This window comes from Rhizobium sp. K102, from assembly GCF_022385315.1.
GTDB lineage: Bacteria > Pseudomonadota > Alphaproteobacteria > Rhizobiales > Rhizobiaceae > Rhizobium > Rhizobium croatiense.
This window is the reverse complement of sequence record NZ_CP092437.1, coordinates 459,625-516,111: the sequence shown is the minus strand read 5'-3', so window position 1 is coordinate 516,111 and position 56,487 is coordinate 459,625. Positions and strand designations below refer to the sequence as shown.

General features: G+C 60.7%; 53 protein-coding genes and 2 pseudogenes (2 of these 55 cut by a window edge). 26 read left to right on the top strand and 29 right to left on the bottom strand.

The genetic code is table 11. The annotated features are described in order from the left end of the window. Together MHI61_RS29945 and MHI61_RS29940 are read right to left on the bottom strand one after the other, a co-directional pair. Nucleotides 1-20: the 5' portion of a DUF3861 domain-containing protein gene (locus MHI61_RS29945; RefSeq protein WP_239793072.1), read on the bottom strand. It extends 256 nt beyond the left edge of the window; only the first 20 of its 276 coding nucleotides appear in the window; it begins with the start codon at nucleotides 18-20; its stop codon lies beyond the left edge, outside the window. Between the two features lie 10 nt (nucleotides 21-30). Further along, nucleotides 31-1,137, bottom strand: a complete 1,107-nt coding sequence (locus tag MHI61_RS29940; protein WP_239793071.1) for an alcohol dehydrogenase catalytic domain-containing protein — start codon at nucleotides 1,135-1,137, stop codon at nucleotides 31-33. A 143-nt stretch (nucleotides 1,138-1,280) separates the two neighbouring features. On the opposite strand from MHI61_RS29940, the gene MHI61_RS29935 reads away from it, so the two are divergent. From MHI61_RS29935 to MHI61_RS29915, 5 genes and pseudogenes are all read left to right on the top strand, one after another. Continuing rightward, nucleotides 1,281-1,631, top strand: a complete 351-nt coding sequence (locus tag MHI61_RS29935) for a DoxX family protein (protein ID WP_010033309.1) — start codon at nucleotides 1,281-1,283, stop codon at nucleotides 1,629-1,631. A 56-nt stretch (nucleotides 1,632-1,687) separates the two neighbouring features. Beyond that, nucleotides 1,688-2,305 carry a TetR/AcrR family transcriptional regulator gene (locus MHI61_RS29930; protein WP_239793070.1) on the top strand — a complete coding sequence of 206 codons (618 nt, stop codon included), beginning with the start codon at nucleotides 1,688-1,690 and terminating at the stop codon, nucleotides 2,303-2,305. Nucleotides 2,306-2,677: 372 nt separating this feature from the next. Then, the gene (locus MHI61_RS29925) at nucleotides 2,678-3,532 is read left to right on the top strand and encodes a hypothetical protein (RefSeq protein WP_239793069.1); all 855 of its coding nucleotides are present in this window, start codon (nucleotides 2,678-2,680) and stop codon (nucleotides 3,530-3,532) included. A 13-nt stretch (nucleotides 3,533-3,545) separates the two neighbouring features. Continuing rightward, entirely contained in the window at nucleotides 3,546-3,803 is a 258-nt protein-coding gene (locus tag MHI61_RS29920; protein ID WP_239793068.1) for a hypothetical protein, read from the top strand. Further along, nucleotides 3,769-4,137 (top strand): annotated as a pseudogene (locus MHI61_RS29915) (YceI family protein); the annotation flags it as partial. The gene MHI61_RS29920 and the pseudogene MHI61_RS29915, both read left to right, overlap by 35 nt. A 10-nt stretch (nucleotides 4,138-4,147) precedes the next feature. On the opposite strand, the gene MHI61_RS29910 reads toward MHI61_RS29915, so the two are convergent. After that, on the bottom strand, nucleotides 4,148-4,312 hold the full coding sequence (locus MHI61_RS29910; RefSeq protein WP_239793067.1) for a hypothetical protein: 165 nt from the start codon (nucleotides 4,310-4,312) through the stop codon (nucleotides 4,148-4,150). 321 nt (nucleotides 4,313-4,633) lie between these two features. On the opposite strand from MHI61_RS29910, the gene MHI61_RS29905 reads away from it, so the two are divergent. The 4 genes from MHI61_RS29905 (at nucleotide 4,634) to MHI61_RS29890 (ending at nucleotide 9,671) form a co-directional block, all read left to right on the top strand. Beyond that, complete coding sequence (locus tag MHI61_RS29905) at nucleotides 4,634-5,761, top strand: S-(hydroxymethyl)glutathione dehydrogenase/class III alcohol dehydrogenase (protein ID WP_239792215.1); 1,128 nt, start codon at nucleotides 4,634-4,636, stop codon at nucleotides 5,759-5,761. 111 nt (nucleotides 5,762-5,872) lie between these two features. Continuing rightward, a complete protein-coding gene (locus MHI61_RS29900; RefSeq protein WP_239793066.1) occupies nucleotides 5,873-7,447 on the top strand; it encodes a Re/Si-specific NAD(P)(+) transhydrogenase subunit alpha in 1,575 nt (524 codons plus the stop codon). Between the two features lie 22 nt (nucleotides 7,448-7,469). Further along, nucleotides 7,470-8,843 (top strand): Re/Si-specific NAD(P)(+) transhydrogenase subunit beta, encoded by a 1,374-nt coding sequence (gene pntB, locus MHI61_RS29895; protein ID WP_239793065.1) that lies wholly within the window; start codon nucleotides 7,470-7,472, stop codon nucleotides 8,841-8,843. A gap of 639 nt (nucleotides 8,844-9,482) precedes the next feature. Then, on the top strand, nucleotides 9,483-9,671 hold the full coding sequence (locus MHI61_RS29890) for a hypothetical protein (RefSeq protein WP_239793064.1): 189 nt from the start codon (nucleotides 9,483-9,485) through the stop codon (nucleotides 9,669-9,671). A gap of 72 nt (nucleotides 9,672-9,743) precedes the next feature. On the opposite strand, the gene MHI61_RS29885 is transcribed toward MHI61_RS29890, so the two are convergent. From MHI61_RS29885 to MHI61_RS29855, 7 genes are all read right to left on the bottom strand, one after another. Continuing rightward, nucleotides 9,744-9,992 carry a ferredoxin gene (locus tag MHI61_RS29885; RefSeq protein WP_345774873.1) on the bottom strand — a complete coding sequence of 83 codons (249 nt, stop codon included), beginning with the start codon at nucleotides 9,990-9,992 and terminating at the stop codon, nucleotides 9,744-9,746. A 104-nt stretch (nucleotides 9,993-10,096) separates the two neighbouring features. Beyond that, entirely contained in the window at nucleotides 10,097-11,338 is a 1,242-nt protein-coding gene (locus tag MHI61_RS29880) for an FAD-dependent oxidoreductase (protein ID WP_239793062.1), read from the bottom strand. A gap of 1 nt (nucleotide 11,339) precedes the next feature. Further along, nucleotides 11,340-11,894: a cupin domain-containing protein gene (locus MHI61_RS29875; protein ID WP_239793061.1), complete on the bottom strand. Its 555-nt coding sequence runs from the start codon at nucleotides 11,892-11,894 to the stop codon at nucleotides 11,340-11,342. Then, the gene (locus tag MHI61_RS29870; RefSeq protein WP_239793060.1) at nucleotides 11,887-12,555 is read right to left on the bottom strand and encodes a 4-carboxy-4-hydroxy-2-oxoadipate aldolase/oxaloacetate decarboxylase; all 669 of its coding nucleotides are present in this window, start codon (nucleotides 12,553-12,555) and stop codon (nucleotides 11,887-11,889) included. The genes MHI61_RS29875 and MHI61_RS29870 overlap by 8 nt, the downstream gene beginning before the upstream one ends. 45 nt (nucleotides 12,556-12,600) lie before the next feature. After that, nucleotides 12,601-13,515 (bottom strand): ABC transporter substrate-binding protein, encoded by a 915-nt coding sequence (locus tag MHI61_RS29865; RefSeq protein WP_239793059.1) that lies wholly within the window; start codon nucleotides 13,513-13,515, stop codon nucleotides 12,601-12,603. Between the two features lie 28 nt (nucleotides 13,516-13,543). Beyond that, entirely contained in the window at nucleotides 13,544-14,569 is a 1,026-nt protein-coding gene (locus MHI61_RS29860) for an amidohydrolase family protein (RefSeq protein WP_239793058.1), read from the bottom strand. After that, entirely contained in the window at nucleotides 14,569-15,759 is a 1,191-nt protein-coding gene (locus MHI61_RS29855; RefSeq protein WP_239793057.1) for a cytochrome P450, read from the bottom strand. Before MHI61_RS29855 ends, MHI61_RS29860 begins: the two co-directional genes overlap by 1 nt. Before the next feature lie 219 nt (nucleotides 15,760-15,978). On the opposite strand from MHI61_RS29855, the gene MHI61_RS29850 reads away from it, so the two are divergent. The 5 genes from MHI61_RS29850 to MHI61_RS29830 are packed head-to-tail and all read left to right on the top strand — an operon-like array spanning nucleotide 15,979 to nucleotide 20,580. Beyond that, nucleotides 15,979-16,770 carry an ABC transporter ATP-binding protein gene (locus MHI61_RS29850; RefSeq protein ID WP_239793056.1) on the top strand — a complete coding sequence of 264 codons (792 nt, stop codon included), beginning with the start codon at nucleotides 15,979-15,981 and terminating at the stop codon, nucleotides 16,768-16,770. Further along, on the top strand, nucleotides 16,767-17,480 hold the full coding sequence (locus MHI61_RS29845) for an ABC transporter ATP-binding protein (RefSeq protein ID WP_239793055.1): 714 nt from the start codon (nucleotides 16,767-16,769) through the stop codon (nucleotides 17,478-17,480). The genes MHI61_RS29850 and MHI61_RS29845 overlap by 4 nt, the downstream gene beginning before the upstream one ends. Next, nucleotides 17,480-18,361 (top strand): branched-chain amino acid ABC transporter permease, encoded by an 882-nt coding sequence (locus tag MHI61_RS29840; protein WP_239793054.1) that lies wholly within the window; start codon nucleotides 17,480-17,482, stop codon nucleotides 18,359-18,361. The genes MHI61_RS29845 and MHI61_RS29840 overlap by 1 nt, the downstream gene beginning before the upstream one ends. Then, nucleotides 18,358-19,317 (top strand): branched-chain amino acid ABC transporter permease, encoded by a 960-nt coding sequence (locus MHI61_RS29835; RefSeq protein ID WP_239793053.1) that lies wholly within the window; start codon nucleotides 18,358-18,360, stop codon nucleotides 19,315-19,317. The genes MHI61_RS29840 and MHI61_RS29835 overlap by 4 nt, the downstream gene beginning before the upstream one ends. Before the next feature lie 30 nt (nucleotides 19,318-19,347). Further along, nucleotides 19,348-20,580 (top strand): ABC transporter substrate-binding protein, encoded by a 1,233-nt coding sequence (locus MHI61_RS29830; RefSeq protein ID WP_239793052.1) that lies wholly within the window; start codon nucleotides 19,348-19,350, stop codon nucleotides 20,578-20,580. A 402-nt stretch (nucleotides 20,581-20,982) separates the two neighbouring features. On the opposite strand, the gene MHI61_RS29825 is transcribed toward MHI61_RS29830, so the two are convergent. The 6 genes from MHI61_RS29825 to MHI61_RS29800 all read right to left on the bottom strand — a co-directional run bounded on the left by MHI61_RS29825 (nucleotide 20,983) and on the right by MHI61_RS29800 (nucleotide 28,245). Then, entirely contained in the window at nucleotides 20,983-22,506 is a 1,524-nt protein-coding gene (locus tag MHI61_RS29825; RefSeq protein ID WP_239793051.1) for a hypothetical protein, read from the bottom strand. 63 nt (nucleotides 22,507-22,569) lie between these two features. Continuing rightward, a complete protein-coding gene (locus MHI61_RS29820) occupies nucleotides 22,570-24,108 on the bottom strand; it encodes a hypothetical protein (RefSeq protein ID WP_239793050.1) in 1,539 nt (512 codons plus the stop codon). 80 nt (nucleotides 24,109-24,188) lie between these two features. After that, a complete protein-coding gene (locus MHI61_RS29815) occupies nucleotides 24,189-24,938 on the bottom strand; it encodes an SDR family oxidoreductase (protein ID WP_239793049.1) in 750 nt (249 codons plus the stop codon). Continuing rightward, nucleotides 24,935-26,257: an FAD-binding oxidoreductase gene (locus MHI61_RS29810; protein ID WP_239793048.1), complete on the bottom strand. Its 1,323-nt coding sequence runs from the start codon at nucleotides 26,255-26,257 to the stop codon at nucleotides 24,935-24,937. Before MHI61_RS29810 ends, MHI61_RS29815 begins: the two co-directional genes overlap by 4 nt. A 6-nt stretch (nucleotides 26,258-26,263) precedes the next feature. Further along, complete coding sequence (locus MHI61_RS29805) at nucleotides 26,264-26,695, bottom strand: GtrA family protein (RefSeq protein ID WP_239793047.1); 432 nt, start codon at nucleotides 26,693-26,695, stop codon at nucleotides 26,264-26,266. A gap of 8 nt (nucleotides 26,696-26,703) precedes the next feature. Continuing rightward, a complete protein-coding gene (locus MHI61_RS29800) occupies nucleotides 26,704-28,245 on the bottom strand; it encodes a UbiA family prenyltransferase (protein ID WP_239793046.1) in 1,542 nt (513 codons plus the stop codon). Nucleotides 28,246-28,479: 234 nt separating this feature from the next. Here MHI61_RS29800 and MHI61_RS29795 point away from each other — a divergent pair, with 234 nt between their 5' ends. After that, nucleotides 28,480-28,749: a hypothetical protein gene (locus MHI61_RS29795; RefSeq protein WP_239793045.1), complete on the top strand. Its 270-nt coding sequence runs from the start codon at nucleotides 28,480-28,482 to the stop codon at nucleotides 28,747-28,749. A 185-nt stretch (nucleotides 28,750-28,934) separates the two neighbouring features. On the opposite strand, the gene MHI61_RS29790 is transcribed toward MHI61_RS29795, so the two are convergent. From MHI61_RS29790 to MHI61_RS29765, 6 genes and pseudogenes are all read right to left on the bottom strand, one after another. After that, nucleotides 28,935-29,912, bottom strand: a complete 978-nt coding sequence (locus MHI61_RS29790; RefSeq protein WP_239793044.1) for a sugar kinase — start codon at nucleotides 29,910-29,912, stop codon at nucleotides 28,935-28,937. 16 nt (nucleotides 29,913-29,928) lie between these two features. Then, nucleotides 29,929-30,743, bottom strand: a pseudogene (locus MHI61_RS29785) (carbohydrate ABC transporter permease). Further along, the gene (locus MHI61_RS29780) at nucleotides 30,743-31,684 is read right to left on the bottom strand and encodes a sugar ABC transporter permease (protein ID WP_239793412.1); all 942 of its coding nucleotides are present in this window, start codon (nucleotides 31,682-31,684) and stop codon (nucleotides 30,743-30,745) included. The pseudogene MHI61_RS29785 and the gene MHI61_RS29780 overlap by 1 nt, the downstream one beginning before the upstream one ends. Further along, nucleotides 31,681-33,009 (bottom strand): sugar ABC transporter substrate-binding protein, encoded by a 1,329-nt coding sequence (locus MHI61_RS29775; protein WP_239793043.1) that lies wholly within the window; start codon nucleotides 33,007-33,009, stop codon nucleotides 31,681-31,683. The genes MHI61_RS29780 and MHI61_RS29775 overlap by 4 nt, the downstream gene beginning before the upstream one ends. Before the next feature lie 55 nt (nucleotides 33,010-33,064). Next, the gene (locus MHI61_RS29770) at nucleotides 33,065-33,742 is read right to left on the bottom strand and encodes a GntR family transcriptional regulator (RefSeq protein WP_170964821.1); all 678 of its coding nucleotides are present in this window, start codon (nucleotides 33,740-33,742) and stop codon (nucleotides 33,065-33,067) included. 7 nt (nucleotides 33,743-33,749) lie between these two features. Then, a complete protein-coding gene (locus MHI61_RS29765) occupies nucleotides 33,750-34,634 on the bottom strand; it encodes a dihydrodipicolinate synthase family protein (protein WP_239793411.1) in 885 nt (294 codons plus the stop codon). Between the two features lie 346 nt (nucleotides 34,635-34,980). Here MHI61_RS29765 and MHI61_RS29760 point away from each other — a divergent pair, with 346 nt between their 5' ends. Then, nucleotides 34,981-36,873 (top strand): adenylate/guanylate cyclase domain-containing protein, encoded by a 1,893-nt coding sequence (locus MHI61_RS29760; RefSeq protein ID WP_239793042.1) that lies wholly within the window; start codon nucleotides 34,981-34,983, stop codon nucleotides 36,871-36,873. A gap of 301 nt (nucleotides 36,874-37,174) precedes the next feature. Here MHI61_RS29760 and MHI61_RS29755 read toward each other — a convergent pair whose 3' ends face one another. Beyond that, nucleotides 37,175-38,209 (bottom strand): class I SAM-dependent methyltransferase, encoded by a 1,035-nt coding sequence (locus MHI61_RS29755; protein WP_239793041.1) that lies wholly within the window; start codon nucleotides 38,207-38,209, stop codon nucleotides 37,175-37,177. Nucleotides 38,210-38,439: 230 nt separating this feature from the next. Between MHI61_RS29755 and MHI61_RS29750 the strand changes: the two genes are divergently transcribed. The 4 genes from MHI61_RS29750 to MHI61_RS29735 all read left to right on the top strand — a co-directional run bounded on the left by MHI61_RS29750 (nucleotide 38,440) and on the right by MHI61_RS29735 (nucleotide 42,420). Then, nucleotides 38,440-40,386, top strand: coding sequence for an EAL domain-containing protein (locus MHI61_RS29750; RefSeq protein WP_239793040.1), 1,947 nt, complete (start codon nucleotides 38,440-38,442; stop codon nucleotides 40,384-40,386). Nucleotides 40,387-40,489: 103 nt separating this feature from the next. Then, entirely contained in the window at nucleotides 40,490-41,347 is an 858-nt protein-coding gene (locus tag MHI61_RS29745) for an AraC family transcriptional regulator (RefSeq protein ID WP_239793039.1), read from the top strand. Nucleotides 41,348-41,452: 105 nt separating this feature from the next. Continuing rightward, a complete protein-coding gene (locus MHI61_RS29740) occupies nucleotides 41,453-42,118 on the top strand; it encodes an AzlC family ABC transporter permease (RefSeq protein WP_239793410.1) in 666 nt (221 codons plus the stop codon). Further along, nucleotides 42,115-42,420 (top strand): AzlD domain-containing protein, encoded by a 306-nt coding sequence (locus MHI61_RS29735; protein ID WP_239793038.1) that lies wholly within the window; start codon nucleotides 42,115-42,117, stop codon nucleotides 42,418-42,420. Before MHI61_RS29740 ends, MHI61_RS29735 begins: the two co-directional genes overlap by 4 nt. 165 nt (nucleotides 42,421-42,585) lie before the next feature. On the opposite strand, the gene MHI61_RS29730 is transcribed toward MHI61_RS29735, so the two are convergent. From MHI61_RS29730 to MHI61_RS29705, 6 genes are all read right to left on the bottom strand, one after another. Next, the gene (locus MHI61_RS29730) at nucleotides 42,586-43,734 is read right to left on the bottom strand and encodes a VWA domain-containing protein (protein ID WP_239793037.1); all 1,149 of its coding nucleotides are present in this window, start codon (nucleotides 43,732-43,734) and stop codon (nucleotides 42,586-42,588) included. Continuing rightward, nucleotides 43,724-46,054, bottom strand: coding sequence for a DUF5682 family protein (locus MHI61_RS29725; protein ID WP_239793036.1), 2,331 nt, complete (start codon nucleotides 46,052-46,054; stop codon nucleotides 43,724-43,726). Before MHI61_RS29725 ends, MHI61_RS29730 begins: the two co-directional genes overlap by 11 nt. Nucleotides 46,055-46,057: 3 nt before the next feature. Further along, nucleotides 46,058-47,140, bottom strand: coding sequence for an AAA family ATPase (locus tag MHI61_RS29720; protein ID WP_010032790.1), 1,083 nt, complete (start codon nucleotides 47,138-47,140; stop codon nucleotides 46,058-46,060). After that, nucleotides 47,133-48,545 carry a DUF5691 domain-containing protein gene (locus tag MHI61_RS29715; protein WP_239793035.1) on the bottom strand — a complete coding sequence of 471 codons (1,413 nt, stop codon included), beginning with the start codon at nucleotides 48,543-48,545 and terminating at the stop codon, nucleotides 47,133-47,135. Before MHI61_RS29715 ends, MHI61_RS29720 begins: the two co-directional genes overlap by 8 nt. After that, nucleotides 48,542-49,912 (bottom strand): SWIM zinc finger family protein, encoded by a 1,371-nt coding sequence (locus MHI61_RS29710; RefSeq protein ID WP_239793034.1) that lies wholly within the window; start codon nucleotides 49,910-49,912, stop codon nucleotides 48,542-48,544. Before MHI61_RS29710 ends, MHI61_RS29715 begins: the two co-directional genes overlap by 4 nt. Before the next feature lie 120 nt (nucleotides 49,913-50,032). Continuing rightward, nucleotides 50,033-51,058 (bottom strand): LacI family DNA-binding transcriptional regulator, encoded by a 1,026-nt coding sequence (locus MHI61_RS29705; protein WP_239793033.1) that lies wholly within the window; start codon nucleotides 51,056-51,058, stop codon nucleotides 50,033-50,035. A 441-nt stretch (nucleotides 51,059-51,499) separates the two neighbouring features. Here MHI61_RS29705 and MHI61_RS29700 point away from each other — a divergent pair, with 441 nt between their 5' ends. From MHI61_RS29700 to MHI61_RS29675, 6 genes are all read left to right on the top strand, one after another. Beyond that, nucleotides 51,500-52,645 (top strand): fatty acid desaturase family protein, encoded by a 1,146-nt coding sequence (locus tag MHI61_RS29700; RefSeq protein WP_239793032.1) that lies wholly within the window; start codon nucleotides 51,500-51,502, stop codon nucleotides 52,643-52,645. 47 nt (nucleotides 52,646-52,692) lie between these two features. Continuing rightward, on the top strand, nucleotides 52,693-53,004 hold the full coding sequence (locus MHI61_RS29695) for a MocE family 2Fe-2S type ferredoxin (protein ID WP_239793409.1): 312 nt from the start codon (nucleotides 52,693-52,695) through the stop codon (nucleotides 53,002-53,004). Then, on the top strand, nucleotides 53,001-53,837 hold the full coding sequence (locus tag MHI61_RS29690; RefSeq protein WP_239793031.1) for a 3-methyl-2-oxobutanoate hydroxymethyltransferase: 837 nt from the start codon (nucleotides 53,001-53,003) through the stop codon (nucleotides 53,835-53,837). Before MHI61_RS29695 ends, MHI61_RS29690 begins: the two co-directional genes overlap by 4 nt. Nucleotides 53,838-53,931: 94 nt before the next feature. Then, nucleotides 53,932-54,873, top strand: coding sequence for a substrate-binding domain-containing protein (locus tag MHI61_RS29685; RefSeq protein ID WP_077989851.1), 942 nt, complete (start codon nucleotides 53,932-53,934; stop codon nucleotides 54,871-54,873). 69 nt (nucleotides 54,874-54,942) lie between these two features. After that, complete coding sequence (locus MHI61_RS29680) at nucleotides 54,943-55,965, top strand: ABC transporter permease (protein WP_239793030.1); 1,023 nt, start codon at nucleotides 54,943-54,945, stop codon at nucleotides 55,963-55,965. Nucleotide 55,966: 1 nt separating this feature from the next. Continuing rightward, on the top strand, nucleotides 55,967-56,487 hold the 5' portion of the coding sequence (locus tag MHI61_RS29675; RefSeq protein WP_097607353.1) for an ATP-binding cassette domain-containing protein. It continues 241 nt past the right edge of the window; only the first 521 of its 762 coding nucleotides appear in the window; its start codon is at nucleotides 55,967-55,969; its stop codon lies beyond the right edge, outside the window.

The window sequence follows — 56,487 nt, the reverse complement described above, 5'->3', positions numbered from 1 at the left end:
ACCCGGTAAGTGTGAGCCATTGGCGTCTATCTACAATTCGATGGCGTAGTAAGTGAACCCGCCCTCGTCCTTGCCGACGCCGGAGATGGCATCATTGATCTTCTCCAACGGCCACACCATTGGCGACATGACCGACATATCGATGATTCCAGCCTCGACCATGGCAGCGATTTCCATGCCTTCAGCGGCGGTGAACCAGACCGAGCCGATCAATTCCATCTGCTCGTCCATCCACCACTTGACGTCGACAGGCAAAGCTCCGGACGTTCCGCCGATGTTGACGATGCGACCACCCCGTTTGACGCCGCCCATGGCGTCCAGCATGGAATCCAAGGGGGCCTTTGCGCCGAGCGTATCGAGCATGAGGTCGGCGCCGCTTCCGTTGGTCTGCTCTTTGACGAAGCTTCTCGACGATCCATTGACATTCGAAAATGTGACGATCCGGTCGGGAGCGATCGCCTTAAGCCGCTTAAGCAGCGTCTCGCCCCTAGCGACGGCATAGATTTTTGCGACGCCCATGGCCAGCGCGAACAGCGTGGCCCCCAGCCCTAGAGTGCCGGTCGCACCGTTGATGATCAGGCTCTTGCCCATCAGCGGCCCGCATTTCTTGAGGGCGGCGTAGGAGGTGCCAAGATAACCAAGGCGAGAGCCTTGGACGAAACTCATCCTATCGGGGATCTTGATAACCTGCGCCTGCGGGGCGAGCATGAATTCGCCGAAGCCGCCGTAAGGATAGCGCGCGAACATCTCCAGGCTTTTCTGATTGTAGCCGAAGTAGCCGCCGAGGGTCCAATGTTCGCAAGCCTGCGGCTTGCCCGACGAACAATGGTGGCAAGCGCCGCAGAATCGACCGGGGTTCACATACACCCTGTCGCCCGGCTTGACGTTGACGACCTGGGGGCCGACCTCATGGACGATCCCGCTCGGATCGAGGCCATGGATTGCCGGGCGCGGCGGGAGCGGCATCTGCGGATACCAGGTTTCCCAGTTGGCCAGGACGTTCGCCAAATTAGGGACCATTCCGCAGGCTTTCACGCGGACGACGACATCGCTTCCGGTCGCCTTCGGCCGCTCGACTTCATCAATCCTCATCGGCTGACCAACGGCATGCAGGCGCGCAGCACGCATCATTTCCATAAGCTTTACCCTCCCAAACTCAGAGATCGCATCGTATTGACATCCTAATTGGATTGTGAATACCGTTTAGTATCTGAAAAGGCAAGCGGGGATTGCCAATTATCCTCGCGAACGCGGCCAGGGGCCGGCGTCAAGGAGGAGACATGGACTTCGTGTTGATTGACTGGCTCCGCATTCTTTGCGGCGCCTGGCTTGTTCCCCATCTCATCGGCAAGGGACTGCATTATGAGAAGGCCGGTGGAACGTTCGAGGCGGCAGGCTTCAGGCCCGGGAAGCTGTTCGTTGGCCTCACCATGGTTGCAGAAGCCTGCGCGGCCGTGGGGCTGATTTTCTCGATATACCCCCGGGTTGCAGCTCTTGTCGGTGCTCTGGTGCTACTTGGCGCGGGCTACGCAGTTGTGAAAATCAACGGCAAGAATTGGCGCTGGCAGAAGATGGGTCCCGAGTATCCGATTTTCTGGGCACTCGTTTGTCTTCTAACGGCTCTTGTGTGATCGCCTCATTTTGAGGTACGCCTCGGTGTCTGGATACGCACGAAACGGATTTACGAATGGCACGGCTGACACGTGAGCAAAGTCAGGCTCGCACAAAGGAAAAGCTTTTGGCGTCCGCTTACGAAGTCATGGCACGCTACGGCTATGCCGGGGCTTCGATCGAACGCATCGCCGAAGAGGCGGGCTACTCGAAGGGGGCGTTTTATTCGAATTTTGCCAATAAGGAAGATATCTTCCTGCAACTCCTTGCCGGTAACGCGGGTGGCGACGTCGTTCAGCTGACCGAACTCCTCGGAAAGCACGATGACCCAATGGGACTGATCGATGTCTTGGCAGGGTGGGCAAACGATCGCGGCGACGATCGCCGATGGGGTATGCTGGCGATAGAGCTTCTTCGGATGGCCCAACATGACCACACGCTCGGAGACCGGCATATAAAACTATTCAGGGATCAGTGGGAAGGCGTCGGCAAGATCCTTATCGACAAGCTGAACCTTGTTCTGCAGCCGCCGGCCAGCCCATTCTATATCGGCGGTATCGTGCTCGAGCTGACTTATGGCGGTATTTCGAGCTTCCTCAAGGACGGCGCACCCGGGGACATGGTACGGGTCGTACTGAGGGAAATGTACCGCTCATCACGCGCATCGACGCCCGCCAAAGCGGCTACAGCATAACCAAAATCATCCACCATCTGATCATGTGAAGTGCGCGCCGCGGCCGGGCGCGCTCTTGAGCATGAGCAACAGCTCGGCCCATGTCGAAAGGACTTGCCAAGCGCGCGAAAGCAAATCTTTCCGCGCAAATCGGCTTGACATCGTGAAATTCAAAGACTACCTTTCATCCAGAAACTACTTGGTATGTGAAAACCGAATGGTATTTATACCGGAAACGGCGACCGCTGCTGAGGAGCATGCGGGTTATGGGGGGATCATGGACAAAGTCATAATCGTGACGACCTGTCGAAGTGCACGAGCCGCAGGATAAGACACCACCTGGTCGTGCGCGTCAGCGGCACGTCGTGGATTGGCAATTCGGAAAATCACCACATGCTTGGATTTGGCAACTCCCCTCAGGAGACGCTGGTCGCGTCCCTGCTCGTCATGGCGCTTGTTGGCGTTCTTGTTTCGGGCCTGATGCGTTGGCGTGGCTTGGCTCGGCTGACCGACCTCCTGATGCCCGCAGCATTGCTGGCAGCCTATTGGCTCACCTACAACAAAGTTCCGACGTTTCCGCCCGTCGGTGCGGTCAATAAGGTATTTTACGTGACCGTTGTCGGAACGGCGATCGGCTTCGCCGCCGAGATAGCGGCCCCACGCGCGGTGCGCCTTCTCGCGCTTCTGCAGCCGGTCGCGGCCGCATTCTATGTCGGTTCGCCGCGATTGGGGACAGCGTCCTGGGAAGTGGCGCTCGCCGCGGTCGCCGGAATGGCGATCATGGGGATGGTCATGTGGCGCGGAGCAACAGGCGCAGAGGAGGACGTGAAGCGAGGCGGCGTCGTTGCCGTACTTGCTACCGGCTTTGCACCGATTGCCCTTCTCGGCGCCTCATCTTCCTCGTTTCAGCTCTGCCTGACGTTTGCGGCTGGATGCTTCGGAATTCTAATTGTTCACGCAGCAAAGCCGGCCTTCCGTTTTGGCGGCGCCTCGTCCCTCGGCGCCTTGGGCGGCCTCATCGCCATCGCCGATACCGTCGTGCTGATCACGCGCAAAGCCGATCTCATCGCACTTGCGGTACTCGCTCTCTGCGCTGTGCTGCCGGCGCTCTCGGAACGTATCTGCCTGAAGCTCGGCCTTTCCCGGCCGTTTCCACGCCTTTTCGTCCATGTCGCCTTGGCTGCACTGCCGGCTGCAGCGGCGTTTGCCGTCGCGTTCGTCGATTATGGATCGAGCTTTCCAGTTTAACAGGAGGAGGAGAATGAAAATGAAATACCGACTAGCAGCATTGCTACTTTCGATGACGGCGCTCGCCGGCGTGGTGTCGCCCGCCTCTGCCGCGAAATTCGACATCGATCCGGTGCATTCGGGTATTGCGTTCTACATCGACCATCTTGGCTTCTCAAAGGTGATCGGAGTTCGCGCAAGAGTTCTCCGGCACGTTCGATTTCGACGCTTCCAAGCCGGACGCCAGCAGTCTCGATGTCAAGGTCACCGTTGCGTCGATCTGGACGAATAACAAACAGCGTGATGGCGACATCCAGGGCGCCGACTGGTTCAACGCCACGGAATTTCCGGAAATCACATTTGTCGGCAAGGAGTTCAAAAAGACGACCGACAACACCGGACAAGTCGTCGGAGACCTGACGATAGCGGGAGTGACGAAACCCGCGACCTTGGACGTCACGTTCAACAAGGAAGGGCAGAACCCTTGGGATAAGAGTCACGTTGTCGGTTTCAGCGCCACGACCAAAGTCAAACGCAGCGATTTCGGCATGAAGGCCGCGCTCGGCATGATCGGCGATGAGGTCGATCTCGTGATCCAAGTGGAAGGCCGCGAACACAAGGGGTGATACGAGACCGTCAGGTCGCCTCCCGAAACGGCGCCGTCGTGTTATCGCGACGGCGCCGTTTTTGTTCAGGATGCCTCAGGCTGCTCTCGGCCGGCTCCGCCGAGCCGGCGATCGCGTCCGCTACTCCGTCACCGACAGCGGCTGCGGATTTGGCGATCAGCCCCTTGATTTCCATCGCCGATTTCGCTGAGCGCTGTGAAGGTTCGTGAGGATGCATGAGCGATCCGCAACTGTTCGAAGCATATCAGATACTTTTTAGTATGCAGATGCTATTTGGTATGTTAACGAAGATCCAGTGCGGTTAGGGGGTGAAGCGTTGCTGCGCCGACCTGAGGGAGGGCTACGATTTCTACGATTGCGATCTCGGTCACGGGGGACTCTCCGCATCCTTTGCCTGGACGCGGCTAGCCCACTTCATTCCCTGGTTCCTCCGGCATCGGACATCGATCACTGCTCCATCGAAGCAGGCTTGGTTTTCATTGAAAGGAAATTCTAAATGGACGTACGCGCCGCCGTGGCCACGCAGGCCGGAAAACCGCTGGAAGTGATGACCGTGCAGCTCGACGGCCCGAAGGCCGGCGAAGTGCTGGTTGAGGTCAAGGCGACCGGCATCTGCCACACCGACGATTTCACCCTGTCGGGCGCCGATCCGGAAGGCCTGTTCCCGGCCATTCTCGGTCATGAGGGTGCCGGTATCGTCGTCGACGTCGGCCCCGGTGTCACCTCGGTCAAGAAGGGCGACCACGTCATTCCGCTCTATACGCCGGAATGCCGCGAATGTTATTCCTGCCTGTCGCGCAAGACCAATCTCTGCACCGCCATCCGCTCGACCCAGGGCCAGGGGCTGATGCCGGACGGCACCTCGCGCTTCTCGATCGGCAAGGACAAGATCCACCACTATATGGGCTGCTCGACCTTCGCCAATTACACCGTGCTGCCGGAGATCGCCCTTGCCAAGGTCAATCCCGACGCTCCCTTCGACAAGATCTGCTACATCGGCTGCGGCGTGACGACCGGCATCGGCGCGGTGATCAACACCGCCAAGGTCGAGATCGGCGCCACCGCCATCGTCTTCGGTCTCGGCGGCATCGGCCTCAACGTGCTGCAGGGCTTGCGCCTGGCCGGCGCCGACATGATCATCGGCGTCGACATCAATCCTGAGCGCAAGGCCTGGGGCGAGAAGTTCGGCATGACGCATTTCGTCAATCCGAAGGAGGTCGGCGACGACATCGTGCCCTATCTCGTCAACATGACGAAGCGGGGTGGCGACCTGATCGGCGGCGCCGACTATACGTTCGACTGCACCGGCAACACCAAGGTGATGCGCCAGGCGCTGGAAGCATCGCACCGCGGCTGGGGCAAATCGATCATCATCGGCGTTGCCGGCGCCGGCCAGGAGATCTCCACCCGTCCGTTCCAGCTGGTGACCGGCCGCAACTGGATGGGCACCGCCTTCGGCGGCGCACGCGGCCGCACCGACGTGCCGAAGATCGTCGACTGGTACATGCAGGGCAAGATCCAGATCGACCCGATGATCACCCACACCATGCCGCTCGAAGACATCAACAAGGGCTTCGAGATGATGCACAAGGGTGAAAGCATCCGCGGCGTGGTGGTGTACTGACGCAAATTTCCAAACGGAATGCGGCGAAGGTTTTCATTGGTTCGGCTTCGGCCGGACCGAAACCCAGCGTCGCGTCGGATCAGTCACTTTCATATTTTAAGGGAGGGATACGTGCTAATAGGGTCGCCTCGAGAGAGGCTGGAAAGAGAGGCGCGCGTTGCAATGACGCCTGACAGCGCCGCCCAGCTTCAGAAACTCGGATATCAATGTGCCATCGAAACTGGCGCCGGCAAACTTGCGGGCTTCTCCGACGATGCCTACCGTGCTGCCGGGGTAACGGTTGTCGACAGCGCCGAAGCGCTCTTTGCGAGCGCCGACGTAATCGCCAAGGTGCGCCCGCCGGAGTCAAGCGAAGTGGCGAGGCTTTCGAGCGGCAAGACGCTGATCTCGTTCTTCTATCCGGCACAGAACAAGGACCTCCTGGACCAAACGAAAGCGACTGGCGCCAACGTGATCGCCATGGATATGGTGCCGCGCATCTCGCGCGCCCAAAAGATGGACGCGCTCTCCTCCATGGCCAATATTGCCGGTTATCGCGCCGTGATCGAGGCCGGAAATAACTTCGGCCGCTTCTTTACCGGTCAGGTGACCGCCGCCGGCAAGATCCCGCCGGCCAAGGTCCTGGTCATCGGCGCGGGCGTCGCCGGTCTTGCCGCGGTCGGCACCAGCGTTTCGCTCGGCGCCATCACCTATGCTTTCGACGTGCGGCCGGAAGTCGCCGAGCAGATCGAATCCATGGGCGCGGAATTCGTCTTCCTCGACTTCGACGAACAGCAGCAGGACGGTGCTGCGACGGGCGGCTATGCCGCGCCCTCCTCGCCCGAGTTTAGCGCGGCACAACTGAAGAAGTTCCGCGAAATCGCCACTGACATCGACATCGTCATCACGACGGCGCTGATCCCGGGCCGCGACGCGCCGAAGCTCTGGCTTGCCGACATGGTAGCCACGATGAAGCCCGGTTCGGTGGTCGTCGACCTTGCCGCCGAGCGCGGCGGCAATTGCGACCTGACCGTCCCAGAGCAGAAAATCATATCCGACAACGGCGTCACCATCGTCGGCTACACCGACTTCCCAAGCCGCATGGCCGCACAGTCGTCGACGCTCTATTCGACCAACGTCCGCCACATGATGACGGACCTGACCCCAAATAGGGATGGCGTCATCGTCCACAACATGGAAGACGACGTGATCCGCGGTGCAACGATCGCTTTGAAGGGCGAGATCACCTATCCGCCGCCACCGCCAAAGATCCAGGCGATTGCCGCCCAGAAACCCAAGGAAAAGCCCAAGCAGCTGACGCCTGAAGAAAAGAAGGCCGCTGAGGCCGCCGGCTTCAGGTCTGCGACGCGAAACCAGGTCGGGCTTCTGATCGTTGGCGGTCTGCTGATGCTCCTCATCGGCGCTTTTGCACCGCCGGTGTTCATGGGCCATTTCATCGTCTTCGCACTCGCCTGCTTCGTTGGCTTCCAGGTGATCTGGGGCGTCTCGCACTCGCTGCATACGCCGCTCATGGCAATCACGAACGCCATCTCCGGCATCATCATCATTGGAGCGGTCCTGCAGATTACCGCTGGCGGTTGGCTGGTGACGGCGCTTGCCGCCATTTCCGTGGCGATCGCAACGATCAACATCGTCGGCGGGTTCATGGTGACACGCCGCATGCTGAACATGTTCCAGAAGTCCTGACCGGGTCGAGGGAGAATTGACAATGTCTATCGGTATCCAGACCGCGGCCTATATCGCAGCCTCGGTTCTCTTCATCCTCGCGCTTGGCGGTCTTTCGGGCCAGGAAAACGCAAAGCGCGCCGTGTGGTACGGTATCGTCGGCATGGCGATCGCCGTCATTGCGACGATCTTCGGGCCGGGCGTCGGGCTTTCGGCGGTACTCATCGTCATGCTCGTGATCGGCGCGGTCGTCGGGGCGGTCATGGCGCGGCGGGTCGAAATGACCGGCATGCCGCAACTCGTGGCGGCGCTTCACTCCTTCGTCGGCCTCGCCGCCGTCTTGATCGGCCTCAATTCCGATATAACGGCGCATGAATTCACTGCGCATGCCGAGCAGATCATCCACGAGGTGGAAATCTTCCTCGGGGTCTTCATCGGTGCTGTGACCTTCACCGGTTCGATTATCGCCTATGGCAAGCTCTCAGGCCGCATCGGCGGCAAGGCGCTGGTCTTGCCCGGCCGCCATGCCTTCAACATCGCGACGGTCGCCACCTCCTTCGTCCTCATGCTGCTCTACATGAACGGCGCGGGCTCATGGACGCTCTATCTGATGACGCTGATTGCCTTCGTCATCGGCGCCCATCTCGTCATGGCGATCGGCGGGGCCGACATGCCGGTCGTGGTTTCCATGCTTAACTCCTATTCGGGCTGGGCGGCTGCAGCGACCGGCTTCCTGCTTGGAAACGACCTTCTGATCGTTACCGGCGCGTTGGTCGGCTCCTCCGGCGCAATCCTCTCCTACATCATGTGCAAGGCAATGAACCGGCAGTTCCTGTCCGTGATCCTCGGCGGTTTCGGCAATGCCTCTGGCCCGGCGATGGCTGTCGAGGGCGAACAGGTTGCGATCGACGCTGAAGGCGCTGCGGCGGCCCTCAACGATGCCGATTCGGTCATCATCGTTCCCGGTTACGGCATGGCGGTTGCGCAGGCGCAGAGTGCCGTCTCCGAGCTCACCCGCAAGCTACGTGCGACCGGCAAGGACGTACGCTTCGCCATTCATCCCGTCGCTGGACGCCTGCCCGGCCACATGAATGTGCTTCTGGCCGAAGCAAAGGTGCCCTACGACATCGTTCTGGAAATGGACGAAATCAACGAGGATTTTTCGAACACGGACGTCGTCATCGTCATCGGCTCCAACGACATCGTCAATCCCGCAGCACAGGAAGATCCGAATTCGCCGATATCAGGCATGCCGGTTCTGGAAGTTTGGAAGGCCAAGCAGGTCTTTGTGTCCAAGCGCGGCCAAGGCACCGGTTACTCCGGCATCGAGAACCCGCTGTTCTACAAAGAAAACACCCGGATGTACTACGGCGACGCGAAGGACTCGATCAACAAGCTGCTGCCGATAATCAACTGATCTCCGCTCCAGGAGGGAGGAGTCTCGCCTACCTGGCGACTACCCTCCCCCAGGCAGACTGCGGATCCCATCGGCTCGCATGCGAGGGCCATACGTACGGCTCGCTATTCATCATTTCAGGTGCGGTGACCTCCAGCAAGCCGCAACCGATACCAAGACTATCTTGATCGGCGTTCGGACGATTCAAACCTTTGTCCGCGGCAGCTTTTGCTGATCCGTGCTGCGCCGGTTCCTGGGCCCCAGCTGGCCGCGACCAACAGTTGATCACCAAAAGAAGCCGCAGACCTTTGAATTCCTCACTTGGAATTGTTCACCCGTGCATCCGATACCGCGCCGGTTCAAGGCAGGCCTTTTTGTTGTTCTTTGCCGATCGATATGCTTGCCTCATCGCCGAGGTGTTCAACATGAAACTTGCTCACTTAAACTTGGTTGCGCGAAACGCCGAAGCGCTCGCATCCTTCTACGTAAATGTCTTGAGGTGCGAGCACCTTCGGGCACCCAAGGTCTTGTCGGGAGAAATAGTGTCGCGAGGCAATGGGATTGCCAACTCAGAAATATACTCGATCTGGCTCAAGTTCCCCGAACTCGACACTCGAAATACACGAACACAAAGTCACGTTTGATAGAGAGCAGCCGAGAGTGAATGAACCGGGTTTCGGTCACCTGTCGTTCCAGACACCAGATATCGGCAGTATGCTGTCGGAAATCACTCGAGCGGGTGGCGCGCAGATTGGCGAAATCACGGATTTCGGGACGGCGGAAAAGCCATTTCTCATCGCCTACGCACGCGATCCCGAGGGAAATGTCCTTGAGCTTGAGCAGACCTGATCGTCAGGTCTACCCGGGCGTCGTCCAGCCGCCCGGGATGTTCGGTAGATTGACGTGCGACATCCTAACACTCTAGTCTTCGGGCGCAATTCCGATCACGATGCCGCTGAGCGTTTCATCGAACGGTATCTGACAGGAAAGCCGGGAGTTCTCCTGGCGGTAGTCAGATCCCTCGAGCAACTCGGTCTCATCGATTGAGGCAACCGGCAAACTGGCGCTGCCCGGCAACTGCTCGACATACACATGACAGGTGGCGCAGGACAGGCAGCCGCCACACATCGCCAAAAGCTCTTCAAGTCCTGCGTTCCGGATATTCTCCATGAGCGAGGCGCCTACCCGTCCGTCGAAGCTATGGATCTCTCCGTCCCGGGTCCGCACTGATATGGTAGCCATTTTTCTTCCACCTTTCCTACGCCTGCACCGCCTTACGACGTGACGAGGTCGATTTCCTTGAGATGTCTCGATGTGTCCGCCAAAGCGGCGGCATCGATCCTTGCCGCGCTGTCGACAAGCTTTCGCCCCTGCACGTAATCGCGCGGCGAATTGATGCAGTCGAGGGCGAGAACCGCCCCGTTCTTCAGATAGATGACACTGAAGCTTCGGGAGGCCGGATCTCCTCTCGTGACGACACTGTCGAAGCCGTAATTGAGGCCGACCGTCTGCATTTTCAGATCGTACTGATTGGACCAGAACCACGGCGTTGCATCGTATTCCTTGAACTGGTTGCAGATCGCTTTGGCAGCGGTGGTCGCCTGATCGGTCGCGTTCTGCACAGACTCAATGCGGATGCCCGGGCCATTTTCCAAGCGGGCGCAGTCCCCGACGCAATAGATGTTCGGCAGCGACGTGCGGCAAAACCGATCGACATCAACACCGTTGGCGCCCTTGGCTCCCGCCGCGATCAGCGGATCGACCGACGGGATAATGCCAATTCCGACGACCACGATGTCGGCTGCAATCGTCTCCCCGGATGCAAGTGCGACATTCGACACGCGGCCGTTGACGCCCTCCAAGGAAGCGACATTGCTGTTGAGGCGGATGTCGACGCCGCGCGCCCGATGCTCGTTTTCGTAAAAGCGAGATATCGGCTCTCCAGCCACACGGGCCAGCACACGGTCAAGTGCCTCAACCAAGGTCACCTCCTTGCCGATCTCCCGGAACACTGCGGCCGCTTCCAAGCCGACGTACCCGCCGCCGATGATCACGATCCTTTGCGCATCGGGAAGAACATCGAGCAGTGCGTCGCAATCCGCCTTGCTGCGGATGTAGAAAACGCCTGTCAGGTCTTTGCCGGGGCAGGTAAGCTTCCGCGGATCGCCCCCCGCGGCCCAGACCAGCTGGCCGTAGGAGAAAGATTCACCGCGATCGGTCATCACGGTGCGAGCCGTGGGATCGACCACGCTCACATGCCGCCCAAGCAACAATTCCACCTCACGCGCGCCCCAGAAATCCTGGGGCCGCAGATGCATCCTGTCGAATGTCTTCTTGCCCGCCAGATAGTCTTTCGAAAGCGAGGGGCGGTCGTAAGGCACTTCCGGCTCAGCGCCGATCAGCGCGATGCTTCCCTTAAAGCCGGACTGCCTGAGTGCGGCCGCCGTCTGCGATCCGCCATGTCCGCCGCCTACGATCACGCAGTCGAAAGATCGGGTGAGGTTGTCGGGCTTCATCTCACGACTTTCTTTCAGCGCCGATGAGGACGAAGCACATCGTGGCAGGCCTGTCGCCCTTATTGCGCCAGGCATGGCGGGTGCCGCACTGGATCACGACGTCGCCCTGCTTCAGCAAGGTTTCAGCGCCATCGTCGAGTTCGAGCCAGATCTCGCCGTCGAGCACGATGTCATAGTCGACCGTATGGGTGGTGTGCATGCCCGGCGCGTCAGGTTCGAAAGCGTGGATCAGGCCGGGTATGTGGACTACCTGCTCCTCGAAGGCGGAGGCGGGATTGACGGCCGCGAACACCGAATCCGGCGGGAAGACGACGATCATGAGTTTCGTCGCGCCGGGTTCAGGCGTGATCAGGATTTGCGGTGGGGCCTGCTCCGAATGATCCTGCGGAAGGGCGGGTTTGGCGGCTGTGGCGTAAAGAACCGAGGTCAAATGTCCCGGCACAGAATCGTAGGCGTGGGCGTTGGGCGTCGGGCCGTCGCTGACAAACACCGACTTCCCGTCCCTGATACCCGTGACGACGCGGCGAGGAATGCGCAGTTCAGTAGCCCTATTCATAGATCAGGCCTTTCGCTTCGAGCTGCGGACGCATGTTGTTGATGTCGAGGCTGAGCTTGCCGGTCTCGTAGAGGCCTCGCTTCTCATCTTCCATCTGTTGCCGCCTGACGGCCTTCTCGAGCACCTGAGCTGCCTCGCCGCGCTTGACGACGCAGACCCCGTCGTCATCGGCGACGATGACGTCGCCCGGCTCGATGTAGGCGCCGGCACAGACCACGGGCACCTGAACGTTCGCCAACGTTTCCTTGACGGTGCCCTGGGCTGATATGGCCTTCGCCCATACCGGAAACTCCATCGCACGAAGATCGGCTACGTCGCGTACGCCGGCGTCGGTCACCAGGCCGAGAATCCCTCGCGCCTTGCAGGAGGTGGCGAGCAGGTCGCCGAAATAGCCGTCGGTGCATGGTGAGGTCGGTGCAACAACCAGGATGTCCCCCGGCTGGGCCATCTCCAGCGCCACATGAATCATCCAGTTGTCTCCGGGCGGAACCTCGCAGGTTAGCGCCGTGCCACCGATGCGCGCGCCGTCGATTACCGGACGCAGGTGCGGGGCCAGCAGCCCTTTCCGTCCCTGAGCTTCATGAACCGTGGCGACGCCGAGCTTACCCAGCGCCTCGCATATTTCGCGGACCGTCCGCGGGGTCTTTGTCATTACTTTCATCGAAAATCTCCTGGTGTGACCATGGAACGCGCCTCAACAGATCGCTTAGCTGGATGCAGCTTCGAGGAGACCGCGATCGAACACGTCCCCCGCTAGAGGTCTGGCGGCTTCGTCAAGCAGGTTCGCGCGGATCATAAGGTCGATGGTGGTGTCCATCGCAGCTTGTGGAATGGACAGGTCACTGGGCCACATACCCATGTCGCGCATATAGCGAAGCCCATGTGACGCCAGATCGATATCCTCCTTCGTCGTGATCCGCTGGAAAATTGGCAGCGTGACACCGTCCCGACCGGGATCGTTGGTGATCGCATAGGCATCGATGAGCGCCCGCAGGAAACGGACAACGTTGTCGCGGTTGCCGTCCAGCCAGCTCTTGCGGCCGATGACGGCGGCGAAGACGATTTCAGGGATGATGTCGTTGATCTCGCCGATCAGGTTAAAGCCGTCCCGCTCGGCCAGGAAATTCCAGGGGGCCGGCTGCGGCGCGCAGTCGATCTCCCCTGCCTGGAGTGCTTCCCAGCGCTTGGTGTGGATGCCGGCGAGCTGGAATTCATAGTCGCCTGGATAATGCAGCCCATCCTTGGCGAGCAGCATCTGCGTATAGATCGCGGTGCCTTCGGTGAGCGACGACGTGCCGACCTTCTTGCCCTTGAGATCCTTGATCGACTTGATCGAAGGCTGGGCGACGAGCGACATCGGCAGGCGGTTCGAGTTCGAAGCGATCACACGCAGTTCGCCACCCTTGACGAAGTCGGAAACCGCGCCTTCCGGCGGCGTGATGGCGAGATCTGCTTCACCCTCGAGTACGGCGCTGGTCGCCTTGTCGACGGTACCCATCTTTTTGTATTCGATGGACAGCCCATGCTTGGCGAAAATACCGAGTTCTTCGGCCACGAAAATCGGTAGCCAGTTGAACCCTTGCGCCCCGCCTGCGAGGCTCAGATGTTGGCTCGAAGCCATTTCATTTCTCCCTGATAGTTGCGAGGCTTCAAAGGCCGCGCTCGCGTAGTCTCTTGTCCAACAGTGGGTAGACTCGCCGCGCGTTTCCTTCGAAGACCGCATGTCTCTGGTCGTCGTCGAGCGCGAGCTGATCGATGTATCTCTTGGTGTCGTCGAACGGATGCCCGGTCTCGGGATCGATCGCCTTGACTGCGCCGAGCAACTCCGAGCCGAAAAGGATGTTCTTGACGTCGACGACGTTGAATAGCGTATCGATGCCAGCCTGATGGTAGACGCAGGTGTCGAAGAACAGGTTGTTCATGAGATGCGTGTCGAGGCTGGGCTTTTCGAGCATGATCGACAGTCCGCGGTAACGGCCCCAATGGTAAGGGGCAGCTCCGCCGCCGTGCGGGATGATCAGTTTGAGTTCCGGGTGACGCTCGAACAGATCTCCCTGGATGAGCTGCATGAATACCGCGGTGTCGGCGTTGATGTAGTGCGCTCCCGTCATGTGAAGGCAGCGTTCGCAGGAGCTTGACACGTGGATCATCGCGGGAACCTGGAGGGCGACCATGGCCTTCCACATCGGGTCCCACCACGGATCGTAAATCGGCGGCGCGCTCCAGCGTCCGCCAGACGGATCAGGATTGAGGTTGCAGCCGACGAAGCCGTTACCGACGCAACGTTCCAATTCGTCGATGACAGCGGAAAGGTCGCCGTCGACCGTCTGCGGAAGCTGACAGACAGCGGCGAAATTGTCGGGAAACATGTCGACGATGCGGCCGACATTGTCGTTCGACAAACGCGACCACTCCTTGGCGACTGCCACGCCTGGAACGTGATGGCCCATGCCGGAAGCACGCGGGCTTAAGAGCGTCACGTGCGAACCGCGCTCGCGCTGTATCTTCAGCTGGTTCGCTTCGATGATGTCATGGAGTTGCTTGTCCGGAATGCCCGGATAGATGGGCTGCTCGAAGGATTTGCCTTCCGCATAAGCGACCTGCGCCGTCCGGAAGGCATGATGCTCCGGCGGTTCCGTCGTGAAGTGGCCGTGGCAGTCGATGATGAGCGACATTAGGCGTTCCACTTCGCCGGAAGATCGGAAATGCCGCGGAACCGCCAACCCTTGCCCTTCATCTCGCGCGCGGGGTCCAGCCGGAGGTCGGGCAATTGCCGGAATACCTCCGCCAGTGCGATCTCGCCCATCGCCCTCGACAGGAAATGGCCGGAACAGAAGTGCGGGCGGAAGCCGAAGGACAGGTGCTGTTTCTTCTTGCGGAACATGTCGAAGCTGTCGGCGTCTTCGAAGCGGGTCGCGTCGCGGTTGGCGGAGCCCATGACGATCGCCACAGACGCTCCTTGCGGAATGACAGTTCCCGCGAGCTCGAAATCTTCTCTGGCGACGCGCGGCGTGACGCCGATCGGAGCGATCCAGCGGAGACCCTCGTCGAAGGCGCGCATGGCGTTTTCCTGCGGCTGCTCCGCCATGACCTTCGCTTGACCGGCATTTGTAAGAAGACCGGCGCAGGCGTTCGCTGCCGCGTGGCCCGGCTCCTGCAGGCCGCCGAGGATGATGACGCGCATGGTGGGCGAAATTTCCTCCCAGCTGCGGACCTCGCCTTTGGGCATGCCTCCGTACATGACGTGGCTCAGAAGCGAATTGTTGGGCTTGGAAAGGCAGGCTTGGTAAAGATCGCCCATCTGCCTGTCGATGTCGGCAAGCGCATCGTCGAGCCGCTTCCAGATTGCCGCGTCGTTGCCGACATTCTGCAGGCCGAGCGCCATCGCATGGAACCACTCGACGAGGGTCTCGTTGGGGGTTTCCGTCAGGCCGATGACGTCGCCGATGCAGCGCACCGAGATCGGCTCGAAGAGTTCGACCGTGAGGTTCGCTTCTCCATTCTTCTTGATGGAGTCGATATAACGCCGCACGACCGGGCGCGTCAGACCTTCAACGAACGAGCGCACGCGCTCCTGCGTAAGGTTCTGATCGATGCCTTCGCGAAGGCATTGATGGTCCTCGCCGGACATCGTCAGGACGTTCGGCATGCCCATCACGCGGGCTTCCGGCCGGTCAGTCGATCCTGACGGTCCGAACACCTTGTCGTTGCCGCCGACGGTGCGGCAATCGTCGAACCGAGTGATGAAATATTCCTTCGTTCCCTCGAAGAAGGCCACGGGCTGCTCTGCCCGCAGACGCGCGTAAACGGGATACGGATCCCGGTAGAGGTTATCGCCCGTCAGTTCGGTGTGTGATCCCGTCATTGATTTCCTCCCATGCCCCCTTGGGGGAGCTGTCGCCAATCTAGCCGCCACGGTCTCCAGCCGGACGGTACGTGGACGTTTCGGGGAAGTAATCGAGTGCGATTAACACTTGACATACCGAAACGTCTTCGGATACTGATAGGTATCCAAAGCGGGATGAGCTGTCAACAACAGAAATCGACAGATCGAGGAGAAGCCGCTTCAGGAGGGAGGAATAAAGTGAACGACAGCAGCATCGAAGAGGTGCGCCCGGTGCTCCAGGCGCGGGATGTTTCCGTGCAGTTTGGCGGCGTGAAAGCGCTGACAGAGGTGTCGCTTTCCGTAAGGCCGGGTGAAATCTGTGGGCTGATCGGGCCGAACGGCGCCGGAAAATCGACCTTTCTCAACGCGGCAACCCGCCTCGTAAACTACGCAACTGGATCGATCATGCTCGACGGCCAGCCGCTCGAAGGCGTAGAAACGCGCGACATGATTGGAAAGGGCGTCGCACGGACGTTTCAGAATCTGGGCATCTACGCTTCGATGACGGTTCTCGAGAACGTCATGTTGGGTGCCCATCACCGGCTTGGCGGAAATTTCGCTAAGGCGATCTTCGCACCGTCCCACGCAAGAGTGCTGGAGCGGTCTACGCGTGAAAAATCAATGGCGGTGCTCGAGGAGGTCGGCATGGCGAACCTCGCCGCACGCGCGGCCGGCTCGCTGCCCTATCCCCTGCAGAAACGGATGGAAATCGCCCGGGCGCTTGCCGCGGAGCCGAAAATACTCCTGCTCGACGAACCCGCCGGCGGGCTGACCCACGGCGAGGTCCACGAATTCGGCGCGCTCGTCGACGGGATAAGGCGCAGACACAATCTCTCCATCCTCCTTATCGAGCATCACATGGGTTTGGTGATGAGCCTTTGCGACCGGATCGTCGTCTTCCACCTCGGCCGCAACCTTGCCGAGGGAACTCCTGCCGAAATCAAGTCAAACGATGCGGTGATCGCCGCCTACCTCGGGAAATCGGCATGACCCTTCTGGCTATCAAAGATCTGTCCGTTTTCTACGGCAAGACGCAGGCACTGTTTGACTGTTCGTTCTCAGTTGATGAAGGCGAGTTCGTTGCCCTGCTCGGCGCAAACGGCGCCGGCAAGACGACGCTGCTGCGCGCAGTCTCTGGCCTCCTGCCCTTCAAGGGCTCGGTTTCCTATGCCGGCAAAGCGCTCGACAAGATCTCCGCCCAGACGCGCCTTGCCCTCGGTGTTGCACACATACCGCAAGGTCGCGGCACATTCACGGAGTTTACCGTGGAGGAAAACCTGTCGCTCGGCGCCACGATCGTGGCCAGCCGCTCGCAGGTGAGGCAAGACAAGGAACGCTGGTACGAGACGTTTCCCAGATTGCGGGAACGGCGCAACCAACTCGCCGGAAACCTCAGCGGCGGCGAACAGCAGATGCTCGCCGTGGCTCGGGCTCTGATGTCCAGGCCGAAACTGCTGATGTGCGATGAACCATCTCTCGGACTGGCGCCGTCGATCACGCAGGAAATCCTGGCGATCTTCAAGTCCCTGAACAAAGAGGCCGGCATGACTTTGCTCGTGGTCGAACAGAACGTCGACATCACCCTTCAATACGCCGACAGGGCCTTTGTCATCGAAGCTGGCCAGATCGTCGCGAGCGGTGCGGCAAGCGATCTGATCGGCAACGAAGACATCAAGAAATCATATCTGGGAGTCGCCTGATGAGTTTTTTCTTCCAGCTCGTCGTCAGCGGCTTGACCACGGGCGCCATCTACGCGGCGCTGGCGCTGGCGCTGGTCTTGATTTTCAGGGCGACGAATGTCGTCAATTTCGGCCAGGGCGAGATGGCGACATTCTCGTCCTATGGCGCCTGGCAACTGATGCAGTGGGGCGTGCCGCTCTGGCTCGCCGTTCTCGCGAGCCTCGTGGCGGCATTCGCCATCGGGATCGTGACATTCCGCCTGATCATCCGACCGATGATGGACGCTCCCGTGGAAGCGACCGTCGTCATCACGCTAGGCATCCTCGTGCTATTCCAGGCCGCCTGCATGTGGATTTGGGGGGCGGAACAGCTTTCCTTCCCAAGCCTTTTTCCGGGTGGCGGCTTTAGCATCGGCGACGTCCGCGTGCTTGCCTCTGCCGTCGGGACACTGGCAATCCTCCTGGCGATTGCCTTGGCGATGGGTTTTGTCTTCCGCTTCACCAAGCTCGGCCTGTCGATGCGCGCAGCTGCCTTCGATCGTACACGCAGCGTTCTCGTTGGTGTCGATGTCGAACGAATGCTGATGCTCGGCTGGGGCTTCGCCGCCGTCATCGGGGCACTCGCCGCGATCCTGATTGCGCCCCGCCTGTTCCTTAGCCCGACGATGATGACACCGATCCTGTTCTATGCCCTGGCGGCTGCAACGCTCGGTGGCTGGGATAGTCCGCTCGGCGCCATCGTCGGCGGTCTCGCGGTCGGTGTCGCCGAAAGCCTGGGGGCAAGCTACCTCCCGTTCATCGGAGCCGACATGCGTATCGCGGTCCCGATCGCGCTGACGTTGACCATCTTGCTCGTGAAGCCCGTCGGCCTGTTCGGCTCCTACAAGGTGACAAAACTATGAGAGACATTTCCCTCTCAACCGCGATCAAGCTTGGTGTCTTCGCAATTGTCGCGATATCGATCCCGGTCTTCGCCCCGGCCTACGCACTCCAGCAAGTGGCCATAGCGATCGCCTATACAATTGCGATCCTGGGTCTGAACCTTCTGATGGGATATGCCGGGCAGATTTGCCTTGCCCAAGGAACACTGTTCGGCGTTGGCGCCTATGTTACCGCCATCCTGAACGCGACCTACGGCATTTCCCCACTGGCCACGCTACCGGCCGCGGCTGCGGTCGCCGCCGCCATCGGCCTGGTGATCGGCCTTCCGGCGCTCAGGCTCCAAGGTCTGCAGCTGGCCATCGTCACTTTCGGTATCGCGGCGGCATTCCCGCAGTTGCTCCTCAAGATGGGAAGCCTGACCGGTGGCGTATCCGGGCTTCCCGTCGATGCTCCCGAAACGCCTGATTTCTTGGCGGATGTTCCGGAGCTTTGGCTATACCTGATCTCGCTCGCCTGTGCCGGCGTCGGTGCATTGCTCGTCTCCCGAATGCTGTTCGGCGACGCCGGTCGCGCTCTGAGGGCACAGCGCGACAACCCTCAGATTGCCCTGGCGCTTGGCGTGAACCTGACGCGCACCCGGCTCTGGGCGTTCGCGATCAGCTCGGCGCTCGCGGGACTGGGCGGTGGGGTGTTCGCGATCGTCAGCGGCTTCATCAGCCCGGAGTCTTTCCTGGCGATCCTGTCGATCAACATCGTGATCGGCAGCATTGTCGGCGGCGTCACCAGCATCGTCGGCGCATTTGTCGGCGGCCTGTTCATGGTTTTCGTACCGAGTTGGGCATCCGATATCAACCTGAGCTTAGGCAACCTAATTTACGGCCTCGCGCTGATCCTCATCATGATGGTCGCACGCAACGGGGTGACTGGTTTCATCGAAAAATGGCTTTCGGTGATTTTTCGGAGGTCGGCTGGCTGAGAGCCCGCCATTGAGCTGGGAGGAACTGAAATGAGACTGATCTCTATACTGAAGGGCTGCACGATGCAGCTGGCGGCGGCAGCGTTGTTTGTCGCTTCCCACGCTAGCGCCGCGGAACCGTCACCGGGCGTCACCGATGACACGATCAAGGTCGGCGTGACCGGACCTTTGACCGGTCCGGTCGCGGTCGTTGGCGGCGTCGCCGAGGGCATCAGGGCGCGTGTCGAACAGGCCAACGCCGAAGGCGGCGTCAAGATGGGCGACGGCAAGACACGCAAGATAGAACTCGTCATCGAGGACGATGGCCTTGATCCGCAACGCACGTTGGCGAATGTCCGCAAGATGGTGGAAAAGGACAAGGTCTTCGCCTTGGTCGGCACGGCTGCCACCCCGAACAACCTCGCGATCGGACGCTACATCACCCAGAAGAAGGTGCCGAACGTCTTCATGTATTCCGGGGTTATTTCCCTGAACGCTCCGGAGTGGGAAGTTGGGTTCGTGCCGTCCTTCTCGACGGAAGCGGACGCGTTTGCCGAATATCTCGCTATGAACAAGCCCGACGCCAAGGTCGCGTTCCTGTATCTGAACACGGAAACGGGCCAAACATTCATGAAGGCATTCGACCGCGCGATCGAGGGTTCGGCGATTAGAGTGGTCGAACGTCAACCTGTGACATCACAAGACCCCACTGTAGAAACCCAGCTCAATACGCTGAGGGCCTCCGGCGCCAACACGCTCGTCATCATCGCCGCGCCTCGCCAAGGCGGCGAGGCCATCCGCTTCCAGTCCGAAAGCGGCTGGAAGCCGTTGACCCTGGTCACAAATCTTTCGTCTTCGTATCCGGTCCTTCAGTCCGTTGGCCTGGAAAATGCCAAGGGTATCATCACCTCAGACTTCCTGAAGCCGATCATCAGCGACCGGAAGTCCAGTGACGAGGGCATCAACCGATACCTCGATGCCATCAAGTCGGCCAAAGTGAACTTTGTCTTCGCCAACACGATCGGCCAAACCGGTTATTCGATCGGCGACCTGCTCATCCAGTCACTTGAAAAGCTAAAGGAGCCGACCCGCGAGGAACTGATGAAGGTCGTCCACAATATGGACGGCTGGCGGAGCCCGCTGCTTTTCGACGGCATCAAGGTGACAACCAAGGAGGGCTCCGACATCTTTCCGATCGAGGCGCTCCAACTTTACCAGTTCGATGGGCAACAATATAATCCGGTCGGCGGGGTATTGCATTTTGAAGGAGATACGCACGAGTGAGCGTTACGTTCGCTTCGCGCGCACCATGGCGCCGACCCCTGTCTTCGCCAGTCGGTATCCAAATTGGGCCGCAGGGGACGGTGCGCTTCATTAGCTGTTGAGCGAATACAGCCGTTCCGGCCTTTGCTAAGACCGGAACGGCCATTTCTTGAAAGCGGCAGCTAACGTGTAGCCACCGATCTGGTTGGAGGAGATCAGCATCGATCCCATTGCGCCGTGAGGCCGGCGAAGCGGACCGACTAACAAGCCAGGAAAACGTAGCCCAACGCTTTTCGGTGCCGCCCGCTTACTTCGGCGCTCCCCGCCTGACCAGCTGACGGCAGGATCTGTATACGCGTGGGCGCTCGTGCTGCTGCTCGCTGGTCTGGTCATTTCAGAATTCGGAAGACGATCTGCTCCAGCTCAGGAGGGGTTTCTGCGGTAGATGCGCCAATCGGCGGTCTCCCGCACGAGGTCATAGTGTCGGGCTATATAGTGCGCATAGATGTCCCGCATGCCGTCTCCGGTCCAGATTTCTATGGGCCACTTCGGGTCGAGGATCAGGTCCACGTCGGCGAACATCTCTTTCGCGGCTGGATGATACTCAGGCCCAAGAGTGCGTCCCCAATGATACCAGACGCTATCTCCGGCCGGCGGCGTGAGACGGAGGCCGGCAGAAAACGGATTAACGAAATCCAGAACGGCAACACGCTTAGACCCGGCATCCAACTGCGAAAGGGCGGCCGAGGCGTCGGCAAGTGTACGGTTGTAACGTTGGAAATATTCGAATTGGCCGGCACTCCACATCTCAACAAGCCGAACCCCGGAAAAGGCAGGCAGCGGAACAGCTTCGCCTCGTCCGCCGGCCGAATAATAGGCATGAACGGCAAGCGACGCAGCATTGCCGACCGCAGCCGGCATGAGCAGAAATGCTACGAGCAGCGGCAGGGCGATCCGCGCTCTTGCATACCGAGAGCGAAGCTCGTCGCGAAAGAGACTTTCCGACAGCACGGCAGCGCTCGCGCCCAGCGTCAGAATCCCAAAGAATTGGAAGTTCTGCTCGATAAGGAGGATTCCTGATGTCATGCAGAAGGCGACAAAGAGCAGATGCCGATAGGTTGGTGTCAGGATGAGAAGGATGACGGCGACAGCCAGGTAAGCAAGAAGGTCGGCGAAATTATTCCGTACCACGTGACCGATAGCCGTCATCGTCGGGAGGCCGCCGCTGTTCTTCCCGGCAAGACTGATGTCGAGGAGGTAGCTGACCCCTCCGCCCCAGACCATCTCAATCGCCAGGATGCTAGCGGCGACGATCCCAAACGCGAGCGCCACCCAGCCGGCCTGGCGACGGTCAAAAAGCATGAACACCAGAAAAGCAAGGCCCACGACACCATAGGTGATCTTGGTGTAAAGCATCAGCAGCACGAGGAAGCTGGCGCATGCGGCGTCCGCGCCTTTGCCGCTGGTGGCGCCAGGCAAGCGGCACAGATACATAACCAGCAGCAAGCCGAGTGACGCCCAGCCGATCCGGTTGTAAAACATGGCAAAGCTGAGCTCCCCGATCCGCTCGCCCGGGTTTGCAGGTACCGCAAGCACCAGAAGCAGACAGCTTGCCAGCAGCAGCCCGAGCGGCCAATGCATTCGGCTGCCGACGATTTCGGCGGCGACGAGCGAAAATAAGAGGATCAGCAGGGACAGTCCCACTGGCATTGCCGCACCCATGCTACCGGACAGAGCGTAGCCGACAGCCGGGATATAGAATGTCAGCGGCCCGAGAGGTGTGTGGAAATCAACGTTCGGCACCTGTCCCGCCGCGATCCGATGTGCGCCATCCAGAAAGACGAATAGATCGTTGACGTATTTGGTTGTGACCGTTGCGCCCGGCAGTGCGAGGAGTCCGGCAAGAAACAATCCGATGCAGGGGACAATGGCACGCCACCAGTTCAACTGAACAGTCGGTCGCGCTGTACCTTTCTCCCGTATCGACGTCGATGCTTGCGTCACCGTGCCTCACTTTGCGCCTTTGCCTGGGCGCCACTGATAAATCGTCCATTCGGATGTCTTCCGCACCACATCGAAATTCGCCGAAAGGAACGGGCCATACAGCTCCTGCAACGGCAGGCTGTTGATGCCTGTTTTGGGCACCATGACGATCTTCACGTCGGCAAAGAGCACCTCCGGCGGGATGTAGGATCTTTCATTGATGTTGCGGTTCCAGTGAAGCCAGGCGGTGTCGCCGGCGGGCGGGCGAATGCCGAATCCGGCCGAAAACGGGTTTGCGAAATCGAGGACGAAAACCCGTTCGGCTGGAACCGGCAGAGACTGGAGAAGCGCGCCACCGCTGACAATGCCATCGAGGTAGCGCCTTATGAAATCGGGCTCCCCGCCAGGTGGATCGACTTCCCGGACATCGTCAAATCGCGGCAGCCCGAGAGACTTCCCCGCCTTCTCGGTCGCGAGAGCCGTATGCAGGGCGACGGCCGCGCTGTGCTGCACGATCGGAGGCAACAGGAACAAGATGACGATCAGCGGCAGGGCGCCGGCAGCACGAGCCAAGCCTCCTGCTCGTCCGCCTTCATTGTCCGGTTGAAGCCAGGCCGTCTTCTGCGCCAGCACGGTTGCCCCGCAATAGAGCGTGATGATGCCCCAGCTGTGGGCGTTCTGATTGATGAGCGCCACGCCGGCGCCGATGCAAAAGCTACAGAAGACAAGATCTTTCAAGCTGCGGCTTTGCCAGGCGGCGAGCGAAGCAACGGCAGCGAACACGGCGAGATCGGACATATTTTCGCGCAGATTTTTCAGAATGCTGCCGACATCATGACCGCCGCTGACGCGCGCCGCCGCCCGCAGATCCTCAATGTGCTGGGCAGTTCCGCGCCAGAAGAACTCGATGGCGACCATCGCCAGTCCTGTCAGCAGCAGAGCCATCACGCCCCAGCGGCGTTGTTGCCGATCCGATAGAATGATCAGGATCAGACCGGTTCCGGCAAGGCCGTAGGTCACCTTGGTATAGAACGAGACAAGCAGAAGAAAGGCGGCCGCGAGAGCATCGGCAATATTATTGCGCCTGTTTGGCGACTGCGGCGCCAGATACATCACCAACAACAGGCCGAGAGCGACCCAACCGATGCGGTTATAGAACATCGCGAAGGAAGGATACCAGATCGAACTGCCGAGATTGATCGGAGCCGCGAGAATGAGAACAAGGAATATGCCGAGTGCGGCAGCCAACGAAGGTGCGAGGCGCGACGCAAGAATGCGGATCATCGCGGGGATGAAAGCGACGAGGACGATCGCCATCCCAAGTGGTATGGCAGCTCCGAAATTTCCTGACAGAAGATATCCCGCAGCCGGAATGTAAAATACGAGTGGCCCGAGCGCCGTGTGGAAATCGCGGTTCGGCACCTGACCAAAGGCGATGCGATGCGCACCGTCGATAAAGATCAGCACGTCATTGATGAAAGCGGCATTGATGGTCCTGCCCGGCAGTGCCAGCATGGCCGCACAGGCCAAGGCGACGACGATGATTGCGAGTTCCGCCGACAGCAATCGCCGTATCCAGACCGCAGGTCGCCTGTGGGCACTACCTCTCGCTCCGATGGCGTAGGCGGCCTGATTTGTGGGTTCCGTCACAGCCGCAACCTCTTGAAGATGGACTCTGGGATTGACCGGATTACCGTCATCAGCGGACGCCAGACCGCTCTGACGTAGACGACGTCACTGCGGCTCCCGCCCTCGGCGGCCGCGAAAATCTTTTGCGCCACCTCCTGCGGTTCGGCCGTGAGAAGCGGCGGAAGCTTCATCCCATCGGTCATCCGCGTGCGAACAAAGCCGGGCTTCACCGTCAGCACGCGCACGCCGGACCGGAACAGCCTGTTCCTCAGGCCGGACAGGAAGGCGGTCAGGCCGGCTTTGGCGGCGCCATAGACATAGTTCGACGCTCGTCCGCGATCGCCGGCGACAGAGCTTGTCCCCACGATCGTGCCCGATCCGCGCGCCGCGAAACGCTCGGCCAGAAGACCAAGAAGCAAAGCCGGACCCTCGAAGTTGGTCCGCATGACCATGGCGGCATATTCGAGCTCTTGTTCAGCCCGCGACTGCTCACCCAGTTCGCCGACGACGCAGACCACCGTGTCGGGTAAGGGCGATACGGCGCCGAGGAAGGCCTCGAAGCGCGTGGTCTGCAGGATATCGAGCTCATGAACGCTGACCGCTGCTCCAGTCCGAGCGGCGATGTCGTCGGCTTCACGTTGAACGGCCGCGCGCGTCCGTCCTGCCAAATGAATGGCCCAGCCTGCCTCGGCATAGACAATTGCCGTCGCCCGACCAATATCCGAGGTCGCGCCGATCATGAGCAGTGTCTTGCCGGTCCCCTTCATATGCCGAGCCTTTTTGCCAAGCGGGAATTGAAGCGACGATCGGCCCCGGTTGCTCTTCGCAGCTCTTTGAACGCGTCCAGTCTGGGGTAGCCGGATTCGAATGTAAGGCGCGACTGGCGCGCATCCTTGGCGAGATAGAGGCGCCCCCCTGCATTGACAACCAGCTCGTCGATTTCGTCGAGCAGCCTCAACACGTCCTGCGTGGCTGGGAGGTCGAGTGCGAGCGTATAGCCCGGCGCAGCAAAGGAGAGCAGACCAGCACTGCCTCGCAGCCGTTTGAGAACGGCAAGAAATGAACCTTTGCCCGAGTGCGCAAAACGGTCGAGGATGCTCGCGAGAACCTGGAGCGCGTCAGCATCCGGCACCACGCATTGATGCTGGAGAAAGCCTCCTTTGCCGTACAATCTGTTCCATCGAAGGATGCGGTCGAGAGGGAAGAAGTAATTATCCCAATGGACCAACAAGGGCTTGGCCGACTTGCGAATACCGGACCGGAAATAGAGCTCATTGAAGGCGGCAACGCTCGCCCTGTTCAGGAGCCAACCGGGCATATCGAGCGGCAAGGAAAGGGCCGCGCTGGTTGGCGAAGGAAAACGATCGGCCTTCGGCGTCTCACCGACCTGCTCCTGTGTTGCGTGCTCGCCCGCAAAAATCAGCGACCGTCCGAGAGAAGCGCCTTTCGACAGGCAATCGATCCAAGCCACCGAATAGGTCGCGTCCTCCGATTGCCGCAGCGCCCTCAATGCTTCGCCGAGATTCTCGGCTACGGTCGTCTTCTGGGTGATCCAACCGGTCTCGATCGGCCTCAAGCGAAAGCTTGCTTCGGCAATGATGCCTGTCAGGCCCATCCCGCCGATAGTCGCTGAAAAAAGCTCCGTATTCTGCGAGCGGCTACAGGTGAGGATCTCGCCGCTGGCGGTCACCAACTTCAGTTCGTCGACGTGATCGCCGAATCCACCATGGCAATGATGGTTCTTGCCGTGAACGTCTGATGCGACCATTCCGCCGATCGTGACGAACTTCGTGCCCGGAACCACCGGCGGAAAATAGCCGCGGGGCACCAGCGAACGCAGGACGTCGGAAAGCATGACGCCCCCCTCTACGGTGAGGACGCGATCGGTAGCATCGAACCTTTTCATCCGGTTCAATCCACCACACATCAAGGTGGAATGCTCGCCGATCGCAGCGTCACCATAGGAGCGGCCATTGCCGCGAGCGATCAAACCTGGGTGCGATGCTGCAATCCCGCTCAGGGCCTCCGGAAACCGGCAGTTCAACACCTCGCTCTCATGACGCGGATAACGTCCCCAGCCCTCCATCGTCCGTCACGCCTCCCTTGGCTTGAAGACGAACTTTCGGTCGAGAGCGTATTTCGAGACATAGCCGATCGCCAAGCCGATCGCTCCGCCGGTGTATTTGGCAAGTTCCGTCTTCCAGAGTGTCCAGAAGGCAATTTCGAACCCCCAGAATATGAGCGTCGTCAGCACGCTGAACAAGCCGTACAGCGCAACCTTCGACATCTCGTCGCCATGCGAGGAGTAACGGTCGAAGAAGATCCAATTTTTGTCGAGAACATATTTCAGGGCGAAGCCGGCGGCGGTGCCCGCGAGGATCGATGGCATCAGGCCCGGCCACGGCGCTATTTGGAGAACGATCGCCTGGACCAAGAAATTGGCGGCGGTGGAGAGCATCGCGAAGGCGACATAGCGGACCGCGACGCCGGTGGGAGTGCTTCGCTGCTGGAACTGCGAGCCCATCACGAACCTCACATCGCGGCAACGACGAACAGGCTGGCGGCCCCCAGCGTGGCGAGGCTGACCTTGTCCCTGATAGCGAAGACCACCGGATCATCATGCATCTGCCCCCGATGGGCGAGCATGAGGATGCGCGCGATCCAGCAGGCGAGGACCGGCCCCGCGAGCCACAGCATTCCCGGTCGGGCATAGATGTCCTGCGCGTTATCGCTCGCGGCATAGAGGGCAAACAGCGTCAGCGCATTCATCCCCGCCCCCGCTGCCAAGGCACCCACCATGCCGATGTCGGCCTTCCTGTAGTCCCGGCCCTTGGAGTCCGGCAGGCGCGCGGCGCGACGTCCGATCAACTCGGTGTACCGTTTGACCAAAGCGAGCGAGAGGAACCAGCTCATCATGAAGGCAAGGAGCCAAGGCGATGGCCAAACAGAGAGGGCTGCGGCCCCTCCGATCACCCGCGTGGTATAAAGCGATGCAAGGGCCACGACATCCAGGATCATCTTGCGCTTGAAGAAAAACGAATAGGCGGTGGTCAATGCAAAATATCCCGCCAACACAAGAACGAACCCTGGCGTCACCATGACGGCAACCATGAGCGATAGGAGAAGCAGGATTGGGATGACGGCAATGGCGTCCGAAAGCGGGATGTCACCGCAAGCAAGAGGCCTGCGGCATTTCGTGCGATGGCCGCGGTCGTCCTGGAGATCCACCAAATCATTGAGGATATAGACGCCGGAAGCACAGAGTGAGAATGCAAGGAAAGCCAGACCGGCGCTGACCATGCTGTGGACATCGAAGAGCTGATTTATCACAAGCGGGACAAAGACCAGCCCGTTCTTGACATACTGATGCACACGCAACAGCCGCGCCCAAGTGCGCCAGGTCGCCTTTTCACACGGAAGATGTTGGACGTTGGCGCACTGTCGGCTGAGTTTTTGCGCGACCGCGGGCGATGTCCGTATGGCATAGGATTTGGCGGCATGGCGCCAGACAGGAAGATCGGCCACATCGTTGCCAATATAGTCGAACCCGCTTTTTCCGAAAGCGGCGACGAGTTGTTCCGCTTTGACATCGGCAGCGCAGTTCGTTGTTTCGCTGGTTGCAAACCAAGCGTCGAAAAGGCCGAGATGTTCGGCAACTGCGGAAACGAGACGCTCATGGCTCGCTGAAGCGAGATAGATAGGTCGTCCCTCCTCCCTTGCCGCCCGGATCACCTTCAAGACCTCCTCGTCATACGGAAGGAGAGCCGGATCGAAATCCACTGGTTGCGAAAGACGGTGCTTCAGACAGGCTTTTCCGCCGCACAGGGCCTTGACGAGATCCACAGCCGAGTGAGGGCGTCGAGCCAGTTCGGAGAAAGCGGTTTCGATCAGCAGATCTGATCGTAGGAGGGTGCCGTCCAGATCGACCACCAATGGGCAAGGCTGTAGTAACGTTTCGAGGTTTCCGGGACAGACCGCCGACGGCGGCGCATGCATTGGCTCGAGGCGCTCATCCTCCTGGAGTCCCGGCAGAAACTCTCTTTGCAGGAGGAACTCACGTTGCAGTTCGCTCAAAGGAATTCCCCTCTGCTTCAAACCCAGGAGTTCGTCGAACGCCGGCCGAGGCGGTTAGTTCCATTGCCGCAGAAATGCTCCCTCAGGTTGCGCTTATCCTGCCCATCCCAAAATATTTCCCGGAAAACTCGTGGTCTGCGAGGAGGATGATTGCCTCCGTTCATCCGTGATATGAACCGCAATGACGACCCCGAGGCTCTCAGACATTGGCTTGAGGTGGCGGGAGCGGGCCCGATGCCCGATGCGGCCAAGGACTTTCCGTTCGACGTTTGCTGGGGGGTCAGCCGGCTGGGGCTTCGCCGCCGTCATCGGGGCACTCGCCGCGATCCTGATCGCGCCCCGCCTATTCTTAGCCCGACGATGATGACGCCGATCCTGTCCTATGCCCTGGCGGCTGCAACGATGGGCAACGTCGAGCCGCGTCGCCTCACTCCGCAGTCGGTCCTGATCCTGAGAGCGCGACACGCAGACGCGACGCTTCTGCGTTCTCTGCCCACGGGCTGAGATCGGGATTCACGACGCAGTCGGCCGATCGCGGCAGGCCGGCAGCTACTATGAAATTCGGAGCGTAAACTCAGTCTTGGTCAGCATGCGGCAGAAAGGACGCGCGATGTATGGACCCAACCGCGCCGCTGTTTATCGGCAAATTGGCCAATCGCCGCGTCCGGTGACAATGTCATGTTTCGGCGTCAGCTGCGGGACGCGATTTCGCTTGCCTTTCGAGAAGTGCCGACGTCCCAATATTGCAGAGCACCGCGCACCTCCGCTCGTGTAGGGGCGCCGATGCGACCACCGAACACCTGGCATTTGAGCGCTGCTGCCATGGACGACAAGCGCATCGTCTCTTCGATCGGCAGGCCTTCAGCGATCGCCAGCGCGAAAGCGCCATGGAAGATGTCGCCCGCCGCAAGCGTGTCAACCGCTCTGACCGTCGGAGCGGCAAGATGGCGGATGTCGCCGCTTGGTTCATCGAACCACAGCGAGCCGCTCTCGCCGGCTGTGACGCTGATGAAGGCATGTTCGAATTTCCGCTTCAGAAGGCCGACGCTTTCCACCAGATCCGCGGTCCCGGCAAGCCGCTCGGCCGCCGGCTGTGAAAAGATGATGTGGCTGGCCGCCGGCGCAAGCATCTCGATGATGCCCTCGCCCGCAACATCGCCATCGAGTATGGCCGGTATGCCGGCTTCGTCGGCCGCGATCAGCGTCCGCAGCGCCAGCTTCGGCCAGCGGACGTCGACAAGCACGGCATCGAAGGCAGAAATCTCCTGCGCGCTGACCGGCCTGACCGTATTGTGCAGCCGCTCGTCGTAGAAGGGCACGATCAAGCGTTCGCCCTGATCATCGATGAGGATCGTCGAGATGGCCGAGCGGGCGCCGTCGATACGCAGCATGTCGCTCGTATCGATGCCGCTCTTGCCGAGATCGGCTATGATGCGTTTGCCGGCGGCGTCGTTGCCGACCGCGCCCCAGAGGCTGGCGGCGCCGCCGAGCCGGACGATGGCATAGGCCGCACTGGAGGCCATGCCTTCGGCGACCTGCAGCATCTCATAAGGCAGGATCTTGCCCTGGCCGGCGGGCAAAGTTCGGACGCGAAACAGCGTGTCCAGAACCGCCGCGCCCACACACAGGACCCGGCGGGGTGGATTGAAGTCGGAGGAAATCGTCAAGGGCCGCCTCGCCCGCTCACTTGACGGCTCCGGCCGTCAGGCCTGCCACGATCTGCCGTTGCGCGAACACGGTCAAGATCAGCACGGGCAAGGTGACGATCAGCGCCGCCGCTGCAAGCGGCCCCCAACTGACCTGTTCGAAGGAGAGCATGTTGTAGACGGCGACGGGAAGTGTGCGCGTCTCGCGGCTGGCGAGCACGATGCCGAAGACGAAGTTGTTCCACGAGAAGATGACCGACAGGATGAAGGAGACCACGATGCCCGGCCTCGCGATCGGCAGAGCGACCAGGCGGAAAACCTGCCAGGGGTGGCGCCGTCGATGCTTGCGGCCTCTTCCAGCTCCATCGGCGTGGTTTCAAAATAGCCGATCATGATCCATACGACGATCGGCACCGTGACCACGAGGTGGATGATGATCTGCGGCATCAGTGTGCCGAGCAGGTTCAGCCACTGGAACAGCAGGAAGAGCGGAATGAGGAAGGACAGCCCCGGCGTCATGCGCGCGATCATGATGACCATCGCCGACTTCTCCGCCTTCAGGCGAGCGATGCCGTATCCGGCGGGTACGCCGATCAAGAGCGCCAGAAGCGTGGCACTGCCTGTCACCAGCAGCGAATTCCAGAGATAGAGGAAGAAGTTGTTTTCCTCGAAGACCTTCAGATAGTTCGTCCAGGCGAAACGCTCCGGAATGAAGATCGGCGGATAGGCGCCATTGTCGATTTCATATTTCAGCGACAGCGAGATCATCCAGAGGAAAAACAGGATAACCGGCGAGATCATCACCAGAGCGACGAACAGCAGTCCGATGCGGTCGAGCGTCTTGCGCTTCATCAGCGTCCCTCCCCGTTCGACCAGTTCGCCCGCTGCCGGACCATCATAAGGACGAAGGACAGCAGCACGATCAGAATAAAGAAGATGACCGCCATGGCCGAGCCATAACCGATATCGTAATAGGCGAAGGCAGTGTTGTAGAGATAGATGTTGATCGTTTCCGAGGCCGTGCCGGGGCCGCCCTGGGTCATGGCGTAGATGATGTCGAAGCTTTTTACGGCATCGATGCTGCGGATGATCACGGCGATCATCAGGAACGGCGCAATCATCGGCAACGTCAGATAACGGAATTTCTGCCAGACATTCGCTCCATCGATCTCCGCACTTTCATAAGGCTCGCGCGGGACCGCCGCCAGGCCGCCGAGCACGATCAGCATGACGAGCGGCGTCCATTGCCAGGTCTCGACCAGAACCAGCGAGGGGATGACGCTGCTCTGGTTATAAATCCACTCCTGCGGTCCAATGCCGACAAAGGACAGGAGGTAATTGAGAACCCCGAGCTGCGGATGGAACATCATCGTCCACACCAGCGCGATGGCGACAGGCGTCGCCATCATCGGCATCACGAATATGCCGCGCAAAAGACCGCGGAACGGAAATTGGGCATCGAAGATCAGCGCGGCGAGCGTCCCGAGAAACAGGGGCGCCGCCACGGAGAGCGTCGTATAGAGCACCGTGTGCCAGAGCGACTCCCAGAAACGCATGTCGACCGCCAGGCGGGCGTAATTATCCAGCCCCGCAAAGACTTGCGATTGACCGAGCGTCCAGCTGTTCACGCTCATCCACAGGGTAAAGACCCATGGAAAGACGATGACGGCGGCTATGACGATCAGCGCCGGGATGACGAAGGGCCAGTAGTTGGGAGCAAACCGATCCGGTTTGCTCCTTCCTTTGGACGCGGCCTTGGTCGCTGCGGCCGTTTCGATGCTCGCCGCCATTATCCCTCGCTTTTCGCCAGCACGGGTTCGAACTGGGCCGTCGCCGCCTTCAGCTCGGTTGCCGGATCGGCGCCGCCGATCATGTTGGTCAGACCGACGCCATAGATGTCGCGGAACTCGGTGACCGGAATGATCACAGGCAGCGCGAGCTGCGAAATCTTGCCGGAGCCGGCGACCGCATCCAGCCATGCGGCCGGCATCTTGACGCCTTCGCGGACCTTCGCATCCTCGAGAACGGACTGGCGGAAAGGAACGCCGGCGCCGGCCTGCAGCAGGCGCGCGCCCATGTCGTGCGAAATCGCCCATTGGCAGAAGAGGTAGGCTGCTTCCTTTTTCTGGCTTGCCGCGACGACGCCAAGGCCGTCGCCGAAGGTTCCCGCCGCCTGCGCCTTCGGGCCTTTCGGCATGATGCCGTACCCGACCTGGCCGACGACACGCGACTTTTCCGGGTTCTCGATCGGCGGCGCAAAGCCGACGCCGTCCAGCCACATCCCGATCTTGCCTTGCAGGAAGGCTGACTGCGCCTCGGCCCAGTTGAAGCCGGAGACGCCGGGAGGGGCGGTCTTGGTCATCAGCCTCTGGTACAGCGTGGCGGCATCGATCGCTTCCTGCGATGTCGTGCGCAGCTTGCCGTCCGGTCCGAGCGGGCTCGAACCGTAGCCGAGCAGCAACGTCGTCCAGACCGGCGTGTTGGCGTTCTTCAGGCCGCGGGCGACGAAGCCGTAGGTGTTGGTCGAAGGATCGGTCAGCGCTTCGGCGGCACTTGCCAGTTCTTCGAAGCTCGTGGGGTAAGCAAGCCCTTTCTTTTCGAACAGCGCCTTGTTCCAGTAGATGATCCAGTAATCGACCGAGAAAGGCAGCGAACGCAGGACGCCATCCGTATCCTTGGCGAAGGCGAGGCCTGCTTCGGCAATATCGCTTTCAGTGAGCGACGGATCGGTCAGAGCCGGGTCCTTGAGGAAACCGCTGATATCGGCAAGCCAGCCGCCCTTCTCGAACTGCCGCTTCTGAACGTGGTAGCTCATGTGCACGACGTCGAAGCTCGGCTTGCCGGAACTGAGCTCGATGGTCGTCTTCTGGCGCTGCTGCTGTTCGGGCGTTGCTTCGGCATTGACCTTGATGCCGGTGAGTTCCTCGAACTCGGGCAGGTACTTGGTCAGGATCTCGCTGCGCGGGCTCTTGACCAGGTTGACTTCGAGCGTGGTGCCGGCGAAGCGCTTCCAGTCGACGGCAGCGGCGGCCGGCCGCATGCCGAGCATGCTGCTGGCCCCGAGAGCGGCAGTCCCCGCCAGAAAACCGCGCCGCGTCGGATTGAAGAATGATGGCATGTTGATCCTCCTCCTTTTGCCGGCGATCTCCTCATCCCCGGCTGTTCATTCCCGATTATATCCTGAGCGCACGATCCCTTGCATGATTGATATGTGCGACAAGGCTGTTGACGGCGTCCTCCGCCGATCGTCGTTCGATTGCCTCGAGCACTTTCAGATGCTCGCCCATGACGGGTCCGACGTGACCGTCGATGCGAAAGCGATCCTGGCTGATCAGGCGCATCTTGATCGAATTCACGCGGTAAGCGTTCGAAATGATGGTATTTCCAAGAGCATCGATAAAGGCATCGTGCATGCCCCAATCGACGGCCTGGGCGCGCAGCTCCAATTCGTGCGAGGCATCGCCGTTTCGGATGGCCTCGGCAATATCCCGATGCTGCTTCAAGAGCCCGGCGATCGTCTCGTCCGACGCAGACCGGGTGAAGAGCGCCACGGCCTCCTTCTCCAGGAACACACGCAGCTGGAACGCTTCGCGAATGAGGTTCAGATCGATGTGAGCGATCTGCAAGCCCCGCTGCGGCACCGTCTTGATCAGCCCTTCGGCTTCAAGCCTGGGAATGAGCTCGCGGATGGCGCCGAGCGTCAGTCCCGTCAATTCCACGAGACGGCGCTGCGAAACGAACTGGCCGGGACGCACGTCACGCGCAAGCAGGTGGCGCGTGAAACTCGCATAGGCCTTTTCCCGCAGCGTCGGCTGCTCGTCCGTTCCGTCCATCGCCTCCTCCAGCACCATGTCCGACCTATGCGGCTTTCGACCGGAAAAGACCGTCGAAAGCGCGGAAGAGCTGGCTCTGCCCCTCCCCGGATATTGAAACGAGCGGCGGACGGACCGCAAGCCAGATTTCATCCGATGTCTGATGTGCCACCATGGCTTTCACGGCTGGGACGACCGGATATTTGAGCAGTTCGTCCACGAATGCCTCGATGCGGGGATCGTCCTTGCCGTCTTCGGCCATCAGCTTGACGTCGCGGGGTACGAAATTCGCCATGCCTGAGATCGCGCCCTGGCCGCCAAGTCGTACGCCCCTGGCAAGATGCCGTTCATCGCCGATCAGGATGATGAGGTCGCCATGGGCCTTGAGCAGGCTTTCCGTGAACGGCCAGTCGCCGGACGAATCCTTGACGCCTGTGACAATGTGCGGAAAGGCGGTCCGCAAGCGGCCGATCAGCGACACCGTCAGCGGGACCATGGTGATCGAGGGAATATTGTAGACGATGATGTCCCGCGCCCGATCGCCCAGCATGGCGAAGACGGCCGAAAACCACTGGAAGACGCCGTCGTCACCGACATTTTTGAAATAGGACGGCGGAGCCAGAAGGATATTCCTCGCTTCCAGGGAAAGGGCATGGCCCGCCTGTATCGCCGCATCCTCCACCGAGTCGACCAGGACGCCGGCGATGATGTTCTCTGCCGCGATCCCTGCATCGAGAAAGGCCGCGAGCACGCGTTCGCGTTCCCGGCTTCCGATGGATGAGCCCTCGCCCGTCGTCCCGAACAACGTCACGCTGCTGCAGCCAGCAGCAAGGCACCGCCGCCCCTGCGCAATCATCGCATCGAGAGCGATATCGCTATTGCCGTCAAACGGCGTGGCAAGGGCGACAGACAGCCCGAATTTTGATGGCAAAATCATTCCTCCCCCATCTGGCAGATCAGATCTAGCAGACTGACATGTTAGCTGTAAAGACTTGACTGCCGAAGTGAGGACTTTGTCCGCCGCTGGGCGACGGCAGGTATGTCGAGAGAGCATGGAGGCGGATCTCAGAAGCGGGAAGAGCGGTTGATTGGACCTCAGTGTCTGGATGGCGCCCGCCAGCGGCGTAGAGCCCGTCAGCGTTATTGGGAGCAGCCAATTGCACCCAGGCGGCCACCTAGCGGCTCACCTTTAGCGTCCGCTGTTTTCCCGACATGATTGCGCCGGATTCTGAGCGCTACGATCAAGCATTGCGGTCAATAGGATGTGGGGGGTTCCAATGCAACGCAGGCTGTCGGCTATCCTCTTGGCTGACGTCGTCGGCTACACCCGTTTGATGGAAATCGATGACATCACCACGCTAAGCCGCCTCAAGTCACTGCGTCATGACTTGGTCGACCCCTGTATTGCCGCTCACAACGGACGGATTGTCAAGCTGATGGGCGATGGGATGCTGGTGGAGTTCGCCAGCGTCGCCGATGCAGTCAGGTGCGCGACCGAGGTTCAACGCGGGGTGGCTAGAGCCGAATCCCAGGAGGCCGAGGACCGCCGTCTCGTATATCGCATTGGGATCAATCTCGGCTACATCGTTGTCGATGGCGACGACATCTACGGTGACGGGGTGAATGTCGCCGCGCGCCTGCAATCTCTTGCAGATCCCGGTGGGGTGGCGATCGCCGGCATTGTGCGCGAGCACATCGGTAGCGAGTTGGGGATCGACTTCGAGGATTTCGGCCAACATTCCGTGAAGAACCATGAGAGGCCAATACAAGTCCATATGGCGCGCTTCGAACGCCCGTGGCAGGATGCGTCGTCGAAGCGGGCCGCGGCGGCGACCGCCGCCGAGCGTGAAGGCGCGTCTATCGCGGTGCTGCCATTCACGAACATAAGCGGTGATCCGGAGCAGGAATACTTTAGTGATGGCATCACCGAGGACATCATCACCGATCTTGCGAAAGTGTCGGCGCTCAGTGTCATCGCCCGCAATTCAAGCTTTATCTACAAAGGCCGCTCTGTGGACATGAAGCAGGTGGGACGCGAGCTAGGAGTGCGGTATGTGCTGGAAGGCAGCGTGCGCAAGGCCGGAACCAAAGTGCGCATTGCGGCGCAGCTCATCAATGGAACGGATGGCCGGCACGTGTGGGCGGAGCGGTACGACCGCGACCTTGAAGATATTTTCACGCTGCAGGACGAAATCTCCAAACATATTGTCGACGCGCTTAAGGTGCGACTCCTCACGAAGGAGCTTGAGACCATTACCAAGCGGGGAACCGAAAATCCGGAGGCCTATCAGACTTACCTAATGGGACGATCGTTCTTTAACCGTGGACACGAATCGAGGAGCATAAAGGCAGCCCGGCGTCTGTTCGCAGAGGCCATCGACCTCGATCCGCTGTATGCGCGGGCCTATGCCGGACTGGCCGACTGCGACTCCTACCTCCTGCTCGCCAACGATCCGACTGCCACATATGACAACATCATAGACAACGCTGACCGGGCTTTGGAGCTCGATCCAGGTCTCTCCGACGCTCATGCATCGCGTGGCATCGCAATGTTTACCAAAGGCCTGCGCGCTGAGGCCGAGGCCGAATTTGAGCTCGCCCTCGAACGAGATCCGACCTCATTCGAGGCGAACTTCTTCCGTGGGCGCAATTGTCACGCGCAGGGCCAGTTCGAAAGGGCGCGCGGCTTCTACGAACGCACCATCGTCTTGAAGCCAGATGATTATCGGGCCTGGGACCAATTGCGAGCCGTCCATGTATCCCTTGGACACCAGGAGGAAGCAGCGCAGTCGGCACGAGAATGCCTGCGGCTGATAGAACGAGAGATCGCCGCACATCCCGACGAGCCGATCCTTCTTTGCTACGGTGGCTGTTTGCTGGCGGATCTGGGCGAGATGGAGCGTGGAGCGTCGTGGGCGTCGCGTGCCGCCGCAATCGCCAAGGACGATCTCAGGGTCCTCTACAATCTCGCTTGTTGCTATGCAAAGCTCGGCAAGCCCTCGGAGGCCATCGCCTGCCTTGAACGGCAAGCATCTGGATCGCCCGCCTACGTCGCGTCGGTCACGGCTTGGATGAAAAAGGACAGCGATCTGGATCCGCTCCGGGATCACCCGCGCTACCTGGCTGTTGCCGGCCGGATGGAAGCTCAGCTAGCAGCGGCGAAGGAGTGAGATCCGAGCCGTTCCTTGGATCGTGGTGGCGACCAAGCCCGTCGACTTCCGTAAGGGTCATGATGGACTGGCGGCGCTTGTCAAACCGCCCCCGCCGGCAAGGGCAATCGCTTTCCCTTGCGGCCATGACCTGCTTCGGCTGCGAGGTTCGCGACATCTATTGCCGGCTATCTGGCAGTTACTCGGGACTTAAAGAGCAATAGCAAACCTTCGGTGAGGCCGTTCTGCAATGCATCCGTGCTCCTCTTCCGTGCGCCAACGTTATGGCTCATACGCCATTGGATGTCGGCCAACGCGCGGTCTAGTTTCTTTTAATTTCACAGTAGACAACGCTGCGGTTTGAGCCGGACCAAACAGACACTTTCGCATCCGTCCCAGTCACGCTTTCATGGGCGATCGCGCCCATTTCGCGTTCTGAGCGCAACAGCAGCGCCCAATTCATGAATGTCTCCATATAACCATCGACATCCGTTTCCGGGGAGAAGTTGGCGAAGAGGAATGTGCCGCCAGGCTTAAGCATGCCGACGCACTTCCTGGTCAACCTCACGGCCACCGCGTCCGGCAAATAGTCATAGAGACCTGCGGCGTAGACGAAATCGAACGTTCCCAACGCATGCCTTCCACCGAGCACGGATTTGACCGACCCGTTCACCGCCTCGACGGCCGTACCGGCGAAATCGCGGGCTACGGTTCCGACGCTCATCGGGTCCTGATCCAAAGCGACCCAGCGTTTGATCGCGCCGGTGCCGAGCGCGCGCGACAAAGGCCCTTCACGAAGATGCCCCGAAGCGATGGCCAGAACTTCGGTGGAACCAGGCCGAGCCGAAGCGATTTCGTCGACGCGGCGCGCCAGAATGTCTCGACGCTCCCTTACCGCGACGGATGACGAAGCATTTCGAGTATAGGCGTAGATCGAACGTCCCAAGTCGCTCGATGATGCGACTGCGTCCTCGATCTCAGGCCTGCCGTAGATGAAGTCGAGAAGACGTGCGTCGCCGGAATAGCCGCGCGGCTTTTCGAACGACCAGCGGGTCAATGGATCTTGAAGCAAATACTGAGCAACCGGATGAGATTGCGCGATCGGAACGATGACGTCCCACACGTCGGGGTGAAAGCGGCGCCGCAGCTGATGCAGGGCGTCGGTGAGCCGCTCGATTATCGCACCTGGCTCGACGCCGGATTTGAACTGACGGAGCGACACGTCAAGGCTGACGGCAAGTTCGGCTTTGGCAACAATCAGGTCGCCGGGCTTCGGCGCGGCAAACCTCCTTGCTGCCTGACGAATTTCACCGGGCGCAACAAGACTTTCACCATCCAAGACAAGACTTCGTGCCATTTCGAGACTCCCTTGACCTAGCGTTAAGCATAATCAACCTCGAAATAGGATGCGACTGGAATCCACACGGGATAAGGGTAATTCTACTGTTGCGGGTGGGAACCTGCTTCTCTACGAATGTTAAATAACAAGACAAACCCTTTGCAGGTTGCCGAACGAAATTTTGGAGGGCGCCGAAGCATGGCTTGCAGTTTATTTTCGTTGGATCGTAGCCGAGCTGGCATCGTTACATGAGCGCGGCTTGCCCTACTGTGCGGGGTGATGAATCAACCGACAGCTTTTCATTTGCTGAGGTTTGCAAGTCTCTGGAAGCCGAAAATGATTCTGCCAGAAGGCAAAGCTCACGGCATGGTCTTTGGATCGCGGTCGCCGTTTATCTGTCCTTCGCACTTCCCGACCAGTGGCTTATCCCCGACGTTGCGCCTGTGACGATCGCCGCGCGATTCGTCGTCGCAGCGATGGCGCTGCTGACTTTCGAAGCCTTGCGACTGGCAAAAGTGAAAATCGTCTGGCTCGACATCACATGCGCCGCGGCACTGCTTGCGGGCTATTTGGGCTGGCTTTACCCGGCGATTGGCACCCGTGACGTCGCTGCCATGTCCTACTATATGATTTTCGGCGCCATCTTCATGATGGGCGCCAACCTCTTTTTCAGTTTCTCGTTTCGGCTGTCGGTGATCACCTCCAGCTTCGTGCTCTGCGCATTTTTTCTGACGATCGAGGCGTATTTTCCTTCAAGTCAAACCTACAAGCTTGCCTTCGGCATGTTCTACATTTCCTGCTTTGTCTTCACGTCTTCCATCAATTGGCGATTGAATGTCGAGCGCCGAAACGTGCTGCTGAACGCGGCGGAGGCTCGCTATCAGCACTGGGAAGCCTCCGAGCGCGGAAGGTCGCTGCTCGAGCTTTCAAATACCGACTATCTGACAGGCATAAACAACCGACGCGCGCTGGATCTGCGGCTCGACGAATGCTGGGCCGCCTGGAAAGACGAAGGCCGTGACTTCGTCGTGTTCCTCATCGACGTCGACTTCTTCAAACGCTTCAATGATCGCTACGGGCATCAGGAGGGAGACCGATGCCTGACTGTCGTCGCCAATGCGCTGAAGGCGGTTGTAGAGTCGTCCGGTGGCATGATCGGCAGGTACGGCGGCGAGGAGTTTATCGTGGTCATGCCGGCTGAAACTCCCTCGATCGCGATGAGTCTGGCCGAAAAGATCAGATTGGAAGTCGAGTTTCTGGCGATCGCACATGACGAGCGACCAGATGATAGCCCGATCGTAACCGTCAGCATCGGCGTCGCTTTCACCCGCGAGGACGTTGGAGAGAAAGTGGAGCGAATAGTGCGCGAAGCCGATCTTGCTCTTTACAATGCCAAGGCAAGTGGCCGAAATTGCATTCGTCGGTTTGATCCCTCGTTGCCTCGCCCCGACGACAATGCTGGTAAACTCATCCCGCTGCTGACGGCCGCCATTGATCGCAAACTGGTCTCGCTCGTTTACCAACCGATCTTCGACCTGTCGAACGAGAGAGCAAAAGCCGTCGAGGCTTTGATGCGCCTCAGGATGCCTGACGGTACTGCGGTTTCGCCGAGGACATTCATTCCGGTTGCAGAACGAACGGGCGCTATCCTCGAATTGGGTAAGTGGGCGATCGAGACGGCGTGCCGTGACATATTGATGACAGATCGGATGGCCACCGTCAGCGTCAACGTGTCGCCCATACAACTGCGCTCCCCCGGCTTCGCCGCGAGCGTCGCTGACATTCTTGCTCGGTGCGGGGTCTGCGGGTCGCGGCTGGCCTTGGAAGTCACCGAGGGCCTGGACATGGATATGCAGTCGGAAGTGCTGAAATGCATTGCAGATCTGCGGGCTCTCGGCGTCGAAATTTGGCTTGACGATTTCGGCTCCGGCTTCGCGGGCCTCTCTTGGCTGAGGGCGATCGAGTTTCAGACGGTCAAGGTCGATCGGACCTTTCTGCACGACTGCTCCAACCCACGCGGGTTGACGATGCTTCAGGACATGGTCTCTCTCATCCGCAATCGTGGGAATACGATCCTGGTGGAAGGCGTCGAAACGGCAGCACAATTGTCCCTACTCAAGGATCTTCGCATTGACCGCGTCCAAGGCTTTCATATGGGAATGCCGGTTAGCGCCGAACGTCTGAACGCGGCATAAGTCGAGCTCAACGTTTCCAAAACACGATCGGCTGAGAATGTGGCCAGTTTCGCTGATCACTTTTGTTCAAGAAGCGTCGCGGAAAAACTGCTATATCCGCCCGATGCAGAATATTTCCCAGGAACAGGCGACCGAAGCCATGCCGCTTGCAGGGGCGGAGACGACGCGCTTTTGGCGCGATCCGCGCTTCGGCGGCATGGAATGCCTGAGCGCGACCTTCCTGACGCATGAGTTCGCACCGCACGCCCATGATACGTTCAGCATCGGCGCCATCGAGAGCGGCAGCCAGATCGCCACGATCTGCGGTGCACGTGAGGCCTCCGGCCCCGGCGATCTCTATTTGATCAATCCGGGCGAGACGCATGACGGGGCGCCGACCGATGGCGGCTATCGCTATCGCATGATCTATCCCGACCTGTCGCTCTTTCGCGAAATCCTCGAGGATGTCACCGGCCGCACCTTCCGCGGCACGCCGGCCTTCGGCAAGCAGATTCTTCAGGATCCCAAACTGGCCGCGGCGTTTCTTGGTGCCCACCGGACCTTGGAGGCCGGAGTCGGGGCACTGGAGACCAGCCAGAGCATGTTCCTGGTGCTCGACGCAATGTTTCGTCAGCATGGGAGCTCGATCATCGTGCCGACCGACACCTCGGAGCGTTCAGCAGTTCGGCGCGCGCGGGATTATCTGACGGAACACTATGCGACCGATCTGGGGCTGGAAGAACTCGCCGCCGTCGCCGGCCTCAGCCGCGCGCATCTGATCCGCGCCTTCCGCAAGGAATTCCATATCACGCCGCACGCTTTCCTTACCGATGTCCGCGTCAGGAGCGCACGCCGCAGGCTGCGGGCCGGTGACCTGCCGGCAGAGGTCGCGCTGGAATGCGGTTTTGCCGACCAGGCCCATTTCACCAGGCACTTCAAGGCGCGCACGGGATTAACCCCAGGCCAGTATCGGGCGCGATAATCACTTTCGTTCAAGACGTCGCTTCGGCACGGCTCTATGACCTCGGCATCAAGCGGAGGTTCGAACGTGCGCAAAAACGAAATCTGGGCGGAATTTTCAGGCGGAATGCGGGCGATCGCGCCACTCGTTGCCGCCGTCATTCCCATCGGGCTGGTTTTCGGCGCCGTCGCCGCAACGAAGGGACTCTCGCCGCTGGAGACCGGGCTGATGAGCGCGCTCGTCTTTGCCGGCGGTTCGCAATTCGTAGCGATGGATATCTGGACACATCCTGCCTCCTGGACGAGCCTCGGTTTCGCAGCCCTTCTCGTCAACATCCGCCACGTGCTGATGGGAGCATCGATCGTCACAAAGATGCAGGTGTTTTCACCGCGTGCCCGTTATCTCTCGGTGCTTTTTCTGGCCGATGAAATCTGGGCGATGGCGGAATTCCGCGCCGGTGCGGCGAGGCTGAAACCGGCATGGTTTGCCGGGCTGGCAGCGCCCTTCTACCTGGCATGGGTTCTTTCCGGACTGGCGGGCGCCACACTCGGGACGTTCCTCGGCGATCCCGCAACGCTCGGACTGGACTTTGCCTTTCCGGCCGTCTTCATCGTGCTCGTCATGGGCTTCTGGAAGGGGCGCGAGACCGGCGCCGTTCTGCTTGCGAGCGCCGCGGCGGCCGTGCTTACCCATCACTTCATACCCGGCGTCTGGTATGTCGCGGCCGGTGCTCTTGCCGGTGTCGCGGCCGCGACCTTCAGCGGTATGCGCCGCCTGGAGGTGTCGCCATGACGCTCGACCTGCAGACCCTGTTCGCCATTCTGGCCATGGCGGCTGCGACGATCCTGACCCGTGTCAGCGGGCTCTTTCTGCTGCGGTATGTGTCGTTGGACGGCGGCAGGCGCAAAGCGATCGAATCCATTCCGCCCGCGGTGCTCATGGCCGTGGTGGCGCCGACTGCTTTTGCGACAGGTATCGCCGAGAGCGCTGCCTGTTCCGTTACCGCACTCGCTGCCCTGCGCTTGCCGATGCTGGTCTCAGTCGCCGTCGGCGTCGTCTGCGTGGCGCTGCTCAGGGCGATCGGCTTGAGCTGAATGGCTTCAAGCCGCAAGAGTTGACGAGTTCGACGACAAAGCCGGGGCGGACGCAACCGTGCGATCCGACTTTGTCGATGAGCTCGGGACCGGACATACCAGAGTTACCGCAGGTCGCTTGCGTCAAGGCAACACTGCCCGCCCATGCGGGGCCATTCCGCGATCTCAAGCACCTCGCACAAGTCCGATTCCGTTTGCGCTTGCCCATTGTCCGATATCCTGCTTCGTCAGGGCGACGGCCATCAAGTCCGGAAATTGATCCGGCGTGCAGGCGAAGACCGGGCAATCCATAGCGGCGATCGCCCCGGCATGACGGGCGTCGTAGCCGGGCCGGCCGTCGTCGGAGAGCGCTAGCAGAACGATGACGTTGACACCGGATTGCTTGAGCGCTGCCACACGCGCCAGCATCGAGCCGGCATCCCCGCCTTCGTAAAGGTCAGTGATGAGAACGAGATGCGTCTTGTTGGGCCGGTCGATCTTGGTCTCGCAATAGGCAAGCGCCGCATTGATATCCGTGCCGCCGCCGAGTTGCACGCCGAAGAGAACCTTGACCGGATCGGCCAGATCTTCCGTCAGGTCGACGATCGCTGTGTCGAAACAGACGAGTTTCGTCGACAGGACCGGAAGCGACGCCATGACGGCGGCAAAGATCGATGCGTAAACGACCGAAGATGCCATCGAACCCGATTGGTCGACACACAGCATGACATGATCGAGGTCGGCCTGCGTACGGGTTTTGCGCGCGAACCCCACCAGGGTCTCCGGCACGATCGTGTGGAAATCCTCCTGGTAGTGGCGAAGATTGGCGCGGATCGTCCTCGGCCAGTCAATATCGGCGTGACGAGGCCGGCGGGTCCGCTGTGAACGGTTCAGGGCGCCCGTCACCTTCTCCACCGTTTTGGACTGCAATCGCTTCATCAAATCCTCGACGACCTTGTTGACCACCGCACGGGCGGTCTCCATGGTTTTGGCCGGCATCGCGCCGCGCAGCGAGATGAGATCGGCAACGAGATGCACGTCCGCTTCCAGCGTCTCGAGAAACTCCGGCTCCAGCATCAGCGCCTTGAGATTGAGGCGCTCGAACGCGTCCTTCTGGATGACCTGGACGACAGGCGAAGGAAAGAACTCGCGGATGTCGCCGAGCCAGCGCGATACTTTCGGCGAGGACGCACTGAGCCCGCCGCGCCCCTTGCGCCCTTCGGATTCGTAGAGGACCGACAGCGCGCGGCTCAGGCGCTGGTCCCGCTCGCCGAGACCCTCCATGTCGTCGTCGCCAAGTGCCAGCTTCCAGCGTCGGATACGTTCAGAGGTCATGCGCGTCCATTCCCAGGATCGTCTTCAGCAAAGGCAGCGCCCGTTCGAAGGCAGGGTTGTCCTCGATCACATCAGGCGCGGCCGATCGTTCCTTTCTTCCACCGGCGATGCGCTCCATGATCCGCTTGCGGCCGACCGCATCGAAACCGGTCAGCGCACGCCGGAAGAGCGGCAGGCTCTCCACGAAAACCTCCTCGTCCAGCCCGCAGAGCCATTCGTCGATGAGGAAGAGCAGCGTCTGATCCTGGATCAGCACCTCCGCAGACCCCGAAATGAAGGCTTCGATGAAGGCGCCGGCCCGTGTGGGGCTCTCGCCCACGATCTGCCGCGAGAAGGCAGCCGAGACCCGCGGCTCGTCCCAAAGGCTAAGGTCATGCAGACGGCGGAGACTGAAGCCCACGACCGGGGCCGCCGCCTGCTCGTCGTCGACCAGGAGGGCGAGCTGGCGCCGCCATTCCTCGAGCAGCGCGGGATCGCCAAACAGGCCAAGAGCTTCATCATAGGCGCGCATGGCGATGATGCGCTGAGACGCGGCATCATCGTCCAATTGGCGAGAAGCGATCCGGACGCCGGCATTGACTTCGACGCTGAGTGCGGTGATCAGCGCGCGAAGCTCCGGCTCCGGCAGCTTGCGGGCGGTTCCGTAGCGGACAATGCGCACGAGCGGCGCGACCGCGTTCATCAGATCGGTGATGTCGTTGTTCTGCACTGCGGCGGCCTGCAGAAGATCGATACAGGCGCTGGCTGCTTCGGGAAGATCGGCAACCAGCGCGCCGCGCACCAGCTCCGAAAGCCCCGCGATTCCATTCACGTTTCTGCCTCGATCGATCGTCGCCGCCGCTGCGGCCTGTTCGATCGTCAGGCCCCAGACAAGCGCCTCCGCCAGCCCGACGGACATGTCCGGCGACCATGCAAGGCTCCAAATTTCGCGGTAGGTTCCGCGCCCGGCCTCCGCGTCGATCAGCCGGCCCCAATGGACGCCGATCAGGTTGAGGCGGTGCAGGAAGGTCGATTTGAGCAGCCCCGCCTCGCTGCGCAGATCGAGCTTGATCTCGCTTGCCGTTTCTTCCGGCTTCAGCCGGGTCCTGCGGCACCACAGCTCGAAATCCTTGGCGAGCGGCGTTTGCGGCACCGCTTCGTCGATCTCGCCGATCCGGCTGCCGATATAAAGCTTGCGTTCGATCATCGCGAGCGGGATGTCGTCGCCATGGCATAGGCTGGAAAGCGAGGCATCCCGCATTTCGGCCAGTCCGGGCACGCTCAGCCCCCGCATGCTGGCGAGGCCGAGCGCAAGGCGGGCCGCCTCAATGGCAGAGGCTGTCGAAGCGTCAAAACCTTCCTGCCGCAAAAGAGCTGCCGTCCGCGCCTGCCAGACGGCGGCAAAGGCTTCTGGCCCGTCATGACGATCGCTGGAATAGAGGCTCCAGAGATGCCTATACCAACCGGGCGAAATGACGCCTGCGCCATAGCCGGACGCGTAGCTCAACCGTCCGTCGCTCCACGGCGCCCAGGTCGCCTCCACCTTCACCTTCGGCAGATCCTTGACGATCGCGCGGTCCTCGGCGACCGTCGTCTCGGCGCGCAGCCCACCCACATGCCAGGCGCCGATCACGACCGCGACCTCGCCGTCATGCTGCTTCAGCGCATCCCGGATATGCCCGCGCATGAAGGCTTCACGGCGCTTTTCGCGCAGCCATTCGGCATCGCTCATGCCGCCGGCATCCGCCTGATGCTGACGCGCTTCCGTCATTGCCGCTTCTATGGCGGCGAAAATTTCAAGCGGCGACTGGCCGCTGCCTTGCTGTTCGATCAATCCGTTCCAGAAGCTCTCGCCATCACCATATCCGGCGGCCTCTGCAAGCAGATCGAGAGGGTCGAGGCGGATCGTGGGGGCTTCCGAAGCGCCCTCCTCCGGATCTTCGCCGTCGCTATTTTCTGCCAACTCCGCCGCCTTCCTTTCGAGGGCGGCAAGCCGTTCCTCCCGGGCCGCTTTGGTCAGCGCCAGGGACACGGCGGCCGGCCAGTCGATGAAACGGACAGGACGGCCGTGAGCAAGCGCCCATTGCATGGCCACCCATTCCGGAGAGAATTCAGCAAAAGGCGCGAAGACGGCATTGGCGGCCTCATCGGCCGCGTAAAACAGCATCGCCAATGGCGGCTTCATGCCAGGCAGCGCCGCATGCTGGATCAGCGCATCGCCTTCCGTCGACCCTTCGATCAGCACGCAGGCCGGATCGAGCGCGTCGAGCGCGCCCTTCAGAAGCGCCGCCGAACCCGGCCCGTGATGGCGGATGCCGAAGAGATGCGCCTTCCGCTTCATGGTTCAGATTACCTCGCGGATGGCCTCGTAAAGATCGCGCCAGCCGTCGCGGGTGCGCACCACGGTTTCGAGATATTCCGACAAGGCGACGCCATCCTGCACCGGATCCTTGACGACCGCGCCGACGATATTGGTGGCAAGCGCATTGGCATCGATGCGGCCATCGCCGAAATGAGCGGCTTCCGCCCAGGCCGAAACGCCGACGGAGATCGCCTCGGCGGTCGACAGCGTACCGGTCGAGGTCTTCAGTTTCGTCTTGCCGTTCAGGGTCTTGCCGTCCCGAATTTCACGGAACAGGGTAACGACGCGGGCGAGTTCCTTGTCCGCGGGCTGGATCGGCGGCAGACTGAGGTTGGTGCCGATCTCGCCGACGCGCTTCACGACGATCTGGGTCTCCTCTTCGAGCGTGTTCGGCGATGGCAGGACCACGACGTTGAAACGCCGCTTCAGTGCCGAGGAAAGCTCGTTGACGCCCTTGTCGCGATTATTGGCCGTGGCGATGACGTTGAAGCCGCGTTCGGCATCGATCGCGATATCGAGCTCCGGCACAGGCAGGATCTTTTCCGAAAGAACCGTGATCAGCGTGTCCTGCACGTCGGAGCCCATGCGGGTCAGTTCCTCGAGCCGGAGCAGCGTTCCCTCCTCCATCGCCCGCACCAAAGGCGTCTTGACCAGCGCCTCCGGCGACGGCCCCTTGGCGAGCAGTAAGGCATAGTTCCAGCCATAGCGGATTTGATTTTCGTCCGTGCCGGCTGTGCACTGGATCAGGCGTTGCGACGAACCGGAAATCGCCGCGGCCAGATGTTCGGAAACCCAGGATTTCGCCGTCCCCGGCAGGCCAAGCAGCAGCAGCGCCCGGTCCGTCGCGAGCGTGGCGACGGCCGTTTCGATCAGTCGCCGGTTTCCGACGTATTTGGCTGATACCGGCGTTCCATCGGATGCCTTTCCGCCAAGGAGATAGGTAACGACCGCCTGCGGAGAGAGCTTCCAGTTGGCGGGTCGGGGACGGTCGTCGCCCTTCGCAAGGGCGGCCAGTTCGCCAGCGTAGATCTGCTCTGCAGGACGGCGAAGTTGGGCTTCAGGCATTTGCGGTCTCCAGGCTGTCCGTGAGGTCGAGGAAAAGAATGGCATTGCTGCTTTTGGCGGGATCGAACCCGGTAAGCTCGGCGCGCAGCGTCGAACGCATCGATGACGGGCACATGACGGCCATGCTGTCGGCGATATCGGCTTCGAAGCGCCCACTGTCCCCGCGCAACGCCTGCCACGGCTTGGAGCGCAGGATATCGCCGAAGACGTTTTCCGTCGTCTGCCCTCCCAGCCATTGCGCCATCCCCCGCATCGCCCAAGGCGACGTGTCGGCCGCCCACCTGTCCGGCCGAAAGATGTATTCGATCCAGAGCTGCCGCATATCAGCGGGATAATCCGCCAGTATTTCGCTATCGAGCTGGTGAAAGGCCTCCCAACCGTTGAGGAGATGGCGTTCGGTGATCAGCTTGACGATATCCAGCCGCTTATCCTGAGTCGCCATGAAAAGCAGTGCCGCCAAGAGGTCGCTTTGCTTCTCGGCGGCAGCCACCACGCCATCTACCGTCATCGACAAGGCGTCGGCCAGAACCTCCAGACCGACTGGGCCGAAGGTCTCGTTGAGCCAGCTCATCTTTGTAAAATCTCGGACGGTGGCGGGCACGTCGAGCGACAGGGCCGCCTTCTTGAAAATCAGCCCGGTCTTTGAAACCTTGATGCGTTCCAGGGCGGCGCGCAAAGCCGGATTGTCCCCTTCGAACCCCGGCAAACGGACGAGCAGCCTCTGAGCGAGCTCGCGAACGCGTGGCGCGCGATCCTTCTCCAAGCTCCTCAGAAACGGCGCATCTGCTTCCGACAGATTTTTCCGGAACGCGGCGAGAAGGCGCACGCGGCTATCGGCATTCTCCGACGTCCAGGCTGCCTCGACCATCGCCCGCGCAGCATCTGGATCGGAAGCTCTGCGGCCGTTGATGTAGCCAGCTTTCACGGCTGGCGTCGCAAGCATCCAGGTGTCGTCACTCAGGCTGTCGGGCGCGAAGTAATTCTGCTTCTGCGCGACCGGTGTTTCACGCTCGGAAAAGGCGAGCGCTTCCGCTCCGAGATTTTCGGCGTGGGCCTTCACGAACGGTTCGAGCCTGGGCAGGTCGAACGGATGCAGCCGGAGCCTCTTTTCGGCAAGCTTTTGGACGATTGCCGCGGACAGTTGACCCGACGCCTGGTTCTTGCCGGAAAGCAGCCGAAGCAAGAGCTTCCTTGCTGCGTCCGGCAGGATTGCGGCATGATCAGTGATAGCCTCCTCGGTTTGGAACTGTCCCGGGGGCGGCGGACGGTCGAACCGCAATGCCTGGCCAGCAAGCGCCAGCGCCTGCAGCGGATCGGTGGCGCCGATACGATCGAGCGGCAAACCGCTCCCGGTACCGGACAGAAGCTTCGGCAGGATCTCGTTCTTCAGGCTGGTCAAGCTCATGCGGTCCACCGTCCAAGTGCCGTTTCAGACCAGCAGAGCGTCAGCTCGGTCCCATCCCAAAGCCCGGCGCCATCGATCGCTTCGAGTTGCAGGAGCGGCCAGCTTGCCGCAGATTGCGATTTCGCAAGCGGAAGACTGATCCCATGCCCGCTGAGGTGGATGGTTTCGCCCGAGCGCCTGAGCCGCGCCCCACGAAACATGACCGGATAGTCGCCGAGCCAGGGTTTTTCGGTCAAGGCCTCCTCGTAAAGGCCATAGGCGTCGGCCAGATCGTGCCGCGGAAGCGCCAGCGGAGCGTCGGACATGACGCTGCCGGTTGCCTGGCTGGCGATCAGCGCGCGCAATGGCACGCTCGACGGATAAAAGATCAATTCAGCTTCGAAAGTATCGCCAACGCTGTAGCCGCTTGAGGAGGCGCCCGTCGAAACCGGAACGTATTCGATGAGCACCGCATGCCTGTCGCTACCGTGAAGCCAGGTCTCGATCCGGCGGAGCTTATCCGGCTGCACCTCGCTGCGGGTCGCCCAAACTCGCCAGGCGCCGGAAACGCGCAGCGCCCGTTCATCCTCGAGCAGCGCTTCACGCGTGACGTTCCAGCCCATCATCTGCCTGAGATCCTGGCGCAACGGCTCGGACAGGCTATCCTGCCGGCGATAGGCCTCGGCCAGGAGATGCAGGGTACCGAGTTCCTCTATGGCGGCAATCGGGCGGGCCGCCTCCGCGCGGGCGAAAAGCCGCGCCGGAATGGTATCGACCCGGAGTGCCAGGCCGGAGGCCTTGGCGTCAAACAGGCGCTGAGCCATTACCCGGCAGGTAGCCATCGCCTTGGCCGGAAAGGCGGCGAAACCAGCATCCATCTGGTCGGCAATCCAGGTATTGAGTTCGTCAAGGCCGTTGGCGATGGACGTCTCGCGCTCAAGCCGGTTGCGTTCACGAGCCGCCGCCGCGCGGGCCTCCGCCTTCGGATCGACCACCGCCTCGATTTCCTCGATCGCCGCGATCGACGCTCTGGGTTTATCGGCGCCGGCTGTTGGGGCGCCCGCATAAGGTCCGCGTCGGCGCGACAGCCAGTCGTTCACCCAGTCCGGCGCCGTTCCGGTCGCAAAATCGACCTTGCCGTCAGCGCGCATCCACATCAGGGCGAGCGAATGCTTGCAGGGAAACTTCCGGCTGGGGCAACTGCATTTGTAGCCGGCATCGGGCTCGGTGACGGAAATTCTGTAGGGCGTGGCGCCGGAGCCTTGGCATTCGCCCCAGATGAGACCCGATCCGTCCTGGGCGAGGGTCGCCCAGCTCGAGGGTTTGAGAAGCTTCTTGGCTGCGGCGAGCGAGCCTTGATCCGGGGCAAGCTCTTCTATCTTTGCCAAACTCAAACTCAATGGAACCCCCGACTCGGCCACATTCCACTATCGCGCGTTTTCTGGCATGGCATAGCAGAAAGTGCAACGTCTGCCCGGCGCGACAACCCATCATGGAATCACTCTGCTTCAAACGAGTGGGATATTCTCGCGAAAGATGATCCGTGGCTCGATGTTCTTCAAAGACAAGGTCGGCGTGCTTGCCGCGATCGAGCCGAGGAGCCTTATGACAACCTGCTCGCCGATCAGGCGCGCATTCTGGTCGATCACGACGTCGATCAGATCTTCTGCCAGCCATGCCCGCGTCGCGTCAGTGAGGTCATGCATGATGACGAAGGGACGCTTGTTTCCTTTCGCTGCTTGCAGAACTTCGGCGATGCCGGCCCTGCCTGCGCCGACGCAATAGACGCCGACGAGATCGTCGGTGTCGCGTAGCATCCGTTCCATCGCCGGCTGGGACAGCTTGTTCTCGTCACGGGTTTCGATGGCAGGAAGGATCGTCAGATGCTTGAATTGCTCCTCCAGCAACGTCCGGAATCCATATTCCCGCTGCTGGTGTCCGTGGAGCGTTCGCGAGCCGAGGAACAGTCCTATCGATCCATTCTTCTCACGCGACGTGAGGCCCATGATCAGCGCCGCGGTTCGCCCCGCCACCAGATTATCGACGCCGACGAAGGCAGAGCGTGGGGTCGAGAGAACATCCGTCACGATGGTCACGACGCGGACGCCGGATTCGCACAGGCGCCGGATCGCATGCCGCGTCTTCGGATGGTCGACGGCAATCACGCCGACGCCGTTGGTCCGGAGCGGAAGACCTTCCAGCGCCGCTACGAGCGCGTCAGGGTCGATGCCGTCGAGTGCCGTGACATTGCACGACGCCACGAGCGGCAGGGATGACGCGAAGCTGGTGATCTTCCTGGCGACGTCCTGCATGAATGAGTTGTGCTCAAAGGGGATGAAGAACTCCAGATGCGCGGGGCGCGAGGGCAAGGCAAGCATCCCCTCGGTCGGCAGATAGCCCAGTTCCTTCGCGGCGCGAAACACCCTCTGGCGATTGGCGGCACTGACACCACCACGGTCGTTCAATGCTCGATCGACTGTTGCAGTCGAGAGGCCAGCCGTCCGGGCGATATCGGTAATCGTCGTTTTCTTCATGATCCTTCCCTTTGCAAAGTTGAGGGAAATACCGTTTTGTTACATCAAAAGATGAGGCTAATCACATCATATCCCACTGCAACATTAGTAAGTGCCGCGAAATGATGAAATGAGCTTCTCAAATACGATAATTACCAGGAGTTCCGCTGAAATCCAATCAATATGGGAGGAAGCAACTGATGTGATTTGATGTGATATTGAGTTGCGAAGCTTCTATCGGCAGCCCAGTTTGGCATCAGCAGGGTCGTTACAACATCATAGTAGCAGGCCGAGGATCGGCAGATCTCGCAGCGGCCCCGTGTGATGAATAGGATGTAGGGGCGAACGGGTGATGTGTCCGGAGCGATCCGAGGTGCCGGCGGCAATACAGGTGAACGGTCTGAGCGGGACCGGTCAGTCGCTTTCAGCGCAGCATTCGTTCCCGCCACCGGAGATGATCGCATGAGCGCCAATTCGGCTAATACCGAAACATGCGGGCAGTCTGCCGCCCTCCCCCGCGACTACGGTTTGACCGGTGCTTCCTCTACACAAGCCGTCGAGGCGGGTCTGGTGGCGGCCGAATGGTATCACACCGACGTGCCGCGCAAGCTGATGAAGGAGCTGATGCAGCGCAGTGACCAGCCGGCGATCCGCGACACGATTCTATGGGCAGTTCTCCACGTGGCTTTTGCCGCTGGCGGCATCTGGTTCTGGGGCAGCTGGTGGGCGGTGCCGTTCTGGTTTGCCTATGGGGTGATGTATGGCTCGGCCTGCGATGCACGCTGGCACGAATGCGGCCACGGCACCGCCTTTCGCACGCGCTGGATGAATGACGTGCTTTATCACATCTGCTCGTTCCAGGTGGCACGCAACCCGGTGAACTGGCGCTGGAGCCACGCCCGCCACCATACCGATACAATCATTGTCGGCCGAGACCCTGAGATCGCCTGGATGCATCCAATTGCGCTGACGCTGAAAGCGCTCGCTTATACCGGCGTGGTCGAGGTCTGGCAGAACCTCAGGACCCTCGCGCGCAATGCAACCGGGGCCCTCTCGCCGGACGAGAAGGACTACGTGCCCGAGAGCGAATGGCCCAAGGCGGTGTTCTGGGCGCGGGTGCATATGGCAATCTACGCTGCCGCTATGCTGACCAGCGTCGGCATGCTCATCGCCGGTGCCGGTTGGAAGGCGGCGATCCCGCTTCTTCTAATCGGCGGTCCGCGCATCTATGGCTGTTGGCATATGGTGATGACTGGGCTCCTCCAGCATGGTGGGCTCGCAGAGGACGTGCTCGACCATAGGCTTAATTCGCGCACCGTCTATATGAATCCCGTCAGCCGCTTCATCTATTGGAACATGGGCTATCACGTCGAACACCACATGTTCCCGATGGTACCTTACCATGCGCTGGCAAGGCTGCACGAGGCGATCAAGCACGACCTGCCGCCCGCCAACGCCTCGATCTGGGACGGCTATCGCGAGATGTTTCAAGCGATCATGCGGCAGAGACGGGAGCCCGGCTATTATCTCAAGCGTGCCTTGCCGCAAGGGGCGAAGCCTTATCGCGAAGAGCTGCATGCGGCTGTGCCGGAAAGGTCCCTTGCATGATCGCCCCGCCATCAGAGATTCCCATTGAACATGGAAACGAGGACCATATGCCCTGGATTGCTGCCTGCGCCGAAGACGACATCGAAAAGGAAGACGTTTTGGGCTGGGTCCATGGCGGCCGGAGCTTTGCAATCTTTCGCAGCCCTGACGACGAATTCTTTTGCACCGATGGGCTCTGTACCCACGAGCAGGTGGAGCTCTCAGACGGATTGGTGCTCGACTATGTGATCGAGTGTCCCAGACATAATGGCCAATTCGACTATCGAACGGGAGAGGCCAAGCGCTCGCCTGCCTGCGAGAACCTGCGAACCTATTCCGTCCGGCGCGAGGACGGGCAAGTCCTGGTGATGGTCGAATGACAGAGTTGAGGAGACAGGAGAGCCGGGGCGCCGCATCACGCCGTTTGCCGACGGTGGCCGACCTGCGCGCCTGGAAAGGCCGGCGCCAGTTGACCATGCTGCGCTATTTCAGCCTCGATGAGGCGGCAGCCGCCGAAGCGGCGGGGATCGATATCGCCTCCGTGCCGGCCGAGATCGTCCTTGATCCACGCTACCGCGCGGTTGCGCCGACGGTCTTCTCGATGACCGGGCAGACCCATCTCGAGATGGGTACGCCGGACGATTATCTCCGCTGGTGCGGCAATGCGCTGAGCCGCGGCGCCGACGCGGTCTATTGTTCGGGCTCGCTGAAGACGGTCGAAAAGCTCTCCCGTGAATATTTCCCCGTCGTTGGTCACGTCGGGCTGGTCCCTACCCGCGCCACCTGGACCGGTGGCTTCAAAGCCGTCGGCAAGACTGCCGAGGCGGCGTTGCGGCTCTTCGAGGAGGTCAAAGCCTATGAGAGCGCCGGTGCCTTCGCGGTCGAAATCGAAGTGGTGCCCGCCGAAGTCGCGGCCGAGATCAGCAAACGGGTTGAAATCCTGTTATGGTCGATGGGGGCCGGGGCTGGCTGCGATGCGCAGTATCTCTTCGCCAACGATATACTGGGCTACACCGAAGGCCACGTCCCGCGGCACGCCCGAACCTATCGCGATTTCGCTGCGGAATATGCGCGGCTGCAACGCGAGCGGATCGCAGCTTTCACCGAATATGCCGCGGACGTCGCCGGAGGTGCCTTCCCGCAGGATTGCAATCTGATCCGCATGGATCCGCGCGAACTGGAGAAGTTCATCGACGGGGTCGATCGGCAATGAGGAGGCCGCCCGCCGCCACGTCGCTCGTCATACAACAGCTTTCACCGGCCGGGAGGAGCTAGAGACCGGCCAAACCAAAGGGAGGAAACGGGACATGCTGAGACGAACTTTTCTGGGCGCGGTGGCCGCATTGGCGCTGATGCCGGCAGCAGCAATGGCGCAGAGTGCGGCGAACAAAACCTTTTACTGGATATCGCACGGCTCCCCGACCGATCCGGTCTGGACCTACTTTCTTCAGGGTGCCGAGAAATTCGCTGCCGATACCGGTGTGAAGGTGAACACGTCCTTCCATTCGAACGACGTACCGAGCCATCAGGAAGCCATCCGCGCCGCCATTGCCGCCGGCGCGAACGGCATCTGCACGACGAGCCCAGGGCCTGGCACCTTGGTGGATGTTGTCAACGAGGCCAACCGGGCCAACATCCCGGTCATCAACTTCAACACCAAGGACCCGGCGCCGGCCTGGAGAGCCTATGTCGGCGTCGATCTCAAGGTCGTCGGCCGCACCTGGGCACAGTATCTGGTCGACCATAAGCTGGTGAAGAAGGGGGATTTCGTGTGGATGCCGCTCGAAGTTCCGGGTGCGGGCTACGGCGAAGAGGAATCAGCGGGTGCCGACGAAGTTTTCAAGCCGCTCGGGATCACCTGGGAAATCCAGGATGCGTCCTACGACCAGGCCGAGGCCATCAACCGGATGACCGACTACGTGACCGCCAACCGTAAGAAGATCAATGCCGTCATCGGGCTCGGTGATCTCGTAACCGGTTCTGTCAAACGCGTGTGGGATCAGGCCGGCATCGCCAAAGGCGAGATTCCGGTGGTGGGATGGGGCAACTCGTTGGATACGACCACGGAGGTCAGCGAAGGTTATGTGAATGCCGGAATGTGGCAGGATCCGTTGGCAACCTCATACATGTGCCTCTCGGCGCTGATGTCTGAAGCGAGCGGCATCCCGATCAACTTCGACATCATCACAGGCGCACTCTACGAGGCCGATAAGGCGCCGTTCTACGCTAAGATCATGGGCGGCAAATAAGCATGTCATCCCGGCATCCGCGGTACCTAGCCGCGGATGCCTATTCCAGCTCCAATGCGAGAGTCCACCATGATCGAGCAAAGCAGCGACGCTCTTACTCCGCAGCGTGACAGGCCTAGCCCTGTCAGGACGTTTATCGCCTATCCGGAATTCGGGCCTTTCGTCCTTCTGATCGCGATGCTGGTCGTTTTCACGGCGATCAACCCCGCCTTCCTGTCGCTGATCAATGTCGGCAATGCCCTGACTTTCACCGTCGAACTCGGCCTCATCGCGCTCGCGATGACCCTTCTGATGACCGCGGGGGAGTTTGACCTTTCGGTCGGCTCCGTCTTCGGCTTCGCCCCCGTGGTGATGTGGACTTTGTTCAATGCGAGCGTGCTTCCCTTGCCGCTGGCGTTCCTTGCGGGAATAGCCGTCGCTCTGGCGATCGGTCTTTTCAACGGCCTCTTCGTCACCCGTCTTGCTATCCCTTCATTCCTGGTGACGCTGGGTACGCTGCTGGTCATCCGCGGGACGGCCTTGTGGCTGACGGCCGGTTTTCCGCAGCGCACCTGGGACGCCGAAGAGCAGTGGTTGGCGCAATTGCTGGTCGGCGACTTCTATATTGGCAACCTGCGTGTTTTCATGAGCCTCATCTGGTTCGTGGTGCTGGCGCTTGCGCTACACTACGTCCTGACCCGCACCCGGTTCGGCAACTGGATCCAGGCGACCGGCGGCAATCCCAATGCTGCCCGAAACCGCGGGGTGCCGATCGCCAGGGTGAAGGTCATCCTGTTCATGCTGTCCGCCGCGATGGCGGCGTTTGCCGGCATCGTCTCGTCGATCCGCGTCTCGGCCGCCAACCCCAATGCCGGAACCGGCTACGAACTCGAGGTCATCGCGATGGTGGTGATCGGCGGCACCGTGCTGAACGGCGGCCGCGGGACGATCCTCGGGACCATGCTCGGCGTCCTGATCCTGCGACTGATGCGCAACGGGATCGTCCTGATCGGAGTGCCCGGTCTCGCCTACAATATTTTCATCGGTGCGATCATCCTGGCGATGATGGCGCTCCATGCCGGCCTTGAGCGTCGGCACAATACGGGGGTCTGAGATGAGCGGTACCGAAACCCTCGTCGAGATGCGACACATTGAGAAATTCTATGGTCGCGTCCACGCTTTGCGCGATGTCAACCTCACCATAAGAAAGGGCGAGATCGTCGGTCTCCTCGGCGATAACGGTGCGGGCAAGTCCACCCTGATCAAGGTGCTGTCGGGCGCGGTTCCCTACACGTCCGGCCAGATCTTCATCAAGGGCCGCGAAGTGCGGTTGCGCAGTACCAACGACGCGATCGCGAGCGGCATCGAAACCATCTACCAGGACTCGGCCCTGGTTCCACAGCTTTCCATCGCCCGCAATCTCTTCCTTGGACGGGAGCTCAGAACGGGCCCCCGCTTCCTCGACCGGCTGGATCAGGAGCGGATGAACGCAGTTGCCGCCGATCTTCTGAAGCGAGTCGGAATTTCAAAGAACATTCCGCCCACCACACCGATCGGATCGCTTTCTGGCGGCGAACGGCAGGCGGTGGCAATCGCGCGCGCCATGTATTTCGACAGCGACCTCATCGTCCTTGA

Excerpts from the sequence above, each read along its gene's own strand:
- MHI61_RS29940 (WP_239793071.1), bottom strand. The coding sequence starts at position 1,137 with ATGGAAATGATGCGTGCTGCGCGCCTGCATGCCGTTGGTCAGCCGATG.
- MHI61_RS29935 (WP_010033309.1), top strand. The coding sequence starts at position 1,281 with ATGGACTTCGTGTTGATTGACTGGCTCCGCATTCTTTGCGGCGCCTGG.
- MHI61_RS29930 (WP_239793070.1), top strand. The coding sequence starts at position 1,688 with ATGGCACGGCTGACACGTGAGCAAAGTCAGGCTCGCACAAAGGAAAAG.
- MHI61_RS29925 (WP_239793069.1), top strand. The coding sequence starts at position 2,678 with ATGCTTGGATTTGGCAACTCCCCTCAGGAGACGCTGGTCGCGTCCCTG.
- MHI61_RS29920 (WP_239793068.1), top strand. The coding sequence starts at position 3,546 with ATGAAAATGAAATACCGACTAGCAGCATTGCTACTTTCGATGACGGCG.
- MHI61_RS29910 (WP_239793067.1), bottom strand. The coding sequence starts at position 4,312 with ATGGAAATCAAGGGGCTGATCGCCAAATCCGCAGCCGCTGTCGGTGAC.
- MHI61_RS29905 (WP_239792215.1), top strand. The coding sequence starts at position 4,634 with ATGGACGTACGCGCCGCCGTGGCCACGCAGGCCGGAAAACCGCTGGAA.
- pntB (WP_239793065.1), top strand. The coding sequence starts at position 7,470 with ATGTCTATCGGTATCCAGACCGCGGCCTATATCGCAGCCTCGGTTCTC.
- MHI61_RS29885 (WP_345774873.1), bottom strand. The coding sequence starts at position 9,992 with ATGGAGAATATCCGGAACGCAGGACTTGAAGAGCTTTTGGCGATGTGT.
- MHI61_RS29880 (WP_239793062.1), bottom strand. The coding sequence starts at position 11,338 with ATGAAGCCCGACAACCTCACCCGATCTTTCGACTGCGTGATCGTAGGC.
- MHI61_RS29875 (WP_239793061.1), bottom strand. The coding sequence starts at position 11,894 with ATGAATAGGGCTACTGAACTGCGCATTCCTCGCCGCGTCGTCACGGGT.
- MHI61_RS29870 (WP_239793060.1), bottom strand. The coding sequence starts at position 12,555 with ATGAAAGTAATGACAAAGACCCCGCGGACGGTCCGCGAAATATGCGAG.
- MHI61_RS29865 (WP_239793059.1), bottom strand. The coding sequence starts at position 13,515 with ATGGCTTCGAGCCAACATCTGAGCCTCGCAGGCGGGGCGCAAGGGTTC.
- MHI61_RS29860 (WP_239793058.1), bottom strand. The coding sequence starts at position 14,569 with ATGTCGCTCATCATCGACTGCCACGGCCACTTCACGACGGAACCGCCG.
- MHI61_RS29855 (WP_239793057.1), bottom strand. The coding sequence starts at position 15,759 with ATGACGGGATCACACACCGAACTGACGGGCGATAACCTCTACCGGGAT.
- MHI61_RS29845 (WP_239793055.1), top strand. The coding sequence starts at position 16,767 with ATGACCCTTCTGGCTATCAAAGATCTGTCCGTTTTCTACGGCAAGACG.
- MHI61_RS29840 (WP_239793054.1), top strand. The coding sequence starts at position 17,480 with ATGAGTTTTTTCTTCCAGCTCGTCGTCAGCGGCTTGACCACGGGCGCC.
- MHI61_RS29835 (WP_239793053.1), top strand. The coding sequence starts at position 18,358 with ATGAGAGACATTTCCCTCTCAACCGCGATCAAGCTTGGTGTCTTCGCA.
- MHI61_RS29830 (WP_239793052.1), top strand. The coding sequence starts at position 19,348 with ATGAGACTGATCTCTATACTGAAGGGCTGCACGATGCAGCTGGCGGCG.
- MHI61_RS29815 (WP_239793049.1), bottom strand. The coding sequence starts at position 24,938 with ATGAAGGGGACCGGCAAGACACTGCTCATGATCGGCGCGACCTCGGAT.
- MHI61_RS29810 (WP_239793048.1), bottom strand. The coding sequence starts at position 26,257 with ATGGAGGGCTGGGGACGTTATCCGCGTCATGAGAGCGAGGTGTTGAAC.
- MHI61_RS29805 (WP_239793047.1), bottom strand. The coding sequence starts at position 26,695 with ATGGGCTCGCAGTTCCAGCAGCGAAGCACTCCCACCGGCGTCGCGGTC.
- MHI61_RS29795 (WP_239793045.1), top strand. The coding sequence starts at position 28,480 with ATGCCCGATGCGGCCAAGGACTTTCCGTTCGACGTTTGCTGGGGGGTC.
- MHI61_RS29775 (WP_239793043.1), bottom strand. The coding sequence starts at position 33,009 with ATGCCATCATTCTTCAATCCGACGCGGCGCGGTTTTCTGGCGGGGACT.
- MHI61_RS29770 (WP_170964821.1), bottom strand. The coding sequence starts at position 33,742 with ATGGTGCTGGAGGAGGCGATGGACGGAACGGACGAGCAGCCGACGCTG.
- MHI61_RS29760 (WP_239793042.1), top strand. The coding sequence starts at position 34,981 with ATGCAACGCAGGCTGTCGGCTATCCTCTTGGCTGACGTCGTCGGCTAC.
- MHI61_RS29755 (WP_239793041.1), bottom strand. The coding sequence starts at position 38,209 with ATGGCACGAAGTCTTGTCTTGGATGGTGAAAGTCTTGTTGCGCCCGGT.
- MHI61_RS29750 (WP_239793040.1), top strand. The coding sequence starts at position 38,440 with ATGAGCGCGGCTTGCCCTACTGTGCGGGGTGATGAATCAACCGACAGC.
- MHI61_RS29745 (WP_239793039.1), top strand. The coding sequence starts at position 40,490 with ATGCAGAATATTTCCCAGGAACAGGCGACCGAAGCCATGCCGCTTGCA.
- MHI61_RS29740 (WP_239793410.1), top strand. The coding sequence starts at position 41,453 with ATGCGGGCGATCGCGCCACTCGTTGCCGCCGTCATTCCCATCGGGCTG.
- MHI61_RS29735 (WP_239793038.1), top strand. The coding sequence starts at position 42,115 with ATGACGCTCGACCTGCAGACCCTGTTCGCCATTCTGGCCATGGCGGCT.
- MHI61_RS29730 (WP_239793037.1), bottom strand. The coding sequence starts at position 43,734 with ATGACCTCTGAACGTATCCGACGCTGGAAGCTGGCACTTGGCGACGAC.
- MHI61_RS29725 (WP_239793036.1), bottom strand. The coding sequence starts at position 46,054 with ATGAAGCGGAAGGCGCATCTCTTCGGCATCCGCCATCACGGGCCGGGT.
- MHI61_RS29720 (WP_010032790.1), bottom strand. The coding sequence starts at position 47,140 with ATGCCTGAAGCCCAACTTCGCCGTCCTGCAGAGCAGATCTACGCTGGC.
- MHI61_RS29715 (WP_239793035.1), bottom strand. The coding sequence starts at position 48,545 with ATGAGCTTGACCAGCCTGAAGAACGAGATCCTGCCGAAGCTTCTGTCC.
- MHI61_RS29705 (WP_239793033.1), bottom strand. The coding sequence starts at position 51,058 with ATGAAGAAAACGACGATTACCGATATCGCCCGGACGGCTGGCCTCTCG.
- MHI61_RS29700 (WP_239793032.1), top strand. The coding sequence starts at position 51,500 with ATGAGCGCCAATTCGGCTAATACCGAAACATGCGGGCAGTCTGCCGCC.
- MHI61_RS29695 (WP_239793409.1), top strand. The coding sequence starts at position 52,693 with ATGCCCTGGATTGCTGCCTGCGCCGAAGACGACATCGAAAAGGAAGAC.
- MHI61_RS29690 (WP_239793031.1), top strand. The coding sequence starts at position 53,001 with ATGACAGAGTTGAGGAGACAGGAGAGCCGGGGCGCCGCATCACGCCGT.
- MHI61_RS29685 (WP_077989851.1), top strand. The coding sequence starts at position 53,932 with ATGCTGAGACGAACTTTTCTGGGCGCGGTGGCCGCATTGGCGCTGATG.
- MHI61_RS29680 (WP_239793030.1), top strand. The coding sequence starts at position 54,943 with ATGATCGAGCAAAGCAGCGACGCTCTTACTCCGCAGCGTGACAGGCCT.